General features: G+C 74.6%; 43 protein-coding genes (2 of these 43 cut by a window edge). 21 read left to right on the plus strand and 22 right to left on the minus strand.

Annotated elements, in window-relative coordinates; translation table 11 throughout:
- The 4 genes from NX801_RS20435 to ssgD form a co-directional block, all read right to left on the minus strand.
- Positions 1 to 393, minus strand: partial view of a peptidoglycan-binding domain-containing protein gene (locus NX801_RS20435; RefSeq protein WP_258789244.1) — the 5' portion only. It extends 69 nt beyond the left edge of the window; only the first 393 of its 462 coding nucleotides appear in the window; its start codon is at positions 391 to 393; its stop codon lies off the left edge, out of view.
- Between the two features lie 577 nt (positions 394 to 970).
- On the minus strand, positions 971 to 1,948 hold the full coding sequence (locus NX801_RS20440) for an acyl-ACP desaturase (protein WP_258789245.1): 978 nt from the start codon (positions 1,946 to 1,948) through the stop codon (positions 971 to 973).
- A gap of 265 nt (positions 1,949 to 2,213) precedes the next feature.
- Positions 2,214 to 3,848: an ABC-F family ATP-binding cassette domain-containing protein gene (locus NX801_RS20445; protein WP_258789246.1), complete on the minus strand. Its 1,635-nt coding sequence runs from the start codon at positions 3,846 to 3,848 to the stop codon at positions 2,214 to 2,216.
- 604 nt (positions 3,849 to 4,452) lie between these two features.
- Positions 4,453 to 4,872, minus strand: a complete 420-nt coding sequence (ssgD, locus tag NX801_RS20450; protein WP_258789247.1) for a spore wall synthesis regulator SsgD — start codon at positions 4,870 to 4,872, stop codon at positions 4,453 to 4,455.
- Between the two features lie 174 nt (positions 4,873 to 5,046).
- On the opposite strand from ssgD, the gene NX801_RS20455 reads away from it, so the two are divergent.
- A complete protein-coding gene (locus tag NX801_RS20455; protein ID WP_258789248.1) occupies positions 5,047 to 6,165 on the plus strand; it encodes a WD40/YVTN/BNR-like repeat-containing protein in 1,119 nt (372 codons plus the stop codon).
- A gap of 78 nt (positions 6,166 to 6,243) precedes the next feature.
- Here NX801_RS20455 and NX801_RS20460 read toward each other — a convergent pair whose 3' ends face one another.
- Positions 6,244 to 6,546 (minus strand): YciI family protein, encoded by a 303-nt coding sequence (locus tag NX801_RS20460; RefSeq protein ID WP_258789249.1) that lies wholly within the window; start codon positions 6,544 to 6,546, stop codon positions 6,244 to 6,246.
- A 477-nt stretch (positions 6,547 to 7,023) separates the two neighbouring features.
- On the opposite strand from NX801_RS20460, the gene NX801_RS20465 reads away from it, so the two are divergent.
- Positions 7,024 to 7,722, plus strand: coding sequence for an endonuclease V (locus NX801_RS20465; RefSeq protein ID WP_258789250.1), 699 nt, complete (start codon positions 7,024 to 7,026; stop codon positions 7,720 to 7,722).
- 107 nt (positions 7,723 to 7,829) lie between these two features.
- Here NX801_RS20465 and NX801_RS20470 read toward each other — a convergent pair whose 3' ends face one another.
- Complete coding sequence (locus tag NX801_RS20470) at positions 7,830 to 9,065, minus strand: saccharopine dehydrogenase family protein (protein WP_258789251.1); 1,236 nt, start codon at positions 9,063 to 9,065, stop codon at positions 7,830 to 7,832.
- Between the two features lie 349 nt (positions 9,066 to 9,414).
- Here NX801_RS20470 and NX801_RS20475 point away from each other — a divergent pair, with 349 nt between their 5' ends.
- The 4 genes from NX801_RS20475 to NX801_RS20490 all read left to right on the plus strand — a co-directional run bounded on the left by NX801_RS20475 (position 9,415) and on the right by NX801_RS20490 (position 15,471).
- Positions 9,415 to 10,650, plus strand: coding sequence for a CaiB/BaiF CoA transferase family protein (locus tag NX801_RS20475; RefSeq protein WP_258789252.1), 1,236 nt, complete (start codon positions 9,415 to 9,417; stop codon positions 10,648 to 10,650).
- Complete coding sequence (locus NX801_RS20480; protein ID WP_258789253.1) at positions 10,647 to 11,789, plus strand: acyl-CoA dehydrogenase family protein; 1,143 nt, start codon at positions 10,647 to 10,649, stop codon at positions 11,787 to 11,789. The genes NX801_RS20475 and NX801_RS20480 overlap by 4 nt, the downstream gene beginning before the upstream one ends.
- Before the next feature lie 256 nt (positions 11,790 to 12,045).
- Positions 12,046 to 13,260 carry an acetyl-CoA C-acetyltransferase gene (locus tag NX801_RS20485; RefSeq protein ID WP_258789254.1) on the plus strand — a complete coding sequence of 405 codons (1,215 nt, stop codon included), beginning with the start codon at positions 12,046 to 12,048 and terminating at the stop codon, positions 13,258 to 13,260.
- Positions 13,261 to 13,299: 39 nt separating this feature from the next.
- On the plus strand, positions 13,300 to 15,471 hold the full coding sequence (locus NX801_RS20490; RefSeq protein ID WP_258789255.1) for a 3-hydroxyacyl-CoA dehydrogenase NAD-binding domain-containing protein: 2,172 nt from the start codon (positions 13,300 to 13,302) through the stop codon (positions 15,469 to 15,471).
- 59 nt (positions 15,472 to 15,530) lie between these two features.
- On the opposite strand, the gene NX801_RS20495 is transcribed toward NX801_RS20490, so the two are convergent.
- Both NX801_RS20495 and sph read right to left on the minus strand, forming a co-directional pair.
- Positions 15,531 to 16,280, minus strand: coding sequence for a MerR family transcriptional regulator (locus NX801_RS20495; RefSeq protein ID WP_258789256.1), 750 nt, complete (start codon positions 16,278 to 16,280; stop codon positions 15,531 to 15,533).
- A gap of 196 nt (positions 16,281 to 16,476) precedes the next feature.
- Positions 16,477 to 17,445, minus strand: a complete 969-nt coding sequence (gene sph / locus NX801_RS20500; RefSeq protein ID WP_258789324.1) for a sphingomyelin phosphodiesterase — start codon at positions 17,443 to 17,445, stop codon at positions 16,477 to 16,479.
- A 330-nt stretch (positions 17,446 to 17,775) separates the two neighbouring features.
- On the opposite strand from sph, the gene NX801_RS20505 reads away from it, so the two are divergent.
- Entirely contained in the window at positions 17,776 to 18,285 is a 510-nt protein-coding gene (locus NX801_RS20505) for a F0F1 ATP synthase subunit B family protein (RefSeq protein WP_258789257.1), read from the plus strand.
- Positions 18,286 to 18,575: 290 nt separating this feature from the next.
- On the plus strand, positions 18,576 to 19,517 hold the full coding sequence (locus tag NX801_RS20510) for an oxygenase MpaB family protein (RefSeq protein WP_258789258.1): 942 nt from the start codon (positions 18,576 to 18,578) through the stop codon (positions 19,515 to 19,517).
- 64 nt (positions 19,518 to 19,581) lie between these two features.
- Here the strand turns inward: NX801_RS20510 and NX801_RS20515 are convergent, their stop codons facing one another.
- The 4 genes from NX801_RS20515 to NX801_RS20530 all read right to left on the minus strand — a co-directional run bounded on the left by NX801_RS20515 (position 19,582) and on the right by NX801_RS20530 (position 24,693).
- Positions 19,582 to 20,994 carry a GH1 family beta-glucosidase gene (locus NX801_RS20515; RefSeq protein ID WP_258789260.1) on the minus strand — a complete coding sequence of 471 codons (1,413 nt, stop codon included), beginning with the start codon at positions 20,992 to 20,994 and terminating at the stop codon, positions 19,582 to 19,584.
- A gap of 68 nt (positions 20,995 to 21,062) precedes the next feature.
- Positions 21,063 to 21,971, minus strand: a complete 909-nt coding sequence (locus NX801_RS20520; protein ID WP_258789261.1) for a carbohydrate ABC transporter permease — start codon at positions 21,969 to 21,971, stop codon at positions 21,063 to 21,065.
- Complete coding sequence (locus NX801_RS20525; RefSeq protein ID WP_258789262.1) at positions 21,968 to 22,915, minus strand: carbohydrate ABC transporter permease; 948 nt, start codon at positions 22,913 to 22,915, stop codon at positions 21,968 to 21,970. The genes NX801_RS20520 and NX801_RS20525 overlap by 4 nt, the downstream gene beginning before the upstream one ends.
- 473 nt (positions 22,916 to 23,388) lie before the next feature.
- Positions 23,389 to 24,693 carry an ABC transporter substrate-binding protein gene (locus NX801_RS20530; RefSeq protein ID WP_258789263.1) on the minus strand — a complete coding sequence of 435 codons (1,305 nt, stop codon included), beginning with the start codon at positions 24,691 to 24,693 and terminating at the stop codon, positions 23,389 to 23,391.
- Between the two features lie 329 nt (positions 24,694 to 25,022).
- On the opposite strand from NX801_RS20530, the gene NX801_RS20535 reads away from it, so the two are divergent.
- Entirely contained in the window at positions 25,023 to 27,851 is a 2,829-nt protein-coding gene (locus NX801_RS20535) for a glycosyl hydrolase (protein ID WP_258789264.1), read from the plus strand.
- 264 nt (positions 27,852 to 28,115) lie between these two features.
- On the opposite strand, the gene NX801_RS20540 is transcribed toward NX801_RS20535, so the two are convergent.
- Both NX801_RS20540 and NX801_RS20545 read right to left on the minus strand, forming a co-directional pair.
- Entirely contained in the window at positions 28,116 to 29,159 is a 1,044-nt protein-coding gene (locus NX801_RS20540; protein ID WP_258789265.1) for a LacI family DNA-binding transcriptional regulator, read from the minus strand.
- Positions 29,160 to 29,590: 431 nt separating this feature from the next.
- Positions 29,591 to 31,180, minus strand: coding sequence for a M1 family metallopeptidase (locus tag NX801_RS20545; protein WP_258789266.1), 1,590 nt, complete (start codon positions 31,178 to 31,180; stop codon positions 29,591 to 29,593).
- 418 nt (positions 31,181 to 31,598) lie between these two features.
- On the opposite strand from NX801_RS20545, the gene NX801_RS20550 reads away from it, so the two are divergent.
- From NX801_RS20550 to NX801_RS20565, 4 genes are all read left to right on the plus strand, one after another.
- Entirely contained in the window at positions 31,599 to 33,767 is a 2,169-nt protein-coding gene (locus tag NX801_RS20550) for a Xaa-Pro dipeptidyl-peptidase (RefSeq protein WP_258789267.1), read from the plus strand.
- A complete protein-coding gene (locus NX801_RS20555) occupies positions 33,764 to 35,110 on the plus strand; it encodes a M14 family metallopeptidase (RefSeq protein ID WP_428986187.1) in 1,347 nt (448 codons plus the stop codon). Before NX801_RS20550 ends, NX801_RS20555 begins: the two co-directional genes overlap by 4 nt.
- A 220-nt stretch (positions 35,111 to 35,330) precedes the next feature.
- Positions 35,331 to 37,142, plus strand: coding sequence for a BCCT family transporter (locus tag NX801_RS20560; protein ID WP_258789268.1), 1,812 nt, complete (start codon positions 35,331 to 35,333; stop codon positions 37,140 to 37,142).
- 215 nt (positions 37,143 to 37,357) lie between these two features.
- The gene (locus tag NX801_RS20565; protein WP_258789269.1) at positions 37,358 to 38,998 is read left to right on the plus strand and encodes an ABC-F family ATP-binding cassette domain-containing protein; all 1,641 of its coding nucleotides are present in this window, start codon (positions 37,358 to 37,360) and stop codon (positions 38,996 to 38,998) included.
- 238 nt (positions 38,999 to 39,236) lie between these two features.
- On the opposite strand, the gene NX801_RS20570 is transcribed toward NX801_RS20565, so the two are convergent.
- The 5 genes from NX801_RS20570 to NX801_RS20590 form a co-directional block, all read right to left on the minus strand.
- Positions 39,237 to 39,536, minus strand: coding sequence for a hypothetical protein (locus tag NX801_RS20570; RefSeq protein ID WP_258789270.1), 300 nt, complete (start codon positions 39,534 to 39,536; stop codon positions 39,237 to 39,239).
- A 400-nt stretch (positions 39,537 to 39,936) separates the two neighbouring features.
- A complete protein-coding gene (locus NX801_RS20575; RefSeq protein ID WP_258789271.1) occupies positions 39,937 to 40,119 on the minus strand; it encodes a hypothetical protein in 183 nt (60 codons plus the stop codon).
- Positions 40,120 to 40,388: 269 nt separating this feature from the next.
- Positions 40,389 to 42,827, minus strand: a complete 2,439-nt coding sequence (locus NX801_RS20580) for a Tex family protein (RefSeq protein WP_258789272.1) — start codon at positions 42,825 to 42,827, stop codon at positions 40,389 to 40,391.
- Positions 42,828 to 43,001: 174 nt separating this feature from the next.
- Positions 43,002 to 43,871, minus strand: a complete 870-nt coding sequence (locus NX801_RS20585) for an SCO6745 family protein (RefSeq protein WP_258789273.1) — start codon at positions 43,869 to 43,871, stop codon at positions 43,002 to 43,004.
- Between the two features lie 976 nt (positions 43,872 to 44,847).
- Positions 44,848 to 45,615, minus strand: a complete 768-nt coding sequence (locus NX801_RS20590; protein WP_258789274.1) for an enoyl-CoA hydratase/isomerase family protein — start codon at positions 45,613 to 45,615, stop codon at positions 44,848 to 44,850.
- A gap of 115 nt (positions 45,616 to 45,730) precedes the next feature.
- Here NX801_RS20590 and NX801_RS20595 point away from each other — a divergent pair, with 115 nt between their 5' ends.
- Together NX801_RS20595 and NX801_RS20600 are read left to right on the plus strand one after the other, a co-directional pair.
- Entirely contained in the window at positions 45,731 to 46,498 is a 768-nt protein-coding gene (locus tag NX801_RS20595; RefSeq protein WP_258789275.1) for an HdeD family acid-resistance protein, read from the plus strand.
- A 278-nt stretch (positions 46,499 to 46,776) separates the two neighbouring features.
- Entirely contained in the window at positions 46,777 to 47,274 is a 498-nt protein-coding gene (locus NX801_RS20600) for an ATP-binding protein (RefSeq protein ID WP_258789276.1), read from the plus strand.
- Here the strand turns inward: NX801_RS20600 and idi are convergent.
- From idi to galE, 3 genes are all read right to left on the minus strand, one after another.
- Positions 47,240 to 47,893, minus strand: a complete 654-nt coding sequence (idi, locus tag NX801_RS20605) for an isopentenyl-diphosphate Delta-isomerase (RefSeq protein ID WP_258789277.1) — start codon at positions 47,891 to 47,893, stop codon at positions 47,240 to 47,242. The genes NX801_RS20600 and idi overlap by 35 nt on opposite strands.
- Before the next feature lie 268 nt (positions 47,894 to 48,161).
- Positions 48,162 to 49,103, minus strand: coding sequence for a cation diffusion facilitator family transporter (locus NX801_RS20610; RefSeq protein WP_258789278.1), 942 nt, complete (start codon positions 49,101 to 49,103; stop codon positions 48,162 to 48,164).
- Between the two features lie 266 nt (positions 49,104 to 49,369).
- On the minus strand, positions 49,370 to 50,488 hold the full coding sequence (gene galE / locus NX801_RS20615) for a UDP-glucose 4-epimerase GalE (RefSeq protein WP_258789279.1): 1,119 nt from the start codon (positions 50,486 to 50,488) through the stop codon (positions 49,370 to 49,372).
- A 405-nt stretch (positions 50,489 to 50,893) separates the two neighbouring features.
- On the opposite strand from galE, the gene NX801_RS20620 reads away from it, so the two are divergent.
- The 6 genes from NX801_RS20620 to NX801_RS20645 all read left to right on the plus strand — a co-directional run.
- Positions 50,894 to 53,101 (plus strand): DUF5941 domain-containing protein, encoded by a 2,208-nt coding sequence (locus NX801_RS20620; protein ID WP_258789326.1) that lies wholly within the window; start codon positions 50,894 to 50,896, stop codon positions 53,099 to 53,101.
- Positions 53,098 to 53,832, plus strand: coding sequence for a phosphocholine cytidylyltransferase family protein (locus NX801_RS20625; RefSeq protein ID WP_258789280.1), 735 nt, complete (start codon positions 53,098 to 53,100; stop codon positions 53,830 to 53,832). The genes NX801_RS20620 and NX801_RS20625 overlap by 4 nt, the downstream gene beginning before the upstream one ends.
- A complete protein-coding gene (locus NX801_RS20630) occupies positions 53,820 to 54,881 on the plus strand; it encodes an iron-containing alcohol dehydrogenase family protein (protein WP_258789281.1) in 1,062 nt (353 codons plus the stop codon). The genes NX801_RS20625 and NX801_RS20630 overlap by 13 nt, the downstream gene beginning before the upstream one ends.
- A complete protein-coding gene (locus NX801_RS20635) occupies positions 54,859 to 55,638 on the plus strand; it encodes a CDP-alcohol phosphatidyltransferase family protein (protein WP_258789282.1) in 780 nt (259 codons plus the stop codon). The genes NX801_RS20630 and NX801_RS20635 overlap by 23 nt, the downstream gene beginning before the upstream one ends.
- 7 nt (positions 55,639 to 55,645) lie before the next feature.
- A complete protein-coding gene (locus NX801_RS20640) occupies positions 55,646 to 56,557 on the plus strand; it encodes a glycosyltransferase family 2 protein (RefSeq protein WP_258789283.1) in 912 nt (303 codons plus the stop codon).
- Between the two features lie 242 nt (positions 56,558 to 56,799).
- Positions 56,800 to 57,671: the 5' portion of an ABC transporter permease gene (locus NX801_RS20645; protein WP_258789284.1), read on the plus strand. Its footprint extends 61 nt past the window's final position; only the first 872 of its 933 coding nucleotides appear in the window; it begins with the start codon at positions 56,800 to 56,802; the stop codon falls past the right edge of the window.

Here is a 57,671-nt window from a genome sequence, read left to right on the forward strand (position 1 = left end):
GCCGTCGATGCCACCGGTGTCGTAGCCGAGGTAGACGAGGAAGCGCTGAAGGCCACGGATGGTGTTGGGACCGACCTGGCCGTCGACGGTTCCGGCGTTGAACCCGCGGTCGTTGAGGAACGACTGCCAGGCCCGCCAACTGCCGGAGCCGAGCTGGCCGTCGATCGCGCCGGGGTTGAATCCGGCGTCCCGGACGTAACACTGCACACTCTTGGCTTCGCTGGTGCTGAGGCCGAGGTTGTTGACGGCCTGGACGGTGACGGTGACGGTCCGGGTGGGCATGGGCCGGGCGGGTGCGGCGGTGGCCGTGGTCGCGCCGACGAGGGCGCCGGTCAGACCGAGAACCAGACCGCCGGCCGTGAGGCCGACAGCGGCCCTTGCGCGTGTGAGCATGATTGTTCCCCTTCTTCCGGGTGGGCGACTGCCCGGGGCTGACCGCGTGCAGGCAGGTGTCTACCAGCGCGGCAGAAGGAGGGTCGAGCACTGCCCAAAGGGTTGCCCGGCAATCCGGCCCACCTGGAATCTCACCGGCGGCCACACCCGTCACCGGCGCCGGACACGGGTGCTCAGCACGCCGAATGCCCGGGGCGAGGCCGGCCGCGATCCGCCGAGCCGGGGCGCCGGTGACCACATGTTGTGCGGGAAACCACGGTTCGCGCTCACGGAAATGACCAGTTTCGCCGGGTCGCGGCCCGGTGGGACGGCGGCCGGTCCGCGCTGCGGGAGGGCGCCGGACCGCTGATCGCCGACCGGTGCCCGCAGGGCACCCCGCACCGGTTGCGGGCGGCCGGACGGCGCAGGACCACCGCGCGGCCGCCTGGTGACGGCCGCGCGACCCCGCCGCGTTCCGTGCGCCCCTCCGCCGCGTTCCGCCCGGAGTCCGCCGTGCCCCGTCCGGGCCTGCCGGGGGCCGCCGTGTCCCGTCCGGGTCCGCCCGGCGTCCGCCGTGCCCCGTCCGGGTCCCCCGGGGTCAGCCGGCCGCCTGCCGGGCGGCCAGCCGGGCCTTCCGCGCGGCCAGCTTCTCGTCGAACTTGGCGGCCTCGGCGTCCAGTCCGCCCATGTAGAGGCCCAGTTCCTCCTGGGCCCGGAGCCCCTCGGGGCCCAGGCCGTCGATCTCCAGCACCTTGAGGAAGCGCAGCACCGGCTGGAGCACGTCGTCGTGGTGGATGCGCATGTTGTAGATCTCGCCGATCGCCATCTGCGCGGCGGCCCGCTCGAAGCCCGGCATCCCGTGGCCCGGCATCCGGAAGTGCACCACGACGTCCCGCACCGCCAGCATTGTCGGGTCCGGGGCGATCTCGAACGCGGCCTTCAGCAGATTCCGGTAGAAGACCATGTGCAGGTTCTCGTCGGTGGCGATGCGCGCCAGCATCCGGTCGCAGACCGGGTCGCCCGACTGATGGCCGGTGTTGCGGTGCGATATGCGGGTCGCCAGTTCCTGGAAGGCCACATACGCCACCGAGTGCAGCATCGAGTGCCGGTTGTCCGACTCGAAGCCCTCGCTCATATGGGCCATCCGGAACCGCTCCAGCTGGTCCGGGTCGACCGCGCGGGAGGCGAGCAGATAGTCGCGCATCACGATGCCGTGCCGCCCCTCCTCGGCGGTCCAGCGGTGCACCCAGGTGCCCCAGGCGCCGTCCCGGCCGAAGAGGGTGGCGATCTCGTGGTGGTAGCTCGGCAGATTGTCCTCGGTGAGCAGATTGACGACGAGCGCCGTCCGGCCGATGTCGGAGACCTTGGACTGCCCGGACTCCCACGGCTCGCCGTCCTCGAAGAGGCCGGGGAAGTTCCGGCCGTCCGACCACGGCACGTACTCGTGGGGCATCCAGTCCTTGGCGACCTTGAGATGGCGGTTGAGTTCCTTCTCGACCACCTCCTCCAGGGCGTGCAGCAGCCGGGCGTCGGTCCAGCCGGCCGAGCTGCCGAGGTGAGGAGTGGTGAGGGTCATGCGGATGCTCCTGGGGACGGGAGTGCTACCTACGGTCTCGTAGGTTACGAGACCGTAGGTTAAGGGGCCGATAAGCCCCCGCCAAGCCCCTGTCCGGGATCGTCCGATTACGTACGGCTATGCGGCCAGCGTGCGGAAGTGCGCCGGGCGCCCGGGGAGAGGCAGCTCACGCCCCGGCTCGTCCCGAGTCCTCCCGTCCCGGCTCGCCCCGTCCCCGGCCCCGTCCCGGCTCGCCCCGCGTCCGGCCCCGTCCGCCCCGTCCCCTTCACACCGTGCCCGCGCGCACCTCCTCCCCGCTGGTCGGGCGCAGTTCGCCGTCCAGCGCCAGCCACCGGGTGATCCCGATCGACTCCAGGAACGGCAGATCGTGGCCGGCCACGATCAGCGCGCCCTCGTACGCCTCCAGCGCGGCCGTGAGGCTCCGGACGCTCGCCAGGTCCAGGTTGTTGGTCGGTTCGTCCAGCATCAGCAGTTGCGGGGCCGGCTCGGCGAGCAGCAGCGCGGCCAGGGTGGCGCGGAACCGCTCACCGCCGGAGAGGGTGCCGACCGGCTGGTCCGCGCGGGCGCCCCGGAAGAGAAAGCGGGCGAGCCGGGCCCGGACGCGGTTGTCGGTCGCGGTGGGCGCGAACCGGGCCACGTTCGCCGCCACGCTCAGCTCGTCGTCCAGGACATCGAGCCGCTGTGGCAGAAAGCGGGCCGGCACCCTGACCGCCACCTCGCCCGCCACCGGCTCCAGTTCGCCGGCGAGGGTGCGCAGCAGCGTCGTCTTGCCCGCCCCGTTCCGGCCCACCAGCGCGATCCGCTCCGGTCCGCGTACGTCCAGCCGGCCCTTCACCCGTGCTCCGTAACGGAGTTCGAGATCCTCGGCGAGAAGGACCTCCCGGCCGGCCGGCACGGCGGTGTGGGGCAGCTCGATCCGGATCTCGTCGTCGTCGCGCACCGCCTCCACCGCCTCGTCCAGCCGCTCCTTCGCCTGGCCGAGCTTCTCGGTGTGCATGATCCGGTGCTTTCCGGCCGACTCCTGGGCGGTTCGCTTCCGGGCGTTCATGACGATCTTCGGCTCGCGCTTCTGGTCGTACATCTTCTGCCCGTACCGTTTGCGCCGGGCCAATTTAACCTGGGCGTCCGCGAGTTCACGCTTCTGCCGCTGCACATCGGCCTCCGCGACCCGCACCATCCGCTCGGCCGCCTCCTGTTCGGCGGCGAGCGCCTCCTCGTACGCCGAGTAGGGGCCGCCGTACCAGGTGATCCCGCCGTCCCGCAGATCCGCGATCCGGTCGGCCAGTTCCAGCAGTTCGCGGTCGTGGCTGACCACCACCAGCACCCCGGACCAGGCCCGGACCGCCGCGTGGAGCCGGCGTCGGGCGTGCCGGTCCAGGTTGTTGGTGGGTTCGTCGAGCAGCAGCACATCGGGCCGGGCCAGCAGCAGGGCGGCGAGCCGCAGCAGTACGCACTCCCCGCCGGAGACCTCCCCGATGGTCCGGTCGAGGCCGATGTGGCCCAGGCCGAGCTGGTCCAGCGTGGCCCGGGCCCGCTCCTCGACGTCCCAGTCGTCACCGACCGCCGTGAAGTTCTCCGCCCGGGCGTCACCCGCCTCGATGGCGTGCAGCGCGGCCCGGGTCCCCGCCACCCCGAGGGCCTGGTCCACCCGGAGCCCGGTGTCCAGGGTGGCGCCCTGCGGGAGGTAGCCGACCGTACCGGCGGTCCGGACGGCGCCGCCGGTGGGGGTGAGTTCGCCGGCGATCAGCTTCAGCAGCGTCGACTTGCCGGAGCCGTTCCGCCCGACGAGCCCCGTCCGGCCGGGGCCGACGGCCAGTTGGAAGCCGTCGAGGACTTCCGTGCCGTCCGGCCAGCAGAAGGAGAGATCGGTGCAGGTGACGAAGGTGGGGGCGGTAGACATGGGGCGACTCCCGGTGTCGTGTGGTCGCGTGCGCCCATGGCGGCACGCGGTGTGCGGGGGATGCGCGTACGAGACACCGATGACGGCCCGCGGCCGCGGAGGGCCGGAGGACGGGCACGGACGACCGCCGGCGACCGGCGCCGGAAGAGCGGTGGGAGCGGCCGGCCGGGAGGGCCCGGGGCGATCGGCCCGGCAGGATGCGGAGATCCTGCGGGGCAACCCCTGGGCGGGAAAGGCCCGTTGGCGGTTCGGACGGCTCGTACGCCGAGGTCGCACGCGTCGTCGCTCAGCACGGAAAGGACTGGGCGGCGCGGTGTCTCAGGACCTCAGACGAGCAACGTCCTACTCCGATCGACGACAACAGGGCCGGAGAAGACAGTACGCGGGGCGGTGCCGGGAGGCAACGGGATTAGGGGGAGCGACGGGGCCGGCGGCCGGCCGGGAGGGCAGGGGCGACCGGCGGGCGCCGGGAGGCGGGAAGCCAGGAGGGGGGCAGGGCGGGGAGGCGACGGAGCGGGTCACCGGTCGGCGTGTCGGCCGGTGGGTCAGCCGGAGCGCCGGTGGGCGTCTCCGGCCGGGGTGCCGGGTGTCCAGGACCGGTGCGTCAGCGGGTGTCGTCGCTCAGCAGCCGCGCCAGATCCTCGTCGAAGTCGAGGAAGCGGTGCTCGCTCCCGGCCGGGACCAGCTGCTGGGCACGCTTCAGGAAGCGGCGCACCTCCGAGGTCCTGATGTGCACCATCGCCACCCCCTCCGGGGCGTGGAACTCCACCACCGTACGGTCGTAGCCGAAGGGCCGTATCCGCACGTCGCCCACGCCGGCCGGCTCCTCCACGCCCCGGGCCAGCAGCTCCCGGGAGAAGGCCCAGGCGACGTCCACGCCCTCCAGGGTCGCCGGGGCGGGAAAGCTCATCCGCACGGCGAACGGGTCGGTGAGGTCGTAGCGCAGCGTGGCGGGCACGGTCTCCATCCGGGGCGCCGGCGCGACCAGCCGGGCCTGGACGGCCTGCTCGATGACGGTGGACAAGACCTGCTCCCTGTTCGCACGGCGTGGACACGGCTGTGGCGGTACGCCTCCCTGGCACCTGGAAGGACGACGATTCCGAGCCATGCGTGCACTGGCCCGGTGGGTGAGCTGTGTCACTCCGGGGTGCTCCGGCGCTCTGGACGGCGCCCGCCGGGTGGGCTACGTTCCCGCGCCATGACCTCCATGGGGAGCACGAGACGAATGGTGTCGGCGGGGCTCTGCGGGGCCGCGCTGGCGGCCGCCCTGCTGACGACGGCGGCCCCGGCGACCGCCGTGCCGGAGCCCGCCGCACCGGCGCCGGCCGGCCGGTCCGCCACCTCCGCCGGGGTGTGGCAGCCGACCGGGACCGGGGTCACCGCCCGGTTCCGGGGGCTGGCGGCGGTCAGCCGCACCACCGCCTGGGTGGCCGGTTCCGGCGGTACGGTGCTGCGCACCGAGGACGGCGGACGCGCCTGGCGAAACGTCTCGCCGCCCGGCGCGGGCACGCTGGAGTTCCGCGACATCGAGGCGTTCGACCGGCGGCGGGCGGTGGTGCTGGCGATCGGGGAGGGCGAGGCGTCCCGGATCCTGCGCACCGAGGACGGCGGCGCCAGCTGGACCGAGTCGTTCCGGAACACCGACCCGAAGGCGTTCTACGACTGTGTGACCTTCTTCGACACCCGGCACGGGCTCGCGCTGAGCGATCCGGTCGACGGGAAGTTCCGGCTGCTCTCCACCGGCGACGGCGGTCGCAGCTGGCGGGCGCTCCCGGACGCGGGCATGCCGGCCGCGCTGCCCGGCGAGGCCGGGTTCGCCGCCAGCGGTCAGTGTCTGGTCGCCGCCGGGCCCCGGGACGTCTGGCTGGCCACCGGTGGCGGCGCCACCGCCCGGGTGCTGCGCTCCGGCGACCGGGGCCGCACCTGGCGGGTCGCGGACGCGGTGCTGCCGGCCGGCGACCCGGCGCGCGGGGTCTTCGGCCTGGCCTTCCGCGACCGGGCCCGGGGCATCGCGGTGGGCGGCGACTACCGGACCGGCGAGCCGTCCCCGCGGGCCGCCGCCGTCACCCGGGACGGCGGCCGCCACTGGCGCCCGGCGACCACCCCGCCGCCCGGCTACCGCTCCGGTGCCGCCTGGCTCCCCGGCAGCCGCTCCGCCGCCCTGGCCGTCGGCCCCACCGGGACCGACCTCACCCGGGACGGCGGGCGCACCTGGCGGACCGTGGACACCGGCTCGTACGACACCGTCGACTGCGCCCGGGACGGCGGCTGCTGGGCCGCCGGCGAACAGGGGCGGGTGGCGCGGCTGCGCCGCTGAGGCGGGCGGCGGGCGGGGGAAGCGGGATCGTCCGGGCGGCCGGGGCCCCGCCGCCCGGGCCCCTTCGGGCGGCCGGGCTCAGGAGGCGGGCAACGACTGCCGGAAGGCGGCGAGCTCGGGCACCGTCTTGGTGGCGAGGAACTCGGTGATCCGGTAGACGCAGACCCCGCCGGTGACAAAGGGGTCGGCCGCGGTGATCTCCTCGATGCGCGCGCGGTCGGCCCCGGCGGCGAGGACGACCCCGCCGTCCCGGGGGTTCTTGCGTCCCGAGGCGATGAAGTCGCCCGAGGCGTAGTGCGCGTCCAGCCAGGCGACATGCGCGTCGAGCAGCGCGTCGACACGTTCCAGGGGCGCGGTGTAGGTCAGTTCCAGTACGAACATGATCGCCAGGCTACCGACCGCGGTGGGTGGCCGGGCGCACCGGCCACCCCTGGCCGCTGTGCCCGTGCCCGTGGGCCCGGGCGGTCGGCCGCGGCGGGTTACCGGTCGCGCCGGGCGGCCGGGTCGCGCCGGAGGGTCGGGCCGTGCCGGGCCGCAGGGCGGCCGCCCGTGCCCGCTGTGCCCGTGCCCGTCGTGCCCGCCGAGCTCGTGGGCCCGGGAGCTCGGACCGCCACCCCTGCCCGCTGTGCCCGTGCCCGCCGTGTTCGTGGGCCCGGGCGGCCGGCCGTGGCGGGTTATCGACCGTGCCGGGCGGCCGGGTCGCGCCGGAGGGGCGGGCCGTGTCGGCCGGCCGGGCAGTGTCGGGCCGCAGGGCGGCCGCCCGTGCCCGTTGTGCCCGTGCCCGTGGGCCCGGGAGGCCGGGCCCTCCTGGCCTCACGGGACGACGGGCCGCTCCGGGTGCGTAGGGTGACGGGCACCATGACGATCATCGAAACCCCCTCCGACTGGCCCGCCGACGAGGCCGCCGCCCGGCGGATCCAGGACGAACTGCGGGACCGGGTGGTGCGGGACGAGCCGGGCCCGGCTCCCGGCACCGGCCTGGTCACCGGAGTGGACGTGGCCTACGACGACGACCGCGACCTGGTGGCAGCGGCGGCGGTCGTCCTGGACGCCGGAACCCTCGACGTGGTGGCGGAGGCCACCGCCGTGGGCCGGGTCGCCTTCCCGTACGTCCCCGGGCTGCTGGCCTTCCGTGAACTCCCCGCCGTCCTCGCGGCGCTGGCGGCCCTCCCCGCCGGCCCCGGCCTGGTGGTCTGCGACGGCTACGGCCGCGCCCACCCCCGCCGCTTCGGCCTCGCCAGCCATCTCGGGGTGCTCACCGGGCTGCCGGTACTCGGCGTCGCCAAGAACCCGTTCACCTTCACCCACGGCCCGCTCGGCGAGCACCGGGGTGCCGCCGCACCGCTGCTCGCCGGTGACGGGGAGGAGGTCGGCCGGGCGCTGCGCACCCGGGAGGGCGTGAAGCCGGTGTATGTCTCGGCCGGTCACCGGGTCACCCTGGACAACGCCTGCGCCCACACCCTGCGCCTCACTCCGCGTTACCGCCTCCCCGAGACCACCCGTCGCGCCGACGCCCTCTGCCGCGCGGCCCTCCGCGAGGCGACCGCCGCGCGCTGACCCGGCCGTACCCCGGTCCGGCGGCCGTGCCCCGACCCGGTCGTGCCCCCGGTCCGGCAGGCACTCACCGGTCACCAGCCGTGCGCCGTGCGGCGGACGCCCGCCGCTCAGCGGCTGTCCACCAGATGGAAGCGGACGCCGGCGGCGCGGAGGCGGTCCAGCAGGGCGTCCCCCATGGCGGCGGCGGGGGTGAGCTGGCCGGCGGCCACGGGCAGCGGGTCGAAGGCCAGACAGAGCGCGGACTCCGCCAGGAACTTGGCCGTCTCGTCATAGCCCGGGTCACCCCCGGACACCTCGGTGAAGACCCGGCGGCCACCGCCCTCGCCGACGAACCGCACCCGGAACCAGCTCCGTTCGCGCCGCTCCGGGGCCGGGCCGCGTCCGGGGGCGTACCGGCTCATCAGCCCGCGCCGGACGGCCGGCACCTGGGCGAGAGCGGCGAGCCCGGCGGCGGCCACCGTGCCGCCGAGCGCCATCGGCAGGGTGCGTACGGCCGCGTAGTGGCGGTAGCGGAAGTCCGGGCCGTACTCGGGCAGCGCCGCCGCCGAGCGGGCCACCACCCCGGCGTCCAGGGTCGGCAGCGGCAGCGCCCAGGCACCGGTCTCCCGGCTGAACCGGGGCGTGCCGAGCGGCCCGCCGGTCCGGCGCCCGGCCGGCCGGGGTTCGCGCAGCCGCCGTTCGCGCGCCGCCCGGGCGGCGGGCCGGGCGCGGCCGATGGCGGTGAGCGCGGACGCCAGCGTGCCACCGGAGAACTGGCCGTTCGAGGCGACGAAGCCGTCCACCCGCAGCGGGACGTCCCGGGGCAGCTGCCGCACCGTCCAGTACACGCCCAGGTCCGGCGGGACCGCGTCGAAGCCGCAGGCGTGCACCAGCCGCGCCCCGGTCTCCCGGGCCCGGGCGTCGTGGCGCAGATACATCAGGTCCACGAACTCGGCCTCGCCGGTCAGGTCCGCGTAGTCCGTGCCCGCCTCGGCACAGGCGGCCACCAGCCCCTCGCCGTACCAGACATAGGGGCCGACCGTGGTGGCCACCACCCGGGCGGAGCGGGCCAGTTCGCGCAGCGAGTCCGGATCGGCGGCGTCCGCCCGCAGCAGCGGGAGGTCCGCCCAGCGCGGCCGGTCGACGGCGAGCCGGTCGCGCACCGCCGCCAGTTTGGCCGGGTCCCGCCCGGCCAGTGCCCAGCGGCAGGAGGCGGGCGCGTGCTCCGCGAGATAACGCGCGGTCAGCTCGCCCGCGAAGCCGGTCGCCCCGAAGAGGACCAGATCGTACGCCCGTTCTGTCCTCTGCCGACTGTGCCGATCCTGCCGGTCCTGACCGTTCTGCCGGTCCCGCCGCCCGTCCATCCGCGCCCTCCACACCCCTCTGTGGTCCGCCGTGCCGAAAGGTCCCTGGGGCCCGCCGCCACCGGAGGCCGAGGGTAACCCCCGGGCCCCGCCGGGCGGACCGGGCACGGAGTGGATCGGGCCGGATCGCGCCGGACCGGGCTCATCGACCCCGGGCCGGTGTCGAGCCCTGGCTACGGGCCGATGGGGCCGGTACGGGCCGGTACGGACGGCCTGCGCGGCCGTTGGTCCGATCGGGCGCCGCGGACGGCTTCCCGCCGGACGGTTTTCCACAGGGCTTGTGCGGCGTCGGACGGGTTCTTAGCATCAACACTGTTACAGCAGTTGTGTCACAGTGCTTGGGGGCAGGATGGCAGGGACAGTCCACGGCCCGCTCGCCGGGGTGCGGGTGGTCGAGCTGGCGGGCATCGGGCCCGGTCCGTTCGCCGCCATGCTCCTGGCCGACCTGGGCGCCGATGTGGTCCGGGTCGACCGGCCCGGGGGCGCCGGACTGGCGATCGATCCGGCGTACGACCTCACCAATCGCAACAAGCGCTCGGTGCTGGTCGACCTCAAGACCGAGGAGGGGGCGGCCCGCGTGCTCGATCTGGCCGAGCGCGCCGATGTGCTGATCGAGGGGTTCCGCCCGGGGGTCGCGGAGCGGCTCGGTGTCGGGCCCGCCGAGTGCCACGCCCGCAACCCCCGGCTGGTGTACGGCCGGATGACCGGCTGGGGCCAGGACGGCCCGCTCGCTGGGCGCGCCGGACACGACATCTCCTACATCGCGGTCACCGGCGCCCTCTCCATGATCGGCTCCGCCGATGAGCCGCCCGTGGTGCCCGCCAATCTGCTCGGGGATTACGCGGGCGGCGCGCTCTACCTGGTCACCGGCGTCCTCGCCGCCCTGCACCACGCCCGCTCCGAGGGCGGCGGCGGCCAGGTGGTGGACGCGGCGATCACCGACGGCACCGCCCATCTGGCCATGATGATCCACGGCATGATGGCCGCCGGCGGCTGGCAGGACCGGCGCGGCGCCAATCTGCTCGACGGCGGCTGTCCGTTCTACGGCACCTACGAGACCGCCGACGGGCAGTACATGGCGGTCGGCGCGCTGGAGCAGCGGTTCTACGACACCTTCATCGAGCTGCTGGGCCTCGCGGACCAGGTGCCCGCCCGGGCGGACTTCGACCGCTGGGACGAGCTCCGCAGCGCCGTGGCCGCCCGCTTCAAGTCCCGTACCCGCGCCGAGTGGACGGCCGTCTTCGAGGACTCGGACGCCTGTGTGGCCCCCGTCCTCACCCTGCGCGAGGCGCCCGCCCATCCGCACCTCGCCGCCCGCTCCACCTTCGTGGACCACGGCGGGATCACCCAGCCCGCGCCCGCGCCCCGGTTCTCCGCCACTCCCGGCGCGGTGACCCGCCCTCCCGCCCTTCCGGGCGCCCACACCGACGAGATCGCCCGCGACTGGGGTGTACCCGCCCTCCGCCGCCGCCCGCCCGCCATCCCACCGGAGCCGGACGCCCGTCCCGGTCCCGGCGCCCCGCCGGATTCCGGGGCCCCGCATCCGCCCCGCACCCCGTCGCAGCCCCCGAGGAGGCCCGAGTGAAGCGCACTCTCTTCAGCGCCGAGCACGACGCGTTCCGTGAGACCGTCCGGGCGTTCCTCGCCAAGGAGGTCCTGCCGCACTACGACCGCTGGGAGCGGGACGGCATCGTCTCCCGGGACGCCTGGCTGGCCGCCGGCCGGCAGGGGCTGCTCGGCCTCGCCGTCCCCGAGGAGTACGGCGGCGGAGGCGTCCCCGACTTCCGCCACAGCGTCGTCCTCGCCGAGGAGTTCACCCGGGCCGGCGCGCCCGGCCTCGCCATCGGCCTGCACAACGACATCGTCGGCCCCTATCTCACCGGGCTCGCCACCGAGGAGCAGAAGCGGCGCTGGCTGCCCGGCTTCTGCTCCGGCGAGCTGATCACCGCCGTCGCCATGACCGAGCCCGGCGCCGGCTCCGACCTCCAGGCCATCCGCACCACCGCCGAGGACCGGGGCGACCACTGGCTGCTCAACGGCTCCAAGACCTTCATCTCCAACGGCATCCTGGCGGACCTGGTCGTGGTCGTCGCCCGGACCACCCCGGAGGGCGGCGCCCACGGCCTCTCGCTGCTGGTGGTGGAGCGCGGCGCCGAGGGCTTCGAGCGCGGCCGGAATCTCGACAAGATCGGCCAGAAGGCGCAGGACACCGCCGAGCTGTTCTTCACCGATGTCCGGGTGCCCAAGGAGAATCTGCTCGGCGAGCTCAACGGCGCCTTCGTCCATCTGATGACCAACCTCGCCCAGGAGCGGCTGGCCATCGCGGTGGCCGGGATCGCCGCCGCCGAGCACCTCCTGGAGATCACCACCGCCTATGTGAAGGAGCGCGAGGCGTTCGGCCGACCGCTCGCCCGGCTCCAGCACATCCGGTTCGAGGTGGCCGAGATGGCCACCGAGTGCGCCGTCACCCGCGCCTTCGTCGACCGCTGCGTCACCGACCACGGTACGGCCGAGCTGGACGCGGTCCACGCCTCCATGGCCAAGTGGTGGGCCACCGAGCTCCAGAAGCGGGTGGCGGACCGGTGCCTGCAACTCCACGGCGGGTACGGATACATGGCCGAGTACCCGGTCGCCCGGGCGTTCACCGACGGGCGGATACAGACCATCTACGGCGGCACCACCGAGATCATGAAGGAGATCATCGGCCGGGCTCTGCTGGCCTGACCACCCCGGCCCGAGCCGTCCCCGGTCCCGCCCCCGGTTCCAGCCCGCCCCAGCCCCAGCCCCAGCCTCAGCCCCGGCCCCGGCCCCGGCGTCCGTGCCGTGCCGGGTCCGGCCCGCTTCCGCGCCCCTCCCGTACGACCGCCGCGACGGCACCCGCCCGGCACCGGCACCCCACCAGTACCGGCGCCCCACCGGCACCCGGCACCCGCCCGCACCGCCCTCCCCGCCCTTCCGACACCCCCGAAAGGCCAGACAGTTGAGCACCGAAGCGTATGTGTACGACGCGATCCGCACCCCGCGCGGACGCGGCAAGGCCACCGGTGCCCTGCACGGCACCAAGCCCATCGACCTGGTGGTCGGTCTCATCCACGAGCTGCGGGACCGCTTCCCGGAGCTGGATCCGGCCGCCGTCGACGACATCGTGCTGGGTGTCGTCGGACCGGTCGGTGACCAGGGCTCCGACATCGCCCGGATCGCGGCCATCGCCGCCGGTCTGCCGGACACCGTGGCCGGGGTCCAGGAGAACCGCTTCTGTGCCTCCGGCCTGGAGGCCGTGAACATGGCCGCCGCCAAGGTCCGCTCCGGCTGGGAGGACCTGGTGCTGGCCGGCGGGGTGGAGTCGATGTCCCGGGTGCCCATGGCCTCGGACGGCGGCGCCTGGTTCGCGGACCCGATGACCAACTACACCACCAACTTCGTCCCGCAGGGCATCGGCGCCGACCTGATCGCCACCCTCGGCGGCCACACCCGGCGGGACGTGGACGAGTACGCCGCGCTGTCCCAGGAGCGGGCGGCCGCCGCCTGGAAGGAGGGCCGGTTCGCCCGGTCCGTCGTCCCCGTCCGGGACCGCAACGGACTGGTCGTCCTCGACCGCGACGAGCACCCGCGCCCCGGCACCACCGCCGACTCGCTCGCCGCACTCAAGCCCTCCTTCGCCGGCATCGGGGAGGCGGGCGGCTTCGACGCCGTGGCGCTCCAGAAGTACCACTGGGTCGAGCGCATCGACCACGTGCACCACGCGGGCAACTCCTCGGGCATCGTGGACGGCGCCGCCCTGGTCGCCATCGGCTCCCGTGAGGTGGGCGAGCGGTACGGCCTCACCCCGCGCGCCCGGATCGTCTCGGCCGCCGTCTCCGGCTCCGAGCCGACCATCATGCTCACCGGCCCGGCGCCCGCCACCCGCAAGGCGCTCGCCCGCGCCGGACTCACCGTCGACGACATCGACCTGGTCGAGATCAACGAGGCGTTCGCCGCCGTCGTGCTGCGGTTCGCGGCGGACCTCGGGCTCTCCCTGGACAAGATCAACGTCAATGGCGGGGCCATCGCCCTCGGCCACCCGCTCGGCGCCACCGGCGCCATGATCCTCGGCACCCTGGTGGACGAGCTGGAGCGCCGGGACCTGCGCCGTGGCCTCGCCACCCTCTGCGTCGGCGGCGGCATGGGCATCGCCACGATCGTCGAGCGCGTCTGACCCCCGCCCCGTCCCGCCCCCGCCTACGGAGAAGCAGCAATGACCGAGAGCACCACCATCCGCTGGGACCAGGACGAGACCGGTGTGGTCACCCTGACCCTGGACGACCCCCACCAGTCCGCCAACACCATGAACCAGGCGTTCAAGGACTCCGTGGCGGCCGTCGCGGACCGCGCCGAGGCCGAGCGCGACACCATCCGCGGCATCATCGTGACCTCCGCCAAGAAGACCTTCTTCGCCGGTGGCGACCTCAAGGAGATGATCCGGCTCCGCCCCGGGGACGCCGGGCTCGCCTTCGAGGCCGGCACCGCCATCAAGCGCGCGCTGCGCCGTATCGAGACCCTGGGCAAGCCGGTGGTCGCCGCCATCAACGGCGCGGCCCTCGGCGGCGGTTACGAGATCGCCCTCGCCTGCCACCACCGGATCGCGCTGGACGCGCCCGGCTCCCGGATCGGCCTGCCCGAGGTCACCCTCGGGCTGCTTCCGGCGGGCGGCGGCGTGACCCGGACCGTACGGCTCATGGGCATCACCGACGCCCTGCTGAAGGTGCTCCTCCAGGGCACCCAGTACACCCCCCGCCGGGCCCTGGAGAACGGGCTGGTCCACGAGGTCGCCGCCACACCGGAGGAGATGCTCGCCCGGGCCCGCGCCTTCATCGACGCCCACCCCGAGTCCCGGCAGCCCTGGGACGTCAAGGGATACAAGATCCCCGGCGGCACCCCGGCCAGCCCCCGGTTCGCCGCCAACCTGCCCGCCTTCCCTGCCAATCTCCGCAAGCAGCTCGGCGGCGCCCCGTATCCCGCCCCGCGCAACATCCTCGCCGCCGCCGTCGAGGGCTCCCAGGTGGACTTCGAGACCGCCCAGACCATCGAGGCCCGCTACTTCGCGGAGCTGGTCACCGGGCAGACCGCGAAGAACATGATCCAGGCGTTCTTCTTCGACCTCCAGGCGGTCAACTCCGGCGCCGGCCGCCCCCGGGGCGTCGAGTCCCGTCCGGTGCGCCGGGTCGCGGTGCTCGGCGCCGGGATGATGGGCGCGGGCATCGCCTACGCCTGCGCCAAGGCGGGCATCGAGGTGGTGCTCAAGGACGTCTCGGCCGAGGCGGCCGCCAGGGGCAAGGGGTACGCCGAGAAGCTGCTCGCCAAGGCGGTGGCCCGGGGCCGTACCACCGAGGCCGACCGGGACGCGCTGCTGGCCCGGATCACCCCCACCGCCGACCCGGCCGGCCTCGCCGGCTGCGACGCCGTGATCGAGGCGGTCTTCGAGGACCCGGCGCTCAAGCACAAGGTGTTCCAGGAGATCCAGGGGATCGTCGCGCCGGACGCGCTGCTCTGCTCCAACACCTCCACCCTCCCCATCACCCTGCTCGCCGAGGGGGTCGCCCGCCCGGCCGACTTCATCGGGCTGCACTTCTTCTCACCGGTCGACAAGATGCCGCTGGTGGAGATCATCAAGGGCGAGCGCACCGGCGACGAGGCGCTGGCCCGCGCCTTCGACCTGGTCCGGCAGATCCGCAAGACCCCGATCGTGGTCAATGACTCGCGCGGCTTCTTCACCTCCCGGGTGATCGGCCAGTTCATCAACGAGGGCGTCGCCCTGGTGGGCGAGGGCGTGGAGCCGGCCTCCGTCGAGCAGGCGGCGGCCCAGGCGGGCTACCCGGCCAAGGTGCTCTCGCTGATGGACGAGCTCACCCTCACCCTGCCGCGCAAGATCCGCGACGAGACCCGCCGGGCCGTCGAGGAGGCCGGCGGCAGCTGGCCGGAGCATCCCGCCGACGCGGTGATCGACCGGATGGTGGACGAGTTCGGCCGCCCCGGCCGCGGCGGGGGCGGGGGCTTCTACGAGTACGCCGAGGACGGCACCCGGCTCCGCCTCTGGCCGGGGCTGCGCACCCACTTCGCCCGGGAGGGCGCCGAGGTGCCGTTCGAGGACATGAAGGAGCGGATGCTCTTCGCGGAGGCGCTGGACTCCGTCCGCTGCCTGGAGGAGGGCGTCCTCACCTCGGTGGCCGACGCCAACATCGGCTCGATCATGGGCATCGGCTTCCCGGCCTGGACCGGCGGCGTCCTCCAGTACATCAACGGCTACGAGGGCGGCCCGGCCGGCTTCACGGCCCGCGCCCACGAGCTGGCCGAGCGGTACGGCGAGCGGTTCCGGCCCCCGGCGCTGCTGGTGGCCAAGGCCGAGCGCGGGGAGACCTTCCACGACTGATCCCCGGACACCGCTGATCCCCGGACACCGCGCCCCGGGGAGGCGGCCGGCGTTCCGGGTCACTCGGCCCGGAACGCCGCCCGCAGCTCCTCCCTCAGCGACCGCTGGAAGGCGGTGACCAGGGCCTGGAGCACCAGCGGCTGCATATGGGCGGAGAGCGACTTCATCGCCGCCACGTGCTCCGGGTCCGCCTCCCGCTCCCGGTACGGGTTCCACACCTCGTCCCGGAACAGCCGGGTCAGCTCGTGCGCCACCGAGCGGGTGTGCTCCAGCAGCACCGTCCGCGCGGCCAGGATCGTCTCATGGGCGATCGGCACATCGAGGAGCTGCACCCCCAGCCGCAGCAGCCCCGGATCCACCCGGTACGTCTCCGCACGGCCCGCCCCGGCACCCTGGTGGTTCCCCGTGCGGGTCAGCACGTCCATGGCGACCAGCCGGTCCAGGTCCTCGTCGCTGAGCGGCCGCCCCACCCGCCGCTCCAGCTCGGCCCTGCTCGCGTCCTCGGGGGCGTCCGGGGACCAGGAGGCGACCAGTCCCCGGTGGATCGCGAGGTCCTGGGCGGTCAGGTCGGGCGGCAGCTGCTCCAGATACCGTTCGATCGCGGAGAGGGTCATCCCCTGGCGCTGCAGCTCCTCGATCAGTGCCAGCCGGAGCAGATGCTCGGCCCCGTAGTGCCCCACCCGGCGCGGCCCGATCGCCGGCGGCGGCAGCAGACCCCGGGTGCCGTAGAACCGGATGGTGCGCACGGTGACACCTGCCCGCGCGGCCAGCTCGTCGACGGTGAGCGTCTCGGTCGCCTCGGTCGCCATGCCTGGGCCTCACTTCCGGCAGTCACGGGGGAACCACGGTGGAACAGTGCAACAGTATTGCTGTCTCACCGGGACTGTGAAAGTGGTGTGATCGTCCGCCGGCGGCCGTACCGGCGGGGCGGTCCCGCCGGTACGACCACCGGCGCGGGGTGCGGCCTCACGCGGTTCCGGTGCGGCTCCGCGTGGCCGACCGGCGTCAGCGCGCCGACGCCACGACGGGATAGTGGTCCGAGAGATTCGTGTAGGTGAACTCCTTGCCCCAGCTCGACACCGTCCAGGGGGCGGATTTCTCCGCGATCACCTCGTTGGTCCACCCGGCCGGACGGGCGTGGCCGGCCCGGTGCAGCACATGGTCCAGGTCCTCCCGGGGGTCGTCCGGGTAGCGCTCGGCGGCGATGGAGTTCCGCTCGGTGTCGAAGGAGTACGGGTGACCCGTGCGGGCGTCCGCGCCCACCAGCCCGGCGTCCGCGAGCAGCGAGCGGTACTCGGGCCCGTGCCCGTCGACATTGAAGTCGCCCGCCACCACCACCTCCTCGGAGGCCGGGATCCGCTTGGCGCCCAGGAACGCGTCCAGCTCCTTGAACTGGCTGCTCCGCACCCGAGCCGCCTCGCCCGCCGCACAGCCCGGGTCGGTGGACTGGGCGTGGGTGCCGACCACATGCCCCCGCGCCCCGCCGACGTTCAGCACGGCGTAGACGAAGCCCTTGTTGGAGTACCAGTCGGCGCCGCAGGCGTCCTTGTAGACGTACTGCTCCTTGCGGAGGATCGGCCACTTGCTGAGCAGCGCCACCCCGCCGTCCTCCGGGGTGGTGGCGGAGTAGGCGCCGCCGGTGGCGTCCCAGCCCGATGGGGAGCGCCCCATCACGGGCGTCTGGTGCGGATAGCGGTCGGCCGAGTTCCGCAGCAGCTGGTCCGAGGTGGAGTTGTCGAACGCCTCCTGGACCACCACCACGTCATTGCCCTGGTAGAAGGGCGCGGCGGGGATGGCCGCCGCCCGGTGCTGCTGCCCCCAGTTCGGGTACAGCGTCCGGCTGAAGAGAAACGTGTTGTACGTGAGGACGCGCAGCGCCGGGGCGGCGGCCCGGTCGGCCGGAGAAGTCGCGGCGGCCGCGGCGGCCGGCGGGACGGCGGCGGCCAGCGCGGTGGCGGCGGCCACGGCGGCCAGCGCCGCGCGCCCGGCCCGGCGGCCCCGCCGCGCGGGTGCGGCGGACGGTACGGCGGACCGCCCGGCGAACGGCGTGGCGGACCGGGGAGCGGACACCGGGGCGGCGGAGGGCGGGACGGGGTACGACAAGGGAACTCCTCGGGGGAGTGGGGAGGAAGAAACGGAGGGAGCGCCGCACATCAAAGCAGCGGCGATTACTTCCGGGTAGCCGTCCGGTGCCGGGAACCTTGCGGAACCGGGGCGACCGTTCCAACTCCGCCGGACGGCCTTCCCCGGGGCGGGCGGCACCGGGGTTTCGGACCGTGGGCGGCCACTCGGTAGGATCCGGGCATGGACGCCACCGTGACCCTCGCCGAGAACTCCAGACTGCTGCCCATGGACCTCGGGCCGCTCAACCCGACGACCGTCGACATCTTCGTCGGCCTGGTGTTCTTCGGGCTGACCTTCCTCGTCCTGGCCAAGGTGCTGCTGCCGCGCATCAACAAGGTGCTCACCGAGCGCGAGGACGCCACCGAGGGCGGTTCCGAGCGCGCCGAGGCGCTGCGCGAGGAGGCCGCCGCCGTCCACGCCCAGTACGAGGCCGAGCTGGCCGCCGCCCGCCACGAGGCCGCCCGGATCCGGGCCAAGGCCCAGGAGGAGGGCGCCGCCGCCATCGCCGCCGCCCGCGAGGAGGGCGTCCGCGAGCGCGAGCGGATCATCGCGGAGGGCACCGCCGCCATCAAGGCCGAGCGCACCGCAGCCGAGGAGGGACTGAGCGCCAACGTGGACGCCTGGGCCCGCACCCTCGCCGGCCGCATCCTGGGCGAGCCGGTGGCGAGCGGCGCCCCGGCCCGCGACTGACCGTACGGCGCCCACCGCACGCCCCCGCCGGCCCGGCGGGGGCGCACTCATGCCCGGACCGGTGCCCGGCAGGACCGCGCGGGCCGTCCGCGCCGCCGCCCGGTCCGGCCGGCCCCGGGGAGTTCCGTCCCCCGGACCCCTCGTCCCCTCCGTGCCGTCCTTCCCGTCCTTCTCTTCCACCCCCTCCGGCCCGGACGCCACACCGGAATCGCATACTGGAGGCCCCGGGAAGCCTCCCCGGGGCCGCCGGTCCCGAGGGGCCGGTGGCAGGGCACGAGCGGACGGGCACCATGAGCACGGCACCCCGGCACGACGCCTCCGCGTCCCGGTACGACGCCTCCGCGCCTCCGGTGCTCCGGTCCGGCGACGACCCGGCGCGCCGGTCGGACGACCCGGAGCCGCCACCGCCCGGCGGGGTGCTCTGGAGCCTCGCCGGTGATGTGCGCGGGCTGCTGATGCTGCCCGCCGCCCTCACCCTCCAGGTCGCCCACCCGGCCGTCGGCGCCGGGGTGGACGAGCACTCGGTCTTCCGCACCGACCCCTGGGGGCGGGGCGAACGCTCGCTGCGCTCGCTCCAGCTCTGGGTGTACGGCGGCGAGGCCGCCGCCGAGGAGGGCCGCCGGCTGCGCCGGCTCCACCGGACCATCCGGGGCACCGACACCCGGGGCCGCCGCTACCACGCGCTCACCCCGGCCACCTACGCCTGGGTGCATGCCACCGGATTCCCGGTCTACCGGCACGCCGCCCGCTATCTCGTCCGGCCGATGACCGGGGCCCAGGAGCGGACCCTCTACGCCGAGTGGCTCCGGGTGGGCCGAGTGCTGGGCCTCCACGACCGGGACATGCCGGCCACGATCGAGGAGTTCTGGCCGTACTACCGCCGGATGCTGGCCGAGGAGATCGGGGCCACCGCCGTGGTGCGGGAGCTGATCGCGCCGGTGGTGCCCGTTCCGCCGCCCGACCGGGGGCCGTGGCCGCTCCGGGCGGTGCTGCGGGTGCTCTGGCCGGTGCTGCTGCCCCCGCTGGTCCGGGCCCGGGCGTTCCTGACCGCCGGGTTCCTGCCGCCGGACGCCCGGGAGGCCCTCGGCCTTGATTGGAGCGACGCGCAGGAGCGCCGGCTGCGCGCGATCGGCCGGGTGGTGCGGGCGGTGGTGCCGCTGCTGCCCGAGCGACTGCGCTATCTGCCGCTCGCCCGCCGGGCGCGCCGGGCCCACCGGCTCGCCGCCCGCTGACCGCCGTCCCGGCCCGGAACACGTACGGCGGTGCGGGGACCCGTACGACGGCCCGGACGCGTGCTCAGCTGTCGGTGAGCCCGTTGCGGGCGATGACCTCGGCGTACCAGCGGGCGCTGTCCTTCGGGGTGCGCCGTTGGCTGGCGAAGTCCACATGGACGATGCCGAACCGCTTGCCGTACCCGTACGCCCACTCGAAGTTGTCCAGCAACGACCAGAGGAAGTAGCCGCGTACGTCCGCCCCGGCGGCCAGCGCCCGCAGCACCGCCGCCAGATGGGCCCGCAGATACGCCACCCGCTCGGGGTCGTGCACCGCGCCCGACGGGTCGGCGTAGTCGTCGTAGGCGGCGCCGTTCTCGGTGATGAGCAGCGGGGTGCCGGGCAGTTCGTCCCGCAGCCGGGTCAGCAGCTCGTACAGACCCCCGGCGTCCACCGGCCAGTCCATGGCGGTGCGCTCACCGGGCGCGACCGCGAACCGTACATGCCGCTCGGCCCCCGGCCACGGCGACGGCGCGGCGGTGGTGCCGGCGGTGACCACGGTGGGGGAGTAGTAGTTGATGCCCAGCGCGTCGATCGGCGCCGAGGTCGCGGCCAGGTCGCCGTCGCGCACGAAGGACCAGTCGGTCAGCCCCGCCGTGTCCGCCACCAGGTCCTCCGGGAGCCGCCCGTGGAAGACCGGGTCCAGGAAGATCCGGTTGCCCAGCGCGTCGATCCGGCGGGCCGCGTCCCGGTCCGCCTCGCCCTCGCCCAGCGGCCGGACCGCGTGCGGATTGAGCGTCAGCGAGATCTCGGCGCCGGCCGGCAGCGCCGCCCGCAGCACCTGGGCGGCACGGCCGTGCGCCAGGTTCAGATGGTGGGCCGCCCGCAGCGCGGCCACCGGCTCGGTACGGCCCGGGGCGTGCACCCCGGCGGCGTACCCCAGGAACGCGGCGCACCACGGCTCGTTGAGCGTCGTCCAGGTCGCCACCCGGTCGCCCAGCGCGTCCGCCACCAGACCGGCGTACTCCGCGAACCGCTCGGCCGTCTCGCGCCGGGGCCAGCCGCCCGCGTCCTCCAACTCCTGCGGCAGGTCCCAGTGGTAGAGCGTGGCGACCGGGCGGATGCCCGCCGCGCGCAGCTCGTCCACCAGCCGCCGGTAGAAGTCCAGCCCCCTGCGGACCGCCGGACCCCGGCCGGTCGGCTGCACCCGGGACCAGGAGACCGAGAACCGGTAGTCGGTGACGCCCAGTTCGCGCATGAGCGCCACGTCCTCGGACATCCGGTGGTAGTGGTCGGCGGCGATGTCCCCGGTGTCACCGTTGCGCACCTTGCCGGGGACCCGGCTGAAGGTGTCCCAGATGGACGGCGTACGGCCGTCCTCGGCGGCCGCCCCCTCGATCTGGTACGCGGCGGTGGCCGTGCCCCAGCGGAAGCCGGCCGGGAAGCCGCTCCCCGCCACCGGGGCGGGGTGCGGTACGGGGGCGTCGACAGCGGTCATGAGACAAGAACTCCCAACGGTGAAGGAATCGGTGGTGGTCGGCGAGCGGCCCCGGGGCCCGGGGCCGGTCAGCCCTTGACGGCGCCCTGCATGATCCCGCCGACGATCGCCCGGCCGAGCAGGCCGAAGACCAGCAGGACCGGAAGGGTGCCGAGCAGGGTGCCGGCCATGATCACGGACTGGTCGTGCACATAGCCGCCGCCCAGCTGGCGGAGGGCCACCTGCACGGTCGGGTTCTGCGAGGAGAGCGCCACGACCGGCCAGAAGAAGTCGTTCCAGGCGGTCATGAAGGTCAGCAGCCCCAGCACCGCCATCCCCGGCCGGGCGACGGGCACCACGATCGACCAGAAGATCCGGGCGGTGGAGGCGCCGTCCACCCGGGCCGCCTCGATCAGCTCGTCCGGCAGCGACTGCGCCAGGAACTGCCGCATGAAGAACACCCCGAACGCCGAGACCAGCCCCGGCAGGATCACCGACTGGAGCTGGTTCACCCAGCCCAGTTCCGCGATCACCATGAACAGCGGGATCACCCCCAGCTGGGGCGGGATCATCATGGTGCCCACGGTCAGCGCCAGCAGCGCGCCCCGGCCCCGGAAGCGCAGCTTGGCGAAGGCGAATCCGGCGAGGGTGCAGCAGAGCACGGTGCCCGCGGTGACCGAACCCGAGACGATCAGCGAGTTGAGCAGGGCCGTGCCGATGTCGGCCTCCGCCAGCACCGCGTCGATGTTCCGGAACAGGTCCGGGCCCGGCAGCAGGGCGGGCGGCACCCGGGCCAGATCGGCGTTGGAGCGGCTGGCGGCGACGAGGGTCCAGTAGAACGGGAACGCCGACACCAGCACGGCGAGGATCAGCACGGTGTACGTCACCGGGCCGCCGCGCAGGGACCGGCCGGTCCGCGAGCGGGACCCGCGCCGCCCGGGGGCGGGCGCTCCGGGACCGGTGCGCGGCTGCTCCGGCGGGGCGGTGAGCACGGTCATCGGCCGGCCTCCGTACGCGAACGGCGGCGCGCGATCAGGGCGTTGGCCCCGACCACCACCACGATCAGCAGAAACATCACCCAGGCGACGGCGGCCGCCCGGCCCAGGTGGAAGAAGCCCCAGCCCTGCTCGTACAGATAGAGCCCCAGGGTCTGGTACTGGTGCGAGATGCCGCCGGAGATCGAGCCCTCGAAGAGCAGCGGCTCACCGAAGAGCTGGGTGGCCCCGATGGTCGACACCACCGCCGTGAAGACGATGGTCGGCCGCAGTCCCGGCAGGGTGACATGGACGAACTGCCGCCAGCGCGAGGCCCCGTCCATCTCGGCGGCCTCGTACAGCTCGGCCGGGATGGTCTGCATACCGGCGAGGTAGATCAGCGCGTTGTAGCCGGTCCAGCGCCAGATGACGATGGTGGAGACGGCGAACTGCGAGGCGACCGTGCCCGTGCCCCAGTCCACCGGGTCGACACCGGCCAGCCCCAGCAGGTAGTTGACGACTCCGAAGTCCCGGCCGAACAGCTGGGCGAAGACCAGGGTGGCGGCGGCCACCGAGGTGGCGTACGGGAGCAGCATCGCCGTACGGAAGAACGTCCGGCCGCGCAGCCGGTAGTTGAGCAGGTGCGCGAGCCCCAGCGCCATCGCCAGCTGCGGCACGGTGGAGAGCACCCCGATGGTGAAGGTGTTGCGCAGCGAGAGCCAGAAGAAGTCGTCGGCGAAGAGCGCCGTGTAATTGCCGAGGCCCCGCCACTCCATCTCCCCGGGTGTCTGGAGCTCCACCCGGTAGAGCGAGACAAAGGCGGTGTAGAGCAGCGGGAAGAGCCCGAAGGCGGTGAACAGGGTGAAGAACGGGGCCAGAAAGGCGTACGGCGAAGCGGTGCGCCAGGCTCGGCGGACCAGGGACGGCCGGGCAGCGGCGGCGGTCCCGGCCGGTGCGGTGAGGGTCACGGTGCGGCCCTTCGGATCGGGGAAGCGGGGAGAGCGGGGAACAGCGGGAACGGCGGGGAACGGCAGGGTCAGTGGGGAACGGCGGGGAATGGCAGGATCAGTGGGGAATGGCAGGAACGGCGGGAAAGGCGGGGACAGTGGGAAACGGCAGGAGCAGCGGGAAACAACAGGAGCCGTGGAGAGGGCCGGGCGGACGGCGTGGGCCGGCAGGCCCGGCCACCCGGGTACGTCCCCACGCGCCAAGGGCTGCGGGTGAAGCGCGGCGTCTTATTCGGAGGGAGGGCCGTACGCCCCCGCGCGCCAGGGGCTGCCGGGGCGGTGCCGCGGCGGCCGGAGTACAGGCGGCCCCGGGCGGCGCGGCGGACGCCGGAGCCCGGCGCGCGGCGCCCGGCGGCCGGGCCGCCAGCACACCGCCGGAGCCCGGGCCGGCGGCGCACCGCCGAGGGCGCGCGGACGCCCGGACGCGCGGGCCCTCAGCCGGTCACATTCGCCACGCCCTTCTTCGCGTGGGACCACGCCTCCTCCGGTGAGGTGCCCTTGCGCTCCACCTCGTTGAGCGCGTTGGTGATCTGGTCCGCCACGTTCTTGTCGTGGACGCCCAGCACCTGCACCGGGGCGGCCTTGGCCGCGTCCCCGAAGATCCGGCCGATCGGAGCGCCGGAGAAGTAGGGGTCGGTCGCCCCGGCCACCGCGGCGATGGCGCCGGTGGCGGACGGGAAGTTGCCCTGTTTGCGGAAGAGTTCGGCCTGCTGCTCGGGCGCGGTGAGCCACTCGATCAGCTCGTACGCCTCCTTCTTGTGCTTCGCCGCGCGTGGCACGCTCAGATAGGAGCCGCCCCAGTTACCCGCCCCGCCCGGGAGCCTGGCGACGTCCCACTTGCCCTTGCCCGCGTCCCCCGCCTGGCCCTTGATGTATCCGAGCATCCAGGCCGGGCAGGGCAGGGTGGCGAACGAACCGGCCGCGAACGCCTGGTTCCACTGCGGAGTCCACTGGTCGAGCTTGGCGCTCAGCCCGTCGGACGCGGCCCGGGTCGCGGCCGACCAGGCGGTGCGCACGGCCGGGCTGTCCTCGTAGATCAGCGCCCCGGAGGTGTCGTAGTACCGCTCCTTCTCCTGGCCCACCATGACGGTGAAGAGGCTGCCCACACTGTCCAGCCAGGCGCTCCCGGCGGGCGCCTTCGCCCGGTACCGCTCACCGAGGGCGAGATAGCCGTCCCAGGTGGCCCACCGCTTGGCCAGCTCGGTCCGGTCGGTGGGCAGCCCCGCCTTCCGGAGGAGATCGGTGCGGTAGCACATCGCCTCGGGGCCGACGTCCGTGCCGAGACCGAGCACCTTGCCGTCCTTGGTGGTGGCTGCCGACCACTTGGCCGCCGCGAACCGGTCCTTGAGCTTGTCCGCGCCGTACCGGGTGAGATCCTCGAACTTCTCCGACTGCTGCTGGGTGACAGCGGCGATCCGGCCGACCTCCACGCCCTGGACGTCCGCCAGCCCGCCGCCGCCGGCCAGCCGGGTCTGGAGCGACTTCCAGTAGTCCTGCTCGTCCTCGGTGTCCGTCTGCTTGATCGTCACACCCGGGTGGAGCTTCTCGTACGCGGCGTACAGCCCGGCCTCCTGATAACCGAAGGAACCGAACAGGTCGACGGTCAGGGTGATGTCGCCGTCCTTGCCACCGGACGCGCCGCCCGGGGAGCCGGATCCGCAGGCGGCGAGCAGAGCCCCGGCGAGCGCGACCGCCCCGAGGCGGACGGCGGTGCGTCTGGCGGCGCGGGCAGTGGGCATGGAAGCCTCCTCTGGCTTCGGCGGGAGCGGTACGCCGGGCGGAGCGGGCGCGGGGCCGTCCTGCGGGGCGTGAACGAGAAATGGTAAGCCGGAACGCCGGCTGAGAGCGCTCTCAGGAATGCGTCTGGAGCGTGCCCGAGCCCCGGACCCCCGTCAAGACCCGAAGCCGTAACGACCGCACCCGCCCTGCTCGTCCTGACAGGTGGAAGCCAACTGAGCGCTCCGCGCCCTCCCTTGACAGTCCGCTTTCACAGGTTTTACTTTCCGGAAACTGAGAGCGCTCTCAACCCGCAGTCCCCCCACCCGCGCTGCCCACCCCGAGGTGCCCCATGCCGAGCCCCCGCAGCCGTCCCCCCACCTCGCACCGCCCCCGCGCCTCCGGCCCCCTTCGCGCCGCCGCCACCCTCGCCCTGGCCGCCGCGCTCGCCGCCGCCGGACTGACCGGTCCCGCTGCCGCCCCGGCCGCCGCGGCCACCGTGCCGGCCGGCGCGGGCAGTTACTCCGACACCCGGCCGCCCGGCACCTCCGGGCCCACCACCAACACCGGCACCCCGGTCACCCCCAAGGTGACCCCGGCCGCCCAGGGGAAGCCGGTGCCCACCAACGACTGGTGGTCCTCGCTCGCCTTCCAGCGGTACGGCGACAACCCCTGGTCCACTCCCATGTACGGCCATCCGCTCACCTACCAGGCCACCTCCGCCGGCCTCGACATCGGCTACCCCACCACCCCGGCCGTCACCGGCGACGGCCGGCAGTACGAGTTCGCCCACAAGCGGGACCTCACCCTCGGCCTCACCGGGCTCAACTCCCCGGACACCAGAGCCGACTCCTGGTCCGACTGGACGGTCACGCCCTACTGGTCCGACGGCGCCCGGACGCTGCGCGCCACCATCGGCCACGGACTGCCCTTCGTGTACGCCAAGGGCAGCGGCGGCGACGCCCGGATCACCACCGCCACCGCGCCCGCCGTCTTCGCGGACCAGGGCAATGTCCTCGGCATCACCGTCGCCGGCCACCACTACGGGCTGTTCGCCCCCACCGGCACCGACTGGGCCGTCTCCGGCACCACTCTCACCGCCGGGCTCGGCGCCAAGGACTACTTCTCGGTCGCCGTGCTGCCCGCCACCGACGCGCTGGCCACCTACCGCAAGTACGCCTACAGCTTCGTCACCGGCTCCCAGGTGAGCTGGAGCTACCGCGGCGCCACGGTCGGAGCCGCCTACACGCTGACCACCCAGCCGCAGGAGGGCTCCGCCACCGGCACCCTCCAGGCCCTCTACCGCCACCAGTGGCTCGCCACCACCGACCCGCTCACCCCGTACACCTATGTCTCCCCGCGCGGCACCATGAAGGTCCGGGAGGGGACCACCTTCACCACCACCCGGCGCGCCGCCCCGGTGCTCCCCGCGCTGCCCCGGTCCGCCGGCCCGGACACCGCCCGGCTGCGCGGCTACCTGAACGAGGTGGCGAACGCGGCCGACCCCTTCTCCGGTGCCACCGACACCTACTGGACCGGCAAGGCGCTCGGCCGGCTCGCCCAACTGGTGCCGCTGGCCGAGCAGACCGGTGACACGGCGGTCCGCGACAGACTCCTCGGGCTGATCAAGGGCCGGCTCCAGGAGTGGTTCACGGCCGGCGGGTCCGGTGAGTTCTCGTACGACCGCACCTGGCGGACCCTGACCGGGTACCCCGCCTCGTACGGCACCGACACCGAGCTCAACGACCACCACTTCCACTACGGGTACTACATCCAGGCGGCGGCGGTCGTCGCCCAGTACGACCCCGGCTGGGCCGCCGACTCCGCCTGGGGCGCCATGGTGAAGACGCTGGTCAGGGACACCGCCAACCCCAGCCGCACCGACTCCGCCTTCCCCTTCCTGCGCGGCTTCGACGTCTACGCCGGGCACAGCTGGGCCTCCGGCCACCAGGGCTTCGCGGCCGGCAACAACCAGGAGTCGTCCTCGGAGTCCACCAACCTCAGCGCCGGGCTGGTGCTCTGGGGCTCGGCCACCGGTGACACCGCCCTGCGCGACCTGGGTCTCTATCTGCTCACCACCGAGTCCGACACCGTCGCCCAGTACTGGTTCGACGCCGACCAGCAGGTCTTCCCGGGCTCCTTCGGCCGTGACACCGCCGGAATGGTGTGGGGGAGCGGTGCCGCGTACGCCACCTGGTGGACCGCCAACCCGGAGGAGATCCACGGGATCAACGTGCTGCCGGTGACCGGCGGTTCGCTCCACCTCGGCGCCGCCAAGACGGCCGTCCGCCGCAACCTGGCCGAGCTGGAGCGGGAGAACGGCGGCCCTGCGGTCGAGTGGCGGGACATCGTCTGGGAGTTCCAGGCGCTGGCCGACCCCGCCGCCGCCCGCGCCAAGTGGGACGCCGGGAACGGCGGTTACGTCCCGGAGCAGGGTGAGTCCAGGGCGCACACCTACCACTGGATCACCACCCTGGACGCCCTCGGCGCCCCCGACCCGTCCGTGACCGGCGATCTGCCCGCCTCGGCCGTCTTCACCAAGGGCACGGTACGGACCTACGCCGCCCACAACCACGGTTCGGCGCCCCGCACGGTGACCTTCACCGACGGCACCCGGCTCACCGTCCCGGCCCGCTCCACGGCCACCACCACCGGCAGCGGAACACCCGGTCCGGACGACCCCGGCCAACCCGGCCCCGCCACCGGCAACACCTTCCAGCTCCGCACCGGCGGTGTCCTCACCACCGCCACCGGCTCGGCGGCGGGCACCGACACCCTGGCCTCCGCCGGGGGCGCCAACCACGACGGCACCCCGCACCAGCCGCTGGTGTACGAGGCCCGGGGTGTCACCGGCACCCTCCGGCCCGGTGCCGCCACCGCCTTCCGGCTGCCGGTCGACGCGGGGACGTCGGTCGGACTCGGCCAGCAGGCCCGGATCAGCTATGACCTCACCGGCGACGGCAGCTTCGAACGGACCGAGACGTACCCCTACTTCGCCACCGACCCGGTGCCGGGCTGGGAGGAGTACGGCCAGGGCCGGGGGCCGGGGTCCGCCTCCGGAACCCTCGGCGACCTGCGCGGCGGCACCGTGCGGCTGGAGGTGTGGAGCGCCATCGGCAACGCCCCGGCCCGGCTCGGAACCGGCACGGACCGCTCGGTCGTGGTCATCCCCTACCAGTGAGCCAGGCCCGGAACCGGGGTCGGGCCCGGATCCGGGACCGGGATCGGAATCAGGGCAGGGCCGGAGCCAGGACCGAAGTCAGGCCCGAAACCGGGGCCAGGATCAGGGCCGTGGCCAGGATGGGGGCCGGGACCGGGACCGAAGTCAGGACCGGGAACAGGACCGGGGCCGAGATCGGGGCCAGGGCCGGACCAGGGCCGGGATCGGAACCAGGAGCGGCGCCAGGAGGCCGCCAGGCACTCGGCCGTCCCGCCTCCGCCGGGCTCAGGCGGAGGCGCGGCGGACGAGTTCGGTGGCGGTGATCACCGCTCGCGGTGGCTCCGCCCCGCACTCGTCCCGCCCCGCCGCCCCGTCGAGCAGCAGCCGGACCATCAGCCGCCCCATGCCCTCGATGTCCTGCCGGACCGTGGTCAGCGGCGGATCGGTCGCCTCCACCACCGACGCCATGTCGTCGAACCCCACCAGGGCCACGTCCTGCGGCACCCGCCGCCCCCGCGCCCGCAGTTCGCCCAGCGCACCCGACGCCATCAGGTCGTTGGCCGCGAACACCGCGTCCAGGTCCGGCCGGCGGTCCAGCAGTTCGGCCATCGCCCGCGCCCCGCCCGCCACGGTGAAGTCGCCGTGCGCCAGCAGCCCGGGATCGGCCTCCGGCAGCACGTCCCGGTAGCCGTCCAGCCGGTCCGTCGAGGCGGTGAGGTCCGCCGGCCCCGCGACATGGGCGATCCGCCGGCGGCCCAGCGACCGCAGATACCGCACCGCCTCCCGGGCGCCGCCCCGGTTGTCGCAGTCGACGTACGGCACGCCCGGCCCCTCGACCGCCTCGGGCCAGCCGGGGCGCCCGCCGAACACCGCCGGCACCCCGGCGCGCCGGATGACCGAGGGCAGCGCGTCGTCGTTGTGCACCGAGAACGCCAGCGCCCCGTCCACATGACCGCCGCCCAGATAGCGGGCGATCCGCTCGTGCTCGCCCCGGTCCTCCACCCACAGCAGTACCAACTGTGAGTCGTGGGCGGTCAGTTCCCGGCTTATCCCGCGGATCTGCTGCTCGAAGAAGGGATCGGAGAAGATCCGGAACTCCGGCTCCGCGACGATCACCGCCACCGCGCCGTTGCGCCGGGTGACCAGGGTGCGGGCGGCGTGGTTGGGCACATACCCCAGCTCCCGGACGGCCCGGCGCACCTTCTCCGCGAGCGGCGCCCGGACGCCCGCGCCGCCGTTCACCACCCGCGAGACCGTCGCCCGGGACACCCCGGCACGCTCCGCGACGGCTTCCAGGGTGGGTCGGCTCCCGGTGGTCGGGTCGGACACGGGGGCTCCTCGGCGGCACGGCGGGCTGATGACGCCGGTGACCGGAACAGCGGTGGCCGGGGCCGCCGATGACCCGCTGACGGCGGTGACAGGAGCAGCGTAACCGGTGTACCACCCACTGAGAGCGCTCTCACCACCCGGCCGGCCCGGCCCCGATGGCGGCCGGCCCGCCACGGCCCGGCCGCCGGCCGCCATCGCCGAAGCCGCCGCCCCGGGCGGGACGGCGGCTTCGGTACGCGATGCGCGATACGCGCGGCGCGCGGTGCCGGACGCCGGCGGACGCTCCCGCCGGCGCCGGTCCGGCCACCTGGTGGGCCGGCCGGTCATGGCCCGAGCCGGATGGTCATGGCCGGAGTCGGGTGGTCATGGCCGGTGCCGGCCGGTGAGCTCCGGCCGGCACCGGCATGCGTCCGGCGTCCCGCGGTGTGTGCTCAGTGGTGGTCGTGGCCGTGCGCGGCCTCGCCCCCGGCGCCGTGGTCGTGTATCGAGTTGGTGGCGGCGATCTTCTTCCAGGACTTCGGCTGCGCCGGAGCGGCGCCCTTCTTGCCCTGGGCGGACCCCTTGGCGAGGCCCTGGGCCAGCCGGGCCTTGGCGGCGGCCGGGGCGGCGGGCCGCACCGGCTCGTAGAGCCAGGTGTCGAAGAGCGTGGCCAGCGGCTTGCCGGAGATCCGCTCGGCGTACTTCACGAAGTCGTTCACATTGGCGTTGCCGTACGCCCGCTCGGTCGGCCAGCCCTTGAGGATGGCGAAGAAGTCCTTCTCGCCCACCGTGTTCCGCAGCGCCTGGAGGGCGAGCGCGCCCCGGTCGTAGACGGCGATGTCGAACTGCTTGTCCGGGCCCGGGTCACCCGGCTTGACCGTCCAGAACGGGTCGTCGGCCGGGTGCTGGGCGTAGACGTAGTCGGCCAGCTCCTGGGCCGTGCCCTCGCCCTCCTTCTCCGACCAGAGCCACTGGCTGTACCGGGCGAAGCCCTCGTTGACCCAGATGTCCTTCCAGCCCTTCACCGACACACTGTCGCCGTACCACTGGTGGGCCAGCTCGTGCACCACCACGGAGACATTGGCCCCGTTGGCGAACTGGCGCGGGCTGTAGAACGGCCGGGTCTGGGTCTCCAGCGCGTAGCCGCTGGGCACGTTGGGGACATAGCCGCCGAGCGCGTTGAACGGGTACTTCCCGAACACGCTCTCCAGCCACTCCGCGACCTCGGTGGTGCGCTCGATGCTGGCGCGGGCGGCGCCGTCGTTGTCGCCGAGGTCCTTGCTGTAGGCGTTGAGGACCGGCAGGCCGTTGGCGGTGGTGTCGGTGGTGATGTCGAACTTGCCGACCGCCAGGGTGGCCAGGTAGGACGCCTGCGGCTTGTTGGAGCGCCAGTTGTACCGGGTCCAGCCCAGCTTGGACGACTGGGAGACCAGCACACCGTTGCTGATCGCCTGGGTGCCGTCCGGCACCGAGACGGAGATGTCGTACGTCGCCTTGTCCAGCGGGTGGTCGTTGGACGGGAACCACCACACGGCGGAGTCCGGCTCCTGGGCCGCGATCCCGCCGTCGGGGGTGCGGGCCCAGGCGCTGAAGCCGTCGATCTTCAGCTCGGAGGGCTTGCCCGCGTACTTCACGACGACCGAGATCGCCTTGTTCTTCGCCAGCGGCGCGACCGGGGTGATCTCCAGCTCATGGGCGCCGGTGGCGGCGAACTTCGCCTTCTTGCCGTTGACCAGCACCTCGCTCGCCTTCAGCCCGAGGTCCAGGTTGAACCGGGCGAGCTCCTGGGTGGTGGTGGCGACGATCGTCGCCGTGCCCTCCAGCAGGTCCGTCTTCGGCTGGTACTTCAGCCGCAGGTCGTAGTGGGAGACGTCGTAGCCGCCGTTGCCACTGGCCGGGTAGTAGGGGTCGCCGATACCCGGGGCGCCCGTGACGCTGCGGTCCTTGGGTGAGGCCGGCGGACCTCCGGCGACGGCCGCTGCCGGGATCGCCAGCAGCAGACCGGTGGCCAGAGCACTCGGGACGATGATTCTGCGGTGCACGGAATCTCTCCAAGTCGTGGGGAAGGAGGACTACTTGAACCCTATTGAGTCAGTACTGGCCACGTCATGTCCATGGCCCCACCTGTCACACGACCGCCATTCGGCCGACATGAACCGCTCTGACACCCGGTCGCCGTTCATCCCGCCGGCACACCGGGCAGCGCGCCCGACACGCGGCCCGCCCGGCACCCCGCCGTACTTCTCTCCCGTGACTCCCGCTCCAGGCTCTTCCGTGACTCCCGCTCCCGGCCTCCGGCCCGTCTCCGTTCCGGCTTCCTCCGGCCGCCTCCCGGCTCCACCCGAACCGCCTTTCGGCTCCGGCCGGTCGTCCTCCGGCTCCGCCCGCCGGGCCTCCGGCGGCCCGTCCGGTATCCGAACCCCCTTTTGCCGCGCGTCCGGTGCGTGTACGTTCCCGCCCATGCCACTTCGCGTACAGGGCGGCCGCCCGCCGAGCCGCCGCCCGGTCCCGGCCGTCCGGGGTGTTCGGGTTGTCCGGGTCGTCCTGGCCGCCGTGGCCGCGCTGTTCTCCGTACCGGCCCCGGCGCTGCCCGCGACGGCCGCCGCTCCGGCGGGTGCGGTGCTCCCGGCGGCGGGCGAAGGCACCCCGGACCGTCCGGCCGGTGCCGGGACCGCCGCCGTCCGGGAGTCCCGGCCGGTGTACTCGTACGAGAACGCGCTCCGTGAGTCCATATGGGTGGAGACCGGGGCCGACGACGACCGGGACGGCCGCACCGACCGGGTGGCCGTGGACCTCGTCCGGCCCCGCGAACCGGCCGCCGCCGGGCGGAGGATACCGGTCATCATGGACGCCAGCCCGTACTACTCCTGCTGCGGGCGCGGCAACGAGAGCCAGAAGAAGACGTACGACGCGAACGGCCGCCCCGTCCAGTTCCCGCTGTACTACGACAACTACTTCGTGCCGCGCGGCTATGCCTACGCCGCCGTCGACCTGGCCGGCACCAACCGCTCGGACGGCTGCGAGGACGTCGGCGGCCGCTCCGAGGTCCGGTCCGCCAAGGCCGTCGTGGACTGGCTGAACGGCCGCGCCCGGGGCTGGACCGCCCGCACCGGCGGCGCCCCCACCCGGGCCACCGGCTGGTCCACCGGCGCCACCGCCATGATCGGCAAGAGCTGGGACGGCACGGTCGCCAACGGAGTGGCGGCGACCGGTGTGAAGGGGCTGCGCACCATCGTCCCGATCGGCGCCATCTCCTCCTGGTACGACTACTACTTCGCCCAGGGCGCCCCGCTCTACGGCTCGGGACCCGAGGGCCTCGCCGACCTGGTGAGCAGCCGGGACTCGGCCGCCCGCTGCGCCCATGTCCGCCGGCGGCTCGTCGAGGGCGCCCCGCGCACCGGCGACCTCACCCCCTTCTGGGACGAGCGCGACTACGTCAAGGACGCCCGGAAGGTGCGGGCCAGCGTCTTCGCGGTGCACGGACAGCAGGATCTCAACGTCCGCGCCAAGCACATCGGCCAGTGGTGGGACGCGCTGGCGAAGGCCGGGGTGGAGCGCCGGATCTGGCTCTCCGGCACCGGACACGTCGACCCCTTCGACTTCCGCCGCACCGAGTGGGTGGGCGCCCTGCACCGCTGGTTCGACCACTATCTCCTCGGCCACGACAACGGGGCCGAGCGGGAGCCGATGGCCGCGATCGAGCGCGCCCCCGGCCAGTGGACCACCGACCGGCAGTGGCCGCCCCGCACCACCCGGACCACCACACTCCGCCCGGGCCCCGGCACCGCCCCCGGGGTGGGGACGCTCACCACCGCCCCCGCCCGGCCCGGCGCCACCGAGACCTTCACCGACGACCCCCGGCTGGCCGAGACCGACTGGGCGTCGGCCGTCGATCTCTCCACCCCGGCGAAGGCGGGCTTCACCACCCGCCCGCTCACCCGGGACCTCCGGCTGGCCGGTTCCGGCTCCGTCACGGTCACCGCCACCCCGACGACCACCAGCGCCCATCTCTCCGCCGTGCTGGTGGACGTGGGCCCCGCCACCATCCGGGACTACGCGGCGGCCGGCGAAGGCATCACCACACTGCCCGGGCGGACCTGCTGGGGCGCGAGCACCGCCGGTGACAGCGCCTGCTACAAGGAGACCGAGCCGGACACCGCCGACGTGGGCTTCACCGTGGTCGCCCGGGGCTGGGCGGACCTCGGCACCTGGGCGGACCCGCGCCGGGGCCGGCCGCTGACCCCGGGACGGCCGTACGCCCTGACGGTACGGCTGGCCGCCGCCGACCATGTGGTGCCGGCCGGCCACCGGCTGGCGCTGATCGTCGCCGGCACCGACCGGGACCTCATCGACCCGCCCGCCTCCCGGCCGTCGCTCACCCTGGACCTGGCCCGTACCGCCGCGCGGCTGCCCCTGGTCGGCGGGGAGGCCGCCTTCGCCCGCGCCACCGCCGGGGCCCTCCCGCACCCGGTGGAGCGCCGGGCGGCCCCGCTCGCGGGAGTCGCCGGGCCGCGTCCGGCCCCGCGCGTCCCGGCGCCCGGCGCGGCGGCCCCGGCACCGGTGCCGGGCGGCGCGGGCGGGACAGCGCCGCGCCCGGCTCCGGCCGCCGCCTCGGGCGGGCTCCGGTGAACGGCCGCCGGCCGGCCCTCTCCACCCGCCGGCGCACCGCCCTGACCACGTTCGCCGCGGTGGCCCTCGCCCTGCCCCTGATCACCGCCCCGGGACGGGCCGCGAGCCCCGCGGCGGCGGCCCCGGTCCCGCCTCCGCGCACCGGCTTCGAGCTCAGCGGCGGCGCCCGCTGGACCACCCAGCCGGAGGAGGAACGGTTCCTCGGAGCGGTCGGCCGGGCCGCCGGCCGCCGGATGTCCGTCGCCACCATCGGCACCACCGAGCAGGGCCGCCCGCTGCGGCTGGTCACCCTGGGCGCCCCCGGGAGCGGCTCGCCGGGCCGGATCACCGTGCTGCTGGTGTGCAGCCAGCACGGGGACGAGCCGGCCGGCCGGGAGGCGTGTCTCGGCACCGTCCGCGACCTCGCCCTCGGCGGGGACACCGGCACCCGCCGGCTGCTCGCCCGGGCCACCGTCCTGGTGCTGCCCACCGCCAACCCCGACGGGCTGGCCGCCGGCACCCGGGGCGACGCCGACGGCACCGACATCAATCGCGACCACCTCGCGCTGGCCACCGCCGGGGGGCGCGCCGTCGCCGCCGTGCTCCGTGACCGCCGCCCCGCCGTCGTCCACGACCTCCACGAGTACGGTGCCACCCCGCCGTACTACGAGAAGGACCTGCTGGCGCTCTGGCCGCGCTCCCTCAACACCGCGCCGGCCGTCCGGCGCGAGGCGCGGCGGCTCTCGGAGGCGTACGTCCGCCGCGCCGCCGAACAGGCGGGCCGCACCACCGGCGTGTACGGCATCTGGACCGACCCGGTGACCGGCGAGCCGGTCCGGCAGGTCGCCGGGGACGGCCAGGAACGCATCCTGCGCAACACCGCCGGGGTCAAACACGCCCTTGGCCTGCTCACCGAGACCCGGATGGACCCGCGCACCGAGGCCGAGCGCCGGGACCCCGCGCTCAACAACCGGCGCCGGGTGGCCACCCAGCTGGCGGCGGTCCGGGGCACTTTCCGGTACGTCACCGAGCGCGGCGCCCGGCTGGTCCCCGTCCTCGCCGCCGCCCGGCTCGCCGGTCTGGCCGACCGGGGCCCGGTCTATCTGGGCGGCGCCGACAACGACCCGGCCGAACCCGGCGAGATCCTGGCCGACCCGCCCTGCGGCTACCGGCTCGGCCCCGGCCAGTACGCCACGGTGCGGGACCAACTGGCGCTGCACGGGGTGCGGGTGCGCCGGGAGCCCGGGGGCGGCGGCAGCGTGCTCGTACCGCTCCGCCAGCCGCTGCGTAGCCTGGTCCCACTGCTGCTGGACGCCCGGGCGCCCCAGCATCTGACGGCGGGGGAGCCGGTGCCCGCCTGTTGACACCGGGGAGCTGGGAGAGCCGGGAAGGCCGTGAGGGCTGGGGCGGTCGGGAAGCCTGTGGCAGCAGGGACGGCTGGGTAAACCGGGAAAGTATGAGTCCCGTGTGGTAGGGGGTACGGGGAGGCGATAACACGCCACGCCCTTCCGAAAGGTGCCGCCGGTGTCACACGATCAGCTGAAACCGGGACAGAAGAGACCGGGCCAGAGACTCAGACTTCCGGTGCGCGCGGCGCTGCCGGGCCGCCACCCCTACGAGGACCGGCCACCGGTCACCGACAAGATCGTGTTCGGGGTCACCGCGGCCCTCACCCTGGCGTTCGTCCTGTGGGGGAGCGCCTTCACCAAGAACCTGGAGAGCGTCTCCGACACCCTGCTCGGCGGCCTGATGCACAACGGCGGCTGGGCGTTCGTGCTCGCCGCCTCCGGCTTCGTGGTCTTCGCCCTCTGGCTCGCCGTCAGCCGGTACGGCCGGATCCCGCTGGGCCAGGAGCACGAGGGCCCGGAGTTCCGCACCGTCTCCTGGGTCGCGATGATGTTCAGCGCGGGCATGGGCATCGGCCTGATGTTCTACGGGGTCAGCGAGCCGCTCGCGCACTTCACCACCCCGCCGCCCGGCACCGACCCGGCCGACGCGGCGGACGCCATGCAGACCGCCATGGCGACCACCCTCTTCCACTGGACCCTCCACCCCTGGGCCATCTACGCGGTGGTCGGCCTCGCCATCGCCTACAGCACCTTCCGGCGCCGCCGCCGGCAGTCCATCAGCGCCGTCTTCGAGCCGCTCCTCGGCAAGCGGGCGGCCGACGGGGCACCCGGCCGGTTCGTGGACGTGCTCGCCATCTTCGCCACCCTCTTCGGCTCGGCCACCTCGCTCGGCCTCGGCGCCCTTCAGATCGCCAGCGGCTTCCGGGAGCTGGGCTGGATGGCGAAGATGAGCACCGGTCTGCTGATCGCCATCATCGGGGTGCTCACGGCCTGCTTCGTCTTCTCCGCCGTCTCCGGGGTCGAGCGGGGCATCCAGTGGCTCTCCAACACCAATATGGTGCTGGCCGTGGTCCTCGCCGTCTTCGTCTTCGTGGCCGGGCCCACCATCCTGATCCTGGATCTGATCCCGACCTCGCTCGCCGCCTATCTGGAGGAACTGCCCCAGCTCGCCGGCCGCACCGAGGCGTCGACCGGCGGCGGCGAGGTGGCCGAGTGGCTGAGCAGCTGGACCGTCTTCTACTGGGCCTGGTGGATCTCCTGGACGCCGTTCGTCGGCATGTTCATCGCCCGGATCAGCCGGGGCCGCACCATCCGGCAGTTCGTCGGCGGGGTGATCCTGGTGCCGAGCACGGTCAGCCTGGTCTGGTTCGCCGTCTTCGGCGGCACCGCCATGCACCTCCAGCAGCGGGGCGCCGGACTGGCCGAGGCGTCCACCCAGGAGGGCCAGCTCTTCGGGGTGCTCCAGGAGTTCCCGATCGCCGGGGTGATGAGCCTGCTGGTGATGATCCTGGTGGGCATCTTCTTCGTCTCCGGGGCGGACGCCGCGTCGATCGTGATGGGCACCCTCTCCCAGAAGGGCACCTTCGAGCCCGCCCGGTTCGTCGTCATCTTCTGGGGCGTGGTCACCGGCGGGGTGGCGGCGGTGATGCTCCTGGTCGGCCAGGGCAAGGGCGACGCGCTCGCCGGCCTCCAGCAGCTGACGATCCTGGTGGCGGCGCCGTTCGTGCTGGTGATGATCGGCATGTGCGTGGCGCTGCTGCGGGATCTGCGCCAGGACCCGCTGATCGTCCGGGGCGAGGTGGCCGAGGAGGCCATCGAGTCGGCGGTGATCGCGGGTCATGAGAAGTACGCCGGGGAGTTCGAGATCCGGATCGGCCCCGGCGCCGGCCCGGTCGCCGGCACCGAACCCGCCCCCGAACCGGAACCGGGACAGCGGCCGGGCTCCGGGACGGAGCCGGGCGAGGCCCGTGGCCGCGACGGCTCCGGGGGCTCCGGCGGAACGGGCGGTTCCGGAGGTCCCGGGGGTACGGGCCCCGGCCCCCGCTGACCCGGGCCCCGGCGGAGTCCCCGCGCCGGGTCCCAAGGCGGGGCCCGCCCGGTGACGGAGGCGCCCCCGGCCGGCCTGGCCGGGCCCCCGGCGAAGGCGCCCCGGCCGGCCGGGCCGTCGTCGGCGGAGCGGGGGCGGGCAGCGGCGGGCCGTCGTCGGCGGAGCGGGGGCGCCGGTGCGTGGGCGGGCGGCCACGGCCTAGGATCGGCTCCCTGATGACTGCCACCCTCGTCGCCAAGGACCTCGCCGCCGGCCACGGCGAACGCTCCCTCTTCTCCGGGCTCGACCTGGTCGTCGCCCCCGGGGACGTGATCGGCCTGGTCGGCGTGAACGGCGCCGGCAAGTCGACCCTGCTCCGGCTGCTCGCCGGGCTCGACGCCCCCGAGCAGGGTGAGCTCCAGCTCTCGCCGCCCGCCGCCACCGTGGGCCATCTGCCCCAGGAACCCGAGCGCCGTCCCGGCGAGACCGTCCGGGCCTTCCTGGCCCGCCGCACCGGGGTCGACGCCGCCCAGCGGGCCATGGACGAGGCCACCGAGGCCCTGGTCGCGGGCGCGCCCGGGGCCGACGACGCCTACGCCACGGCGCTGGAGCGCTGGCTGAGCCTGGGCGGCGCCGACCTCGACGAGCGCGCCGACGAGGTGGCCGGCTCGCTCGGCCTCACCGTCGGGCTCGACCAGCCGATGACCTCGCTCTCCGGCGGCCAGGCGGCCCGTGCCGGGCTCGCCTCGCTGCTGCTCTCCCGGTACGACGTGTTTCTGCTGGACGAGCCCACCAACGACCTCGATCTGGACGGCCTGGAGCGGCTGGAGACGTTCGTCCGGGGGCTGCGCGCCGGGACCGTCGTCATCAGCCACGACCGCGAGTTCCTGGCCCGTACCGTCACCAAGGTGCTGGAACTCGACCTCGCCCAGGGGCGGATCACGCTCTACGGCGGCGGTTACGAGTCCTATCTGGAGGAGCGGGCGACGGCCCGGCGCCACGCCCGCGAGGACTACGAGGAGTTCGCGGACAAGAAGGCCGCTCTGGAGGACCGGGCCCGCACCCAGCGGTCCTGGATGGACAAGGGGGTGAAGAACGCCCGCCGTAAAGCCGGTGACAACGACAAGATCGGCCGCAAGTTCCGCAGCGAGGCGAGCGAGAAGCAGGCGGCCAAGGCCCGGCAGACCCAGCGCATGATCGAGCGGCTGGACGCGGTGGAGGAGCCCCGCAAGGAGTGGGAGCTGCGGATGGAGATCGCCGCCGCCCCGCGCTCCGGCTCGGTGGTGGCCACCCTGCGCGGCGCCGAGGTACGGCGCGGCGGATTCCGCTTCGGGCCGGTGTCGCTCCAGGTCGACTGGGCCGACCGGATCGCCATCACCGGTGCCAACGGGGCCGGGAAGTCAACTCTGTTGGCCGCTCTGCTGGGCCGGCTGCCGCTGGACTCCGGTCATGCCGCGCTCGGCTCCGGAGTGGTGGTCGGCGAGGTGGACCAGGCCCGGCGGCTGTTCCACGGCGCGGAGTCGCTGCTGGACGCCTTCTGCGCCGCCGTACCGGACACCGAACCGGCCGACGTGCGCACCCTGCTCGCCAAGTTCGGACTCAAGGCGGACCATGTGCTGCGCCCGGCGGTCACCCTGTCGCCGGGGGAGCGGACCCGGGCCGCGCTCGCCCTGCTCCAGGGCCGGGGCGTGAACCTGCTGGTGCTGGACGAGCCGACCAACCACCTGGACCTGCCCGCCATCGAGCAGCTGGAGGGTGCCCTGGACGGCTACCCGGGCACTCTGCTGCTGGTCACCCACGACCGCCGGATGCTGGCGGCCGTGCACACCACCCGCCGGATCGACGTGGCCGACGGCAAGGTCACCGAACTGACCTGAACCGCACGCCGGCGGCGCGGGGGCGGCGGACGGCGCCCGGGGCCGGGCGGGTCGGCCCTCCTCCCGGTCGAGCTCGGTGACCGGCCGCCGGAACGCCGGAGGACTCACCGCGCCGAAGCCGCCACCCGGCGCAGGCCCCCGGCCTCGTGCCATGGGCCGTACGGGCACGGCGAGACACGAACGGCCCTCTCCCGCTCAGCTCCGCCCGGCTTCGGGCGGAGCCGGGCGGGTCGTCGGGTCAGTTCGTGCCTGCGAGGGCCGGCTGAGAGGCGCCCTGGGCCTCGGCTGCCGTCCCGGTGGCCGGGTGACGCGGATCGTGCCGGACGAGGACGGTGGCGGCCAGGGCGGCGAGGACGAGGATGCCGGCGGTCCACCGGATGGCGGTGGAGTAGCCGTGGACGAAAGCGTCGAACGGCAGGTCTCCGGCCGCCGGGGAGGCCGGGTGGCGGTGGGCGTAGGTGGTGGTGGCGCCGGTGGCGATGGTGTTGAGCGGGGTGGTACCGATGGCGCCGCCGATCTGCTGGGAGGTGTTGACCATCGCGGAGGCGACGCCGGGAGTCCTCCGGGCTCACGCCGACGGTGGCCAGGCTCATGGCGGCATCATGGCGGTACCCAGCCCCAGGCCCATGACGAACATGCCGGGCAGGACGACGCCCGCGTACGAATTGTGGGGGGATCTGGGCGAGGACGACCAGGCCCACGGCGGCGACCAGGAACGATGGCTCGGCGCACTGACACCCGCGCGGGAACGGACCGCTACGCGTCCGCCGGGCAGGGCTCGGCCTTCCGGGGCGCCGAGCCGGTCCGGAAGGTTCTCGACGGGAGAGGTGGCCGCCGTACGAGCGGGACGGAAGACGTCGGACGGCGCGCGGCGACCCGCCCACTGCCACCCGTCCGCCCGCCCGGCCCCGGGCCGGGGCGCCGGCGCGAAGGGCCGCTCACGAGCTGTCCCACGAGGTGTCCCACGAGCTGTCCGACGAGCCGTCCGACGTGGTGGGAGATCCGCCGCGGAAGGGGAGCGGGGCGGGGCCGGCCTTGCCGGTGGCCGGCTTCGGGTCGATGGCCGTGCCCGTGGGACGCCGGTCCTGCCGGGCGCCCGCCCGCTTCTCCGGCGTCTTCATGGGCGTCACCCCGCTCTTCGCCGTCCCGGTCGCGCCGGTCGCCCCCGACCGGCACCCGGCCCCGGCTCCCGGGCGGCCGGCCCGGTGATCGCCGCCGCCGACGCGGTCGCCGCCGTCCGCGCCGCGGCCCGGGAACGGCGCCCGGCCCGGACACCCACCGCCCGCCGCCGGGCGCGCCGGGATGCCGAAGGGGGGCGCGGGAACACGACCGGTCCCACGCCCCCCTTCACGTACGGCTCTCTCCGCCGGGCCGCCGACCCGGCGGACGCTCAGCGGCGGCCCTTGCCCCCGCCGTCCTTGTTCAGAAGCCCGGCCTTGCGCAGGGCGTCGGCCATCGCGCTGTTGGCGGGCGCCGGAGAGCGGTCGCCGCCCCCGGTACGCGGCTGACCGCCGCCCCCGGTCCGGGACTGCCCGCCGCCTCCGGTCCGCGGCTGACCGCCGCGCCCGCCGCCGCCCTGGCGCTGCTGCGGCGGCCGTCCGCCCCGGCCGCCGCCGCTCCGCTGCTCCCGCCGGGCCCCCTGGCCGTCTCCGCCGGCCTCGTCGTCCAGCCGCAGAGTGAGCGAGATGCGCTTGCGCGGCACGTCCACGTCCAGCACCTTCACCTTCACCACGTCGCCCGGCTTCACCACCTCGCGCGGGTCCTTGACGAAGTTCCGGGACATCGCGGAGACATGGACCAGGCCGTCCTGGTGCACCCCGATGTCCACGAAGGCGCCGAACGCGGCCACATTGGTGACGACGCCCTCCAGCACCATCCCCGGACCGAGGTCGCCGATCTTCTCCACACCCTCCTTGAAGGTGGCCGTCCGGAAGGCCGGCCGGGGGTCGCGGCCGGGCTTCTCCAGCTCGCGCAGGATGTCGGTGACGGTCGGCAGGCCGAACTTCTCGTCCACGAACTCGTCCGGCCGCAGCGACCGCAGCACTCCGGTGTTGCCGATCAGCGCCGCGACCTCACCACCCGCCTTCCGGCCCATCGCCCGCACCACCGGGTACGCCTCCGGGTGCACACTGGACGCGTCCAGCGGGTCGTCGCCGCCCCGGATCCGCAGAAAGCCCGCGCACTGCTCGTACGCCTTCGGACCCAGCCGGGACACGTCCTTGAGCGCCTTCCGGGAGCGGAACGGGCCGTTGGCGTCCCGGTGCGCCACGATGTTCTCCGCCAGCCCGGCGCCGATGCCCGACACCCGGGAGAGCAGCGGCGCCGAGGCGGTGTTGACGTCCACCCCGACGCCGTTCACACAGTCCTCCACCACCGCGTCCAGCGAGCGGGAGAGCTTCACCTCGGACAGATCGTGCTGGTACTGGCCGACGCCGATCGACTTCGGGTCGATCTTCACCAGCTCGGCCAGCGGGTCCTGGAGCCGCCGCGCGATCGAGACGGCCCCGCGCAACGACACGTCCAGCTCCGGGAGTTCCTGCGAGGCGAAGGCTGAGGCGGAGTACACCGAGGCACCCGCCTCGGAGACCATCACCTTGGTGAGCCCCAGCTCCGGATGACGGGCGATCAGGTCACCGGCGAGCTTGTCGGTCTCCCGGGACGCGGTGCCGTTGCCGATGGCGACCAGCTCGACCGCGTGCTCCTTCGCCAGCCGGGCCAGCTTCGCCAGCGACTCGTCCCACTTGTTGGCGGGGACGTGCGGGTGGACGGTGTCGGTGGCGACCACCTTGCCGGTCGCGTCCACCACGGCCACCTTCACCCCGGTACGGAAGCCGGGGTCGAGGCCCAGGGTGGCCCGGGTGCCGGCGGGCGCCGCCAGCAGCAGATCGCGGAGGTTCGCCGCGAAGACCCGGACCGCCTCGTCCTCGGCCGCCGTCCGCAGCCGGAGCCGGAGATCGATGCCGAGGTGCACCAGGATCCGGGTCCGCCAGGCCCAGCGGACCGTGTCGGCCAGCCAGGCGTCACCCGGCCGGCCCTGCCGGGAGACCCCGAACCGGCGGGCCACCATGCCCTCGTACGCCGTGGGCCCGGGCGTGTCGGACGGCTCCTCCGGCTCCAGCACCAGGTCGAGCACGTCCTCCTTCTCGCCCCGGAGCATCGCCAGCACCCGGTGCGAGGGCAGCTCGGTGAAGCCCTCCGCGAAGTCGAAGTAGTCGGCGAACTTGGCGCCCGCCTCCTCCTTGCCGCCCCGCACCCGGGCCACCAGCCGGCCGCGTGTCCACATTCGCTCGCGCAGCTCCCCGATGAGGTCGGCGTCCTCCGAGAACCGCTCGGTGAGGATCGCCCGGGCCCCCTCCAGGGCGGCGGCCGGGTCCGCGACCCCCTTCTCCGGGTCGGTGAACGCTGCGGCCGCGGCGAGCGGTTCCGCCGACGGGTCGGCCAGCAGCCCGTCCGCCAGCGGTTCGAGCCCCGCCTCGCGGGCGATCTGCGCCTTGGTCCGCCGCTTCGGCTTGAAGGGCAGATAGATGTCCTCCAGCCGCGCCTTGGTGTCGGCCGCCCGGATGCTCGCCGCCAGCTCGTCGGTGAGCTTGCCCTGCTCGCGTACGGATTCCAGGACGGCGGTCCGCCGCTCCTCCAGCTCCCGGAGGTAGCGCAGCCGCTCCTCCAGCGTGCGCAGCTGCGCGTCGTCGAGCATCTCGGTCGCTTCCTTGCGGTAGCGCGCGATGAACGGCACGGTCGAGCCGCCGTCGAGCAGCTCGACCGCCGCCCGCACCTGCCGCTCCCGTACGCCGAGCTCCTCGGCGATCCTGCCTTCGATGGACGTCGTCACGGTGTCCCGACTCGCCTTCTCGTGCCTCAAGCTTGCCCGAGCATTCTGCCGGTCCGCCCCGGCCGCTGTCGCACCTGCCCGGGCCGGACCGCCCGCCGGCGCGCCCGGCTCGGGGCCGCCCCGGCGGGTACCCGGCCCGGGCCACCCACGACGGGCGGCACCCGGGCGGTCATCTCAGCCCTGGCTCAACAGGTCCTGGGGGAACGCCCCCGCGCCGACCGCCGTGGCGAGGAAGCCCCGGCCCAGCTCGGTCAGCCGGGCCACGCCGGTCTCGCCCAGGTGCTCGTACGGCGCGGAGTCCAGCCGGTCGGTGTGCTCCTCCACCTCGGCCCGCAGCGCCGTACCGGTGCCGGTCAGCGCGCCCCCCTCGTCCAGCAGCCCGCGCTCGCGCAGCCGTCCGGCCGCGGCCTCCCAGTCGGCCCGCCGCCAGCCCCGGGTGGTCAAGATCCAGCCGGGGCGCATGCCCTTGCCGGTCGCCGTGTGGCTGACCAGCGCCTCCAGCGGATCCAGGCCGGCGGAGAGCAGGGCGGCCAGATGACCGTCGCCCCGGTGCTCGCGCAGCAGGGTGGCCGCGTGCCAGAACGCCAGGTGGGGCTCGCCGGGCACCGGCAGATCGGCGTGCGCGGCGTACAGCGGCCGGGCGTGCCGGGTGCAGCCCTCGACGGCGCGCAGGGCGAGTTCCGCCGCCTCGGCCATCTCCGCCGAGCCGATCACGGCCTCGCCGAGCAGCCGGCGGAGCGTCGAGTCGGCGGCCCGCAGCCGGGCGGCCAGTACCGCGTCGGGCGCCGCCACCGACCAGACGGCCGGGAGGTGCCGGGCGACCAGCTCGTGGTTGAAGTTGTAGAAGGTGGCCGTCACCGTGCCCGGGCCCACCGCGCCCATCGCGGCGGACCGGCCCGCGAAGTAGGCGGCGGAGGGATCGGTCACGCCCAGGGCGGCCATCTCCCGCCCCAAGTCGGGGGAGAACCAGAGCGTCGAGTGCAGCGGGTTGACCGCGTTGTGGCACCGGCGTCCGGCCCGGGGCGGCAGCGTCGTAGTCGTCATGGCAGCACCTTACTGACCGGTCGGTATGCCGAACAGGCCGGGGAGGGCCCGGCAGGCGGGCCGGAGGACGGCCAGGGGGTGGCCCGGAGCGTTGGCCCGGGTACCGACCCGAGCCCGCGGCCCCGGGCCCGGCCGGAGGGGCAGCGCCCCGGCACAGGCGCGGTGACGCGGCGGAGCCCGGAAAGGCCCCCGAGCGGACCGGGTGAGGGACCGGACGGCCGTCGACGAACGGCCCGGAGCCGCCCGGAGGCGGTTCGGGGGGAGCCCGCCGGGTGGGTGGGCCGCCCCGGGAACGGACCGGAGGCCCCCGGTGCCGGTGGGCGCCCCGGGAGGGGCCGGAGAGCAGCCCGTGCGCGGATCGGGGTCGGGCGGCCCAGGCCCGGCCCGGGGGTGACGGGTAGGTGAGCGGGGCGCCCGGTCGCGCCCGCGCCGCGCGGGCGCGGCCCGGGAATAGTCCGTGAGCGGGCCGGGGTCGGGCGACAGTCCGTGAGCGGTTCCGGGGACGGCCCGGGGCGGCGCGCGAACAGTTCACGAGCGGACCGGAGGCCCCCCTGGGCGCCGGGCGGCGGCCCGCGAGCGTCCCCGGGAACGGCCCGGGAACGGACGGCGAGCGGGCCAGGGCGGCCTGGGGGTGACGGGTAGGTGGGCGGGGCGCCCGGTCGCGCCCGCGCCGAGCGGGCGCGGCCCGGGAATGGACCGTGAGCGAGCCAGGGCGGCCGGGCGGCGGCCCGCGAGCGGCCTGGGGACGGCTCGAGAACGGACGGGGAACGGGCCAGGGCGCCTGGGCGGCAGCCCACGAACGGCCCCGGACGGCCCCGGACGGCCCGGGAGCAGCCCCCGGGGGCCGCCCGAGAACGGACGGCGAACAGCCCCGGGCACGGCCCGCAAGCGGACCAGGGCGGCCGGGCGGCGGCCCGCGAGCGGCCCCGGGACGGCCCGGGCGCGGCCCCCGACCGGACCGTCGCCGGGTCCGGGCTCAGCCGCGTTCGGCGCCGTCGCCCGGTACCGCCCAGGTGAAGCGGGGCGGGCGGCGCTCCAGGAAGGCGGCCACGCCCTCGGCGGTGTCGCCGCTGGCGAGTGCCTGCTCCGCCCAGTACGCGTCCCGGTCGGTGCGGCCGCCGGCGAACTCCTTGGCCGCCGCCTGGGTCAGCCGCGACCGGGCAGTGAGGCTCCGGGTGAACTCCGCGACCCGCTTCTCCAGCGACCCGGCCGGCAGCACCTCGTCCACCAGGCCGGTGCGCAGCGCCCGTTCCGTGTCCACCAGCTCGCCGGAGAAGAGCAGGTACTTGGCGGCCGACGGCCCCACCAGGGCCACCAGGCGCCGGGTGGAGGAGGCCGGGTAGACGATGCCCAGCTTGGCCGGGGTCACCCCGAAGAGGGCGCCCTCTTCCGCGAACCGCAGATCGCAGGCGGCGGCCAGCTGGCTGCCGCCGCCCACGCAGTGGCCCCGCACGGCGGCCAGGGTCGGCTTGGGGAAACCGGCCAGCGCCTCCTCGGCCCGTACCGCGAGCGACTGCTGCTCGTCCCCGGGTTCGCGCAGCGTGGAGATGTCCGCCCCGGCGCAGAAGGTGGTCCCCGCCCCGGTCAGTACCAGCGCCCGCACCTCCCGGTCGGCGGCGAGCCCGGCGAGCAGCCCGGGCAGCGCCCGCCACATGGCGGCGGTCATGGCGTTCCGCTTGGCCGGATTGCTGATGACGACGGTGGCGACTCCATCCGTGACGGAGTGCTGCAACTGCGGCTCCATGCGCCGGATGCTATCCGCCCGGGCCGATCGTACGATCAAGAAGGGGTGCCGCCGCCGCGCGGAGACCGCGGCCCGGCGGCCCGCACGGACCACTGCCAGGAAGTGAGACACGCTCATGGCCGACCCCACCCCCGATCCCTCCCGGCACCCCGCCCCCGGCGCCGCGCCCGGCCCCGAGGGACCCGCCGGACCCGGTCCGGTCGCCGACGAGACGCCCGCCGCCCCCGGCCGGGGCGCCCCGGCCGGCCCCCGGGCGGAGAGCGGCAGGCTCCGGCGGAGCTTCGGTGTGCTCGCCCTGCTCGGCGCGATCCTGGTCCTCGGCGGGCTGATCGGCCTCGTCTACACCGGCGTCGCCACCCTCACCTCCATGATCCTCTTCGGCTGGCTGCTGCTGATCGGCGGCGTCGTCGGGCTGGTGCACGCCGTGCAGTCGCGGGGCGAGGGCTATTTCTGGCTGGCCGTGGTGGTCGCGGCGCTGAACATCGCCGCCGGCGTCGTGGTGATCCGGCACCCCGTGGAGTCGGCCGAGGCGCTGACCATGTTCGCCGCCCTGCTCTTCCTCACCGGCGGGGTCTTCCGGCTGGTCGGCAGCGTGGTGGTGCGCGGGCCGCAGTTCGGCTGGACTCTGCTCCAGGGCGCCTTCGGGCTGCTGCTGGGCGTGCTGGTGCTCGCCGAGTGGCCGGGCAGCAGCCTCTACGTCCTGGGCACCTTCTTCTCGCTCGCCCTGCTCTTCGACGGTCTCGGGCTCATCGCCACCGGCGTGGGCGGCCGGCGGATCGTCAGCCTGGTCGCGGGGGAGCAGGGCGAGCCGGGGGAGCGCCACGGACGGCGAAAGCACGGCACGGCGGCGACGAAAGCAGCGACTCGACGGTCGAAGAAATGATTCTGCCGAAAGAAAGCGGTCGCGATCCGTCGATGTGAGTCCACTTGTGTTCACCCGCCCGGCCGGGCCCCACCGGGGCCAAGACTCGGACCGTGACGACAGTCGACCGGCCCGATGAGTCCGGTGCCACCGATGACAGTGACGACCCCGACAGCGCCGGCCACGACACCGCCGGACCCCCCGCGCCGCCCCCGCGTCCGCCCGCACCCACGCCCCCGCCCGTGCCTCCGCCTCCGCCCGTGCCCCGGCCCTCGCCTCCGCCCGCGCCTCCGCCGCCGGTGGCCGCCGTCCCCCCGGGTGCCGCCTCCGGGGCGCCCGCCTACGCCACCGCCTGGCGCTTCACCGCCCCGGCCGTGGAGATCACCGTGCCCCGGATCCGGCACGCCGTGCGCGACCTGCTGGAACGCCAGGGCGTACCGGTCCCGGACGACACCGCGCAAGGGCTGCTGGTGATCCTCTCGGAGCTGGTCACCAATGCCGTACGGCATGCCGCCCTGCTCTCCCCCGAGGTCGGCGTGGAGGTGGCCCTGGGGGAGCGGTGGGTGCGGGTGGCCGTGGAGGACGACCACCCCTACCGGCCCACCGCCCTGGAGGCGGACGAGGACCGGACCGGCGGCCGGGGGCTGCTGCTGGTCCGTGAGATCACCCGCGAGGCGGGCGGGGCGTACGACGTCGAGCACACCGCCGGCGGCGGCAAGGTCGTCTGGGCGGCCCTGCCGCTCACCCCCGTCCCGCACGCGCTCACCAGCCCCCGGTCTCCCCGGTCAGCTCCCTGATCGCCGGCCGCGCGGCGTCCAGCACCGTCATGAACCATGCCGAGAACGGCGCCGACGCGTGCCGCTCGGTCAGCTCCCGGGCCGTCACGAACGCCGTCTCGGCCACCTCGCCGGGGTCCGGCAGCGGTGCCGACCGCACCAGGCCGACGAAGAGATGGTTGAACTCCTGCTCCACCAGGCCCGAGTCGGGGTCCGGATGGTTGTAGCGGACCGTGCCCGCCTCGGCGAGCAGCGACGGCGAGACGTTCAGCTCCTCGTGGGTCCGCCGCGCCGCGGCGGCGAACGGCGACTCACCCGGGTACGGATGGCCGCAGCAGGTGTTGGACCAGACTCCGGGGGAGTGGTATTTGCCCAGGGCGCGGCGCTGGAGGAGCAGCCGGCCCTCCTGGTCGAAGAGGAAGACGGAGAACGCCCGGTGCAGCTGCCCGGGCGCCTGATGGGCGGCCAGCTTCTCGGCCGTGCCGATGGTGACGCCCTGTTCGTCGACGAGTTCGAGCATGATCGACTGATCCACGCCGTGCGTACCGTCCGTGCCCCCGGTGCCGCTCGGGCCGCCGGCGGGGGCGTGCGGCGAGCCGTCGGACGAGCTGTGCGGCGCGGTGGCTGGTGTGATCGGCATGACCGTCCTTCGCTTCGGTTCCCGGACCCGTTGGGGCACGCCCAGTCTGCCGTACAAAAGCCTTTTGTCGGCACACGACGGCCCGCGCCCCCCTCGTACCGGTCCGCCGCCCCGCCGGACACGTCCGGGAGCGGACCCGCGGGCGGCGCCGGCGCGTACCCGACCGGGCGCCCCGGGCGCGTACGGGGGTCTGGGGCGGGCACCGGGCGCGAGCCGGACCGGGTACCTCCGGCACGCACGGCACGCACGCCGGGCCGGGCGGCCGGGCTCAGTGGCAGAGGCGGGCCTCGTGCGCCGCGTGGCCGCCGGGTTCCAGCTGGAAGGTGCAGTGCCCGACGTCGAAGTGGTCGCCCAGGCAGCCCTGGAGCTCGTGCAGCATCTTCTCGTGCCCCACCGAGTCCAGTGCCTCCTGGTCCACCACCACATGGGCGGAGAGCACCGGCATGCCGGAGGTGATCGTCCAGGCGTGCAGGTCGTGCACGTCCGCCACCCCGGGCAGGGCCAGGATGTGGGCCCGGACCTCGGCCATGTCCACGCCCTTGGGGGCCGCCTCCAGCAGCACGTCGACCGTCTCGCGCAGCAGCTTGACGGTACGCGGCACGATCATCAGCCCGATCACCAGGGAGGCGATCGGGTCCGCCGCCTGCCAGCCGGTGAGCAGAATGATCCCGGCGGCGATCAGCACCGTCACCGAGCCCAGCGCGTCGGCCAGCACCTCCAGATAGGCGCCGCGCACATTGAGGCTCTCCCGCTGCCCCCGCACCAGCAGGGCGAGCGACACCATGTTGGCCACCAGGCCGAAGAGGGCGAAGGCGATGGCCAGGCCGCCCCGGGTGCCGGCGGGGGTGATGAACCGCTCCACCGCCTCGTAGAGCAGGAAGCCGCCCACCCCGAGCAGCAGCAGACAGTTGGCGAGCGCCGCCAGGATCTCGGCCCGGGCGTAGCCGAAGGTCCGGTTCCCGGTGGCGGGGCGACCGGCGAAGTGGATCGCCAGCAGCGCCATGGCGAGGCCCAGCGCGTCGGTGGCCATGTGCGCCGCGTCCGCGATCAGCGCCAGTGAGTCGGAGACGATGCCGCCGACGATCTCGACCACCATCACGAGGAGGGTGATCGACAGCGCGATGCGCAGCCGTCCCTTGTATCCGGCCGCCGCGGTGCCCGCCGGCGGCGGGCCGGCGTGCGTGTGGCCGTGGTCGTGTCCTGCCCCCATCGGGACGCCTCCCGGTCGTCGTCAGCGGTCAGCGGTCAGCGGTCAGCGGTCAGCGGTCAGTGGCGGGCCGGCGGCCGGCTCCGGACCGAGGTCGGCCGCGCAGCCGGTCACCGGCGGCCGCCGGTATCCGTTCCGAGACGGCAGTCAACTACGGGGCAGGGGTATCCGCAACACGGCAGTGAACACCGTTGTCATATGCTCTGACCTGCGGTTATGTCCGCTGGTCAGAGATCCGTGAGAGTGGTTCGGAGATTCGCCGGAGCGGATCAGAGATCCACGCGCGTCTCCGCCGGGTCCCCCGCCGAGGCATCCGCGCGCGTCTCCGCCGAGGTGTCCGCCGAACTGTTCGCGCGCGTCTCGGCCGAGCCCGCTGCCGAGCTGTCCGCCCGCGTACCGGCCGGTCCGCCACCGGCCACCTCCGGGTGGTGCAGGCACCAGCCCTCCCAGGCCGACTCCACCATCTCCCGCACGCCCCGCCGGGCCGTCCAGCCCAGCTCACCGGCGATCCGGTCCACCGCCGCCACCGCCCGCGCGGCGTCGCCGGGGCGGCGCGGCTCCACCACCGGCGCCGGGCCCCGGCCGGTCACCTCCGCGATCAGTTCGCCCAGCTCCCGCACCGAGACGCCCTCGCCCCGGCCGACGTTCAGCGTGAGGTCGCCGCCCGGAGGCGTGGCGGCCAGCCGGCGGGCGACGGCGAGATGGGCGTCGGCCACGTCCGCGACATGGATGTAGTCCCGGACACAGGTGCCGTCCGGGGTCGGATAGTCGTCCCCGAAGATCCGCGGCGCCTCGCCCCGGGTGAGCCGGTCGAAGAACATCGGGACGATGTTGAAGACCCCGGTGTCGGCCAGCTCCGGCCGCGCCGCCCCCGCCACGTTGAAGTACCGCAGACAGGCGGTGGCGATCCCGTGGGCCCGGCCGGCGGCCCGGACCAGCCACTCGCCGGTGAGCTTGGTCTCGCCGTACGGGTTGATGGGAGCGGTCGGGACGTCCTCACCGATCAGCTCCGCGTCCGGGACCCCGTAGACGGCGGCCGAGGAGGAGAAGAGGAACCGCCGCACCCCGGCGGCCACCACCGCCTCCAGCAGTACGGAGAGCCCGTGGACGTTCTCCCGGTAGTAGTACAGCGGCCGCTCGACCGATTCCCCGACCTGCTTCCGGGCCGCGAGGTGCACCACCCCGGTGACCCGGTGCTCCGCCAGGACGCGGTCCAGCAGCTCCCGGTCGGCCACCGGGCCCCGCACCAGCGGAACGCCGGCCGGCAGCCGCGCGGCCACCCCGGACGACAGCTCGTCCAGCACCACGACCGGCTCGCCCGCCCCGGTCATGGCGTGCGCCACATGGGCACCGATGTATCCCGCTCCGCCAGTGATCAGCCATGTCATGACGGGAAGCCTATGCCCTCGCCCGCGCGCCCCCGGCCTGCGGTTTGTCGCCCGGACCGCCGAGCCGCCATGATGATCCCCACCGGCCGGGCGACCCGGGCGGGCGCGGCCGGGGCGACCCGGCGCCGGGGGAGCCGTCCGGTTTCCGCGAAGCGGGCCCGGCGGCCCGTACCGCGCGGGCGGCGGGGACCCGGCCGTTCTCCGGCGGCCCTCCGGGCCGTTCGGCCTCGGTGAACTCGTGCCCGCGTCCATCCGATAGCCTCTGCCGACGTGCCGCCGCCCCCGACACCGGGCCGAGCGCGGCACAGCCGCCCCCGTCCGTGCCACCGCCCCCGTCCGAGCCCCGCCCCCCCGGCCGTGCCGCCCGCCCGGTCCGTGCCCGTCCGCGCCAAGGAGTGAGTTCGTCTGTCGACCGCCATCCTCACCGGTCCTCCGGTACCCGGATCGCCGCTCGAAGGCGATCTGCGGTCGCTGGGCTTCGACGTACGGGTCGCCGCCGCTCCGGCGGAGACGGCCGCGCTGCTGGCCGCCGTCCCGGCCGCCGAGCGCGTGGCCGTCGTGGACCCGCGCTTCGTCGGCCATCCGCACGCGCTGCGGCTGGCGCTGACGGACCCCCGCTTCCCGGCCGGCGCGGTCCCCGGCGCGCTCACCGCCCAGCCGGAGGCCCGCCCCGCGCTGGCCCGGGCGCTGGCCGGGACCGCCGCCCCGGCGACGGCCGCCCTCACCGCCGCCGGCACCGTCACGGCCGGCACCGCGCCGGGCGCTCCCGGCGCCTCGGCCACGCGGACCCCGGGCGCCCCCGGCGCCAAGGCCCCGGCCACCCCGGCGGCCCCCGCCCCGGAGGCACCGGCGGGCACGCTCACCACGGACGCCCCCGCCGCGCGAACACCGGCCGGCGCCACCCCGGACGCCCTCGCCGCGCAGGCCCCGGCCGACCCGGACCGCCCGCAGGCCCCGGCCGGGACGACCGCCCCGGCCCGCCCGGAGGCGCCCGCCACCGAAGCCCCCGCCGCCCCGGAGCCCACCGCCGTCCCGGCCCCGCACGAAGGCGCCGGGACGACCACCGCCCCCGGGACGACCACCGCCCCCGGGACGACCACCGCCCCCGCGACGGCGGAGTCCGCCGGCGTCCTCCCCGACGCCCTGGCGGCCGCGCTGGACGCCGACGGAGTGGCGGTGCACCGCCCCGAGCTGGGCACCCTGGTCGCCGCCGTGCCCACCGATCCGCAGGCCCGCAAGGAGACCCGGGACGCCGTCGCGGCCGTGGACGACGAGGCCGTACGGCTCCGCTCCGCCGTGAAGGCCCGGGACGGCTTCTTCACCACCTTCTGCATCAGCCCCTACTCGCGGTACCTGGCCCGCTGGTGCGCCCGCCGGGGGTTCACGCCCAACCAGGTCACCACCGCCTCGCTGCTCACCGCGCTGATCGCGGCCGGCTGCGCGGCCACCGGCACCCGGGGCGGCTTCGTCGTCGCCGGTCTGCTGCTCCTGTTCTCCTTCGTCCTGGACTGCACCGACGGGCAGCTCGCCCGCTACTCGCTCCAGTACTCCACGCTCGGCGCCTGGCTGGACGCCACCTTCGACCGGGCCAAGGAGTACGCGTACTACGCGGGACTCGCCCTCGGCGCGGCGCGCGGCGGCGACGACGTGTGGGCGCTGGCGCTGGGCGCGATGGTGCTCCAGACCTGCCGCCATGTGGTCGACTTCGCCTTCACCGAGGCCAATCACGACGCCACCGCCAACACCAGCCCCACCGCCGCCCTCTCCGACCGGCTGGACAGCCGCGGCTGGACGGTCTGGGCGCGCCGGATGATAGTCCTGCCGATCGGTGAGCGCTGGGCCATGATCGCCGTGCTCACCGCGGTCACCACCCCCCGGATCGTCTTCTGGGCGCTGCTCGCCGGCTGCGCCTTCGCCGCCTGCTACACCACCGCCGGACGGCTGCTCCGCTCGCTCACCCGCAGGGCCCGCCGCACCGACCGGGCCGCCCGCGCCCTCGCCGACCTGGCCGACTCCGGGCCGCTCGCCCTCGCCTGCGCCACCGCGTTCCGGCGGTTCGCCCGCGGGCTGCCCGCCGCCGGGCCCCTCGCCGCCGCGCTCGCCGGTGGCGCGGCGGTCGTCGCCACCGCCGCCCTCGCCCCGGTCGCCGCCCCCTGGACCGCCCTCGCCGCCCTGGTCTACGCCGCCACCTCTGGGCTGGCCGTCGCCCGGCCGCTGAAGGGCGCCGTGGACTGGCTGGTCCCGCCCGTCTTCCGCGCCGCCGAGTATCTGACGGTGCTGATCCTCGCCGCCCGCTCGGACGTCCCCGGAGCCCTTCCGGCGGCATTCGGCCTGGTGGCGGCGGTCGCCTACCATCACTACGACACGGTGTACCGCATCCGCGGCGGCACCGGCGCGCCGCCCGCCTGGCTGGTGCGGGCGACCGGCGGGCACGAGGGCCGCACGCTGGTGGTCGCGGTCGCTGCCGCCCTCCTGGTGGCGCACGGCACCGGCCTCACCCTCGCGCTCACCGTCCTCGCGGTGGCCGTGGCGCTCGTCGTGCTCATGGAGTCCATCCGCTTCTGGGTGTCCTCCGGAGCACCCGCAGTACATGACGAAGGAGAACCCGCATGATCGGCCTCGTACTGGCAGCCGGTGCCGGACGGCGTCTTCGCCCCTACACCGACACGCTCCCGAAGGCCCTCGTGCCGGTCGACGGCGACACCACGGTCCTCGACCTGACCCTGCGCAACTTCGCGGAGGTCGGGCTCACCGAGGCGGCGATCGTGGTCGGCTACCGCAAGGAGGCGGTCGAGGAGCGCCGGGCCGCCCTGGAGTCCGCGTACGGGCTGAAGCTGACCCTGATCGGGAACGACAAGGCCGAGGAGTGGAACAACGCCTACTCCCTCTGGTGCGCCCGTGAGGTACTGGGGGAGGGCGTGATCCTCGCCAACGGCGACACCGTGCACCCGGTCTCGGTGGAGAAGACCCTGCTCGCCGCGCGCGGTGAGGACCGCCGGATCGTCCTCGCCCTGGACACCGTCAAGCGCCTCGCGGACGAGGAGATGAAGGTCGTCGCCGGGGACACCGGCGTACGGCGGATCACCAAGCTGATGGATCCGGCCGAGGCCACCGGCGAGTACATCGGCGTCACCCTGATCGAGCCCGAGGCCGCCGCCCCGCTGGCCGACGCGCTGAAGGCCACCTTCGAGCGCGACCCCGACCTCTACTACGAGGACGGCTACCAGGAGCTGGTGAACCGGGGCTTCCGGATCGACGTGGCGCCCATCGGGGACGTGCCGTGGGTGGAGATCGACAACCACGACGACCTCGCGAAGGGCCGTGGGATCGCGTGCCTGTACTGACCCGTCTCATCCCCTCGCCGGTCGTCGTCGACATCCGCCGGGGCGCGCTGGACGACCTGGCCGGCCTCCTCGCCGACCAGCGGATCTCCGCCTCCGGCAAGCTCGCCGTGGCGATCAGCGGCGGCTCCGGCCGGGCGCTGCGCGAGCGGCTGGCCCCGCTGCTGCCGGACGCCACCTGGTGCGAGGTCGCGGACGGCACCATCGACTCCGCCGTACGGCTCGCCGACGCCATCCGGGGCAAGCGGTACGACGCCGTGGTGGGCCTCGGCGGCGGCAAGATCATCGACGTCACCAAGTACGCGGCGGCCCGGGTCGGGCTGCCGATGGTCGCCGTCGCCACCAATCTGTCGCACGACGGCATCTGCTCCCCGATCTCCACCCTGGACAACGACAACGGCCGCGGCTCCTACGGGGTGCCGTCCCCGATCGCCATCGTCATCGACCTGGACGTGATCCGCGAGGCCCCGCCCCGGTTCGTCCGCTCCGGCATCGGCGACGCCGTCTCCAACATCTCGGCCATCGCGGACTGGGAGCTCTCCCACCGGGAGACCGGCGAGCAGATGGACGGCCTGGCCGCCGCCATGGCCCGCTCGGCCGGCGAGTCCGTGCTCCGCCACCCGGGCACCGCCGGGGACGACGAGTTCCTCATCGTGCTGGCCGAGGCGCTGGTGCTGGGCGGCATCGCCATGTCCATCAGCGGCGACTCCCGGCCCTCCTCGGGCGCCTGCCACGAGATCAGCCACGCCTTCGACCTCCTCCACCCGGACCGCTGCGCCCTGCACGGCGAGCAGGTCGGCCTCGGTGCCGCCTTCGCCATGCATCTGCGCGGCGCCCGGGAACAGGCCGGGCTCTTCGCGGAGGTGCTCCGCCGGCACGGGCTGCCGGTGCTGCCCGGGGACATCGGGTTCACCGCCGAGGAGTTCGTCCGGGCCGTGGAGTACGCCCCGCAGACCCGGCCGGGCCGCTTCACCATCCTGGAACACCTCGACCTGTCCACCGACCAGATCAGGGACGCGTACGCCGACTATGCCAAGACCATCCACAGCTGAACTCCGACCGGTGGTGCACCCGGCGGGGGTCAAGGACCGGCGCAGCGGGGAGCACTGGGGCGGACGCCTGTACATGCGGGAGATCTCGCTGCGCGTCACCCGGCTCCTGGTCACCACCCGGGTCACCCCCAACCAGCTCACCTATCTGATGACCCTGGCCGGGGTCCTCGCCGCGCCCGCGCTGCTGGTGCCGGGCGTCTGGGGCGCCGTGCTCGGCGTGGTCGCGGTCCAGCTCTATCTGCTGCTCGACTGCGTCGACGGCGAGGTGGCCCGCTGGAAGAAGCAGTTCTCGCTCTCCGGCGTCTATCTGGACCGGGTCGGCGCCTACCTCTGCGACGCCGCCGTGCTGGTCGGCTTCGGGCTGCGCGCCGCCGACCTCTGGGGCGGCGGCCGGATCGACTGGCTGTGGGCCTTCCTGGGCACCCTGGCCGCCGTCGGCGCCATGCTGATCAAGGCCGAGACCGACCTGGTCGGCGTCGCCCGGCACCAGGGCGGACTGCCGCCGGTCAAGGACGCCGCCGCCGAGCCGCGCTCCTCCGGCATGGCGCTCGCCCGCCGGGCCGCCGCCGCGCTCAAGTTCCACCGGCTGGTCCTCGGCATCGAGGCGTCCCTGCTCATCCTGGTGCTGGCGGTGCTCGACGCGGTCCGCGGCGACCTGTTCTTCTCCCGTCTCGGCGTCGCCGTCCTGGCCGGCATCGCCCTGCTCCAGACCCTGCTGCACCTGGTGTCGATCCTGGTCTCCAGCAGGCTGAGGTGATCCCGTCATGACAGCGAACAAGAAGCCCGCCGCGCCCGCCCGGCCGTTCCGGCTGGGCGCCGTGATCATCACCATGGGCAACCGCCCCGACGACCTGCGGGCGCTGCTCGACTCGGTCGCCCGGCAGGAGGGCGACCCGGTGGAGGTCGTGGTGGTCGGCAACGGCGCCCCGGTCACCGGCGTCCCCGAGGGCGTCCGCACCGTCGACCTGCCGGAGAACCTCGGCATCCCCGGCGGGCGGAACGCCGGCATCGAGGCGTTCGGCCCCGGCGGCACCGAGGTGGACGGGCTGCTCTTCCTGGACGACGACGGGCTGCTGCCGCACAAGGACACCGCCGAGCTGGTCCGCCGGGCGTTCACCGGGGACCCGGAGCTGGGCATCATCAGCTTCCGGATCGCGGACCCGGACACCGGGCTGACCCAGCGCCGGCACGTGCCCCGGCTGCGCGCCGCCGACCCGATGCGCTCCTCCCGGGTCACCACCTTCCTGGGCGGCGCCAACGCCGTGCGCACCCGGGTCTTCGCGGAGGTCGGCGGACTGCCGGACGCGTTCTTCTACGCGCACGAGGAGACCGACCTCGCCTGGCGGGCGCTGGACGCCGGCTGGCTGATCGACTACCGCGCCGACATGGTGCTGTACCACCCGACGACGCCGCCGTCCCGGCACGCCACCTACCACCACAACGTGGCCCGCAACCGGGTCTGGCTGGCCCGGCGGAACCTGCCCGCGCCACTGGTCCCGGTCTACCTGGGCGTCTGGCTGCTGCTCACGCTCGCCCGCCGTCCCTCCGGAGCGGCCCTCAAGGCGTGGCTGGGCGGCTTCCGGGAGGGCTGGTCGGTGCCGTGCGGCCCCCGGCGCCCGATGCGGTGGCGCACGGTCTGGCGGATGACCCGGCTGGGCCGGCCGCCCGTCGTCTGACAGTCTCGGACCGTCCACCCCGTCGGCACCGAAGCCGTAGCCGGTGCCGAAGCCGACACCGGAGCCGACACCGACACCGCCAGGACGGTCGTCGCCCGACAGCCGGTCCGGGGCCGTTTCACGGCGCCGGACCGGCTGTCGGGCGACGCACCGGGCCCCACGCCCTCCGTGCCCCGGACGGACCGTCCGCCGTCCGGGGCACGCCACCACTGCCGCGCCCCCGAACACGGAAGCCCCGACTTGTGAGTGACACCACCCCGCACGGCGCCACCGCGGTGAGCAGCCCGCCGCCGGCCGCCGACGACTTCCTGAGCCCGGCCGAGCTCGCCGCCAGGCACGGCCTCTCGGTCAGCGGCGCCCGGCCCGGCCTGGCCGAGTACGTCCGGCAGCTCTGGGGACGCCGCCACTTCATCCTGTCCTTCTCGCAGGCGAAGCTGACCTCCCAGTACAGCCAGGCCAAGCTGGGCCAGCTCTGGCAGGTGGCCACCCCGCTGCTGAACGCCGCCGTCTACTACATGATCTTCGGCCTGATCCTGAACTCGGGCCGGGGCATGAGCCGGGAGGTCTTCGTTCCCTTCCTGGTCACCGGCGTCTTCGTGTTCACCTTCACCCAGACCTCGGTCACCGCAGGCGTCCGGGCCATCTCGGGCAACCTCGGGCTGGTGCGGGCGCTGCACTTCCCGCGCGCCTCGCTGCCGATCTCGTTCGCCCTCCAGCAGCTCCAGCAACTGCTCTTCTCGATGCTGGTCCTCTTCATCGTGGCGGTGTCGTTCGGCAGCTACCCCGGGCTGAGCTGGCTGCTGATCGTGCCCGCGCTGGCGCTCCAGTTCGTCTTCAACACCGGCGTCGCGCTGATCATGGCCCGGCTGGGCAGCAACACCCCGGACCTGGCCCAGCTGATGCCGTTCATCATGCGGACCTGGATGTACGCCTCCGGTGTCATGTTCTCCATCCGGGTCATGCTGAAGGACGCGCCGTCCTGGATCGCCGACCTCCTCATGTACAACCCGGCGGCGATCTTCATGGATCTGATCCGGTTCGCGCTCATCGACGGGTACGGCGCCGAGAACCTGCCCGCGCACGTCTGGCTCGCCGCCCTGCTCTGGGCCGTGCT

This window comes from Streptomyces pyxinae (assembly GCF_024756275.1).
Taxonomy (GTDB): Bacteria; Actinomycetota; Actinomycetes; order Streptomycetales; family Streptomycetaceae; genus Streptomyces; species Streptomyces pyxinae.

What these genes read in the sequence shown, in the direction of transcription:
- NX801_RS20440 (WP_258789245.1), bottom strand. Translation starts at nt 1,948, where the DNA reads ATGACCCTCACCACTCCTCACCTCGGCAGCTCGGCCGGCTGGACCGAC.
- NX801_RS20445 (WP_258789246.1), bottom strand. Translation starts at nt 3,848, where the DNA reads ATGTCTACCGCCCCCACCTTCGTCACCTGCACCGATCTCTCCTTCTGC.
- NX801_RS20455 (WP_258789248.1), top strand. Translation starts at nt 5,047, where the DNA reads ATGACCTCCATGGGGAGCACGAGACGAATGGTGTCGGCGGGGCTCTGC.
- NX801_RS20460 (WP_258789249.1), bottom strand. Translation starts at nt 6,546, where the DNA reads ATGTTCGTACTGGAACTGACCTACACCGCGCCCCTGGAACGTGTCGAC.
- NX801_RS20465 (WP_258789250.1), top strand. Translation starts at nt 7,024, where the DNA reads ATGACGATCATCGAAACCCCCTCCGACTGGCCCGCCGACGAGGCCGCC.
- NX801_RS20470 (WP_258789251.1), bottom strand. Translation starts at nt 9,065, where the DNA reads ATGGACGGGCGGCGGGACCGGCAGAACGGTCAGGACCGGCAGGATCGG.
- NX801_RS20475 (WP_258789252.1), top strand. Translation starts at nt 9,415, where the DNA reads ATGGCAGGGACAGTCCACGGCCCGCTCGCCGGGGTGCGGGTGGTCGAG.
- NX801_RS20490 (WP_258789255.1), top strand. Translation starts at nt 13,300, where the DNA reads ATGACCGAGAGCACCACCATCCGCTGGGACCAGGACGAGACCGGTGTG.
- NX801_RS20495 (WP_258789256.1), bottom strand. Translation starts at nt 16,280, where the DNA reads ATGGCGACCGAGGCGACCGAGACGCTCACCGTCGACGAGCTGGCCGCG.
- NX801_RS20505 (WP_258789257.1), top strand. Translation starts at nt 17,776, where the DNA reads ATGGACGCCACCGTGACCCTCGCCGAGAACTCCAGACTGCTGCCCATG.
- NX801_RS20510 (WP_258789258.1), top strand. Translation starts at nt 18,576, where the DNA reads ATGAGCACGGCACCCCGGCACGACGCCTCCGCGTCCCGGTACGACGCC.
- NX801_RS20515 (WP_258789260.1), bottom strand. Translation starts at nt 20,994, where the DNA reads ATGACCGCTGTCGACGCCCCCGTACCGCACCCCGCCCCGGTGGCGGGG.
- NX801_RS20520 (WP_258789261.1), bottom strand. Translation starts at nt 21,971, where the DNA reads ATGACCGTGCTCACCGCCCCGCCGGAGCAGCCGCGCACCGGTCCCGGA.
- NX801_RS20530 (WP_258789263.1), bottom strand. Translation starts at nt 24,693, where the DNA reads ATGCCCACTGCCCGCGCCGCCAGACGCACCGCCGTCCGCCTCGGGGCG.
- NX801_RS20535 (WP_258789264.1), top strand. Translation starts at nt 25,023, where the DNA reads ATGCCGAGCCCCCGCAGCCGTCCCCCCACCTCGCACCGCCCCCGCGCC.
- NX801_RS20550 (WP_258789267.1), top strand. Translation starts at nt 31,599, where the DNA reads ATGCCACTTCGCGTACAGGGCGGCCGCCCGCCGAGCCGCCGCCCGGTC.
- NX801_RS20565 (WP_258789269.1), top strand. Translation starts at nt 37,358, where the DNA reads ATGACTGCCACCCTCGTCGCCAAGGACCTCGCCGCCGGCCACGGCGAA.
- NX801_RS20570 (WP_258789270.1), bottom strand. Translation starts at nt 39,536, where the DNA reads ATGGTCAACACCTCCCAGCAGATCGGCGGCGCCATCGGTACCACCCCG.
- NX801_RS20575 (WP_258789271.1), bottom strand. Translation starts at nt 40,119, where the DNA reads ATGAAGACGCCGGAGAAGCGGGCGGGCGCCCGGCAGGACCGGCGTCCC.
- NX801_RS20585 (WP_258789273.1), bottom strand. Translation starts at nt 43,871, where the DNA reads ATGACGACTACGACGCTGCCGCCCCGGGCCGGACGCCGGTGCCACAAC.
- NX801_RS20590 (WP_258789274.1), bottom strand. Translation starts at nt 45,615, where the DNA reads ATGGAGCCGCAGTTGCAGCACTCCGTCACGGATGGAGTCGCCACCGTC.
- NX801_RS20595 (WP_258789275.1), top strand. Translation starts at nt 45,731, where the DNA reads ATGGCCGACCCCACCCCCGATCCCTCCCGGCACCCCGCCCCCGGCGCC.
- idi (WP_258789277.1), bottom strand. Translation starts at nt 47,893, where the DNA reads ATGCCGATCACACCAGCCACCGCGCCGCACAGCTCGTCCGACGGCTCG.
- NX801_RS20610 (WP_258789278.1), bottom strand. Translation starts at nt 49,103, where the DNA reads ATGGGGGCAGGACACGACCACGGCCACACGCACGCCGGCCCGCCGCCG.
- galE (WP_258789279.1), bottom strand. Translation starts at nt 50,488, where the DNA reads ATGACATGGCTGATCACTGGCGGAGCGGGATACATCGGTGCCCATGTG.
- NX801_RS20625 (WP_258789280.1), top strand. Translation starts at nt 53,098, where the DNA reads ATGATCGGCCTCGTACTGGCAGCCGGTGCCGGACGGCGTCTTCGCCCC.
- NX801_RS20635 (WP_258789282.1), top strand. Translation starts at nt 54,859, where the DNA reads ATGCCAAGACCATCCACAGCTGAACTCCGACCGGTGGTGCACCCGGCG.
- NX801_RS20640 (WP_258789283.1), top strand. Translation starts at nt 55,646, where the DNA reads ATGACAGCGAACAAGAAGCCCGCCGCGCCCGCCCGGCCGTTCCGGCTG.